At 65.5% G+C, this 57,433-nt stretch carries 48 protein-coding genes and 1 tRNA gene (2 of these 49 only partly in view); 32 read left to right on the top strand and 17 right to left on the bottom strand.

The window, feature by feature from the left end:
- From ACSQ22_RS12385 to ACSQ22_RS12365, 5 genes are all read left to right on the top strand, one after another.
- On the top strand, positions 1–177 hold the end of the coding sequence (locus ACSQ22_RS12385) for a DUF4390 domain-containing protein (RefSeq protein WP_228897703.1). 381 nt of this gene lie to the left of the window's left edge; 177 of the gene's 558 nt are visible here — the last part of the coding sequence; the start codon falls outside the window, past its left edge; it ends in the stop codon at positions 175–177.
- Entirely contained in the window at positions 174–2,471 is a 2,298-nt protein-coding gene (locus ACSQ22_RS12380) for an ATP-binding protein (protein WP_436130468.1), read from the top strand. The genes ACSQ22_RS12385 and ACSQ22_RS12380 overlap by 4 nt, the downstream gene beginning before the upstream one ends.
- 39 nt (positions 2,472–2,510) lie before the next feature.
- Positions 2,511–3,194, top strand: coding sequence for a response regulator (locus tag ACSQ22_RS12375; protein WP_436130467.1), 684 nt, complete (start codon positions 2,511–2,513; stop codon positions 3,192–3,194).
- A gap of 66 nt (positions 3,195–3,260) precedes the next feature.
- Positions 3,261–3,336: transfer RNA gene (locus ACSQ22_RS12370), tRNA-Phe, on the top strand.
- Positions 3,337–3,559: 223 nt separating this feature from the next.
- Positions 3,560–4,816, top strand: a complete 1,257-nt coding sequence (locus tag ACSQ22_RS12365; RefSeq protein WP_436130466.1) for an Hsp70 family protein — start codon at positions 3,560–3,562, stop codon at positions 4,814–4,816.
- Positions 4,817–4,947: 131 nt separating this feature from the next.
- On the opposite strand, the gene rsmI is transcribed toward ACSQ22_RS12365, so the two are convergent.
- Positions 4,948–5,907 carry a 16S rRNA (cytidine(1402)-2'-O)-methyltransferase gene (gene rsmI / locus ACSQ22_RS12360; protein ID WP_055398397.1) on the bottom strand — a complete coding sequence of 320 codons (960 nt, stop codon included), beginning with the start codon at positions 5,905–5,907 and terminating at the stop codon, positions 4,948–4,950.
- On the opposite strand from rsmI, the gene ACSQ22_RS12355 reads away from it, so the two are divergent.
- The 3 genes from ACSQ22_RS12355 to ACSQ22_RS12345 all read left to right on the top strand — a co-directional run bounded on the left by ACSQ22_RS12355 (position 5,907) and on the right by ACSQ22_RS12345 (position 7,688).
- Entirely contained in the window at positions 5,907–6,317 is a 411-nt protein-coding gene (locus ACSQ22_RS12355; RefSeq protein WP_436130465.1) for a YraN family protein, read from the top strand. The two genes, rsmI and ACSQ22_RS12355, sit on opposite strands and share 1 nt — an antisense overlap.
- A 100-nt stretch (positions 6,318–6,417) precedes the next feature.
- Complete coding sequence (locus ACSQ22_RS12350) at positions 6,418–7,020, top strand: SIS domain-containing protein (protein WP_055398399.1); 603 nt, start codon at positions 6,418–6,420, stop codon at positions 7,018–7,020.
- Positions 7,017–7,688 carry a BON domain-containing protein gene (locus ACSQ22_RS12345; protein ID WP_055398400.1) on the top strand — a complete coding sequence of 224 codons (672 nt, stop codon included), beginning with the start codon at positions 7,017–7,019 and terminating at the stop codon, positions 7,686–7,688. The genes ACSQ22_RS12350 and ACSQ22_RS12345 overlap by 4 nt, the downstream gene beginning before the upstream one ends.
- A gap of 223 nt (positions 7,689–7,911) precedes the next feature.
- Here ACSQ22_RS12345 and ACSQ22_RS12340 read toward each other — a convergent pair whose 3' ends face one another.
- From ACSQ22_RS12340 to ACSQ22_RS12325, 4 genes are all read right to left on the bottom strand, one after another.
- Positions 7,912–8,826 carry an NAD(P)-dependent oxidoreductase gene (locus ACSQ22_RS12340; RefSeq protein ID WP_055398401.1) on the bottom strand — a complete coding sequence of 305 codons (915 nt, stop codon included), beginning with the start codon at positions 8,824–8,826 and terminating at the stop codon, positions 7,912–7,914.
- A 138-nt stretch (positions 8,827–8,964) separates the two neighbouring features.
- On the bottom strand, positions 8,965–10,101 hold the full coding sequence (locus ACSQ22_RS12335) for a PilT/PilU family type 4a pilus ATPase (RefSeq protein WP_436130464.1): 1,137 nt from the start codon (positions 10,099–10,101) through the stop codon (positions 8,965–8,967).
- Positions 10,102–10,162: 61 nt separating this feature from the next.
- A complete protein-coding gene (locus tag ACSQ22_RS12330; protein WP_055398403.1) occupies positions 10,163–10,798 on the bottom strand; it encodes a Crp/Fnr family transcriptional regulator in 636 nt (211 codons plus the stop codon).
- A 67-nt stretch (positions 10,799–10,865) separates the two neighbouring features.
- Entirely contained in the window at positions 10,866–11,909 is a 1,044-nt protein-coding gene (locus ACSQ22_RS12325; protein ID WP_055398404.1) for a type IV pilus twitching motility protein PilT, read from the bottom strand.
- Between the two features lie 37 nt (positions 11,910–11,946).
- Between ACSQ22_RS12325 and ACSQ22_RS12320 the strand changes: the two genes are divergently transcribed.
- Entirely contained in the window at positions 11,947–12,666 is a 720-nt protein-coding gene (locus tag ACSQ22_RS12320; RefSeq protein WP_436130463.1) for a YggS family pyridoxal phosphate-dependent enzyme, read from the top strand.
- Positions 12,667–12,672: 6 nt separating this feature from the next.
- Here the strand turns inward: ACSQ22_RS12320 and ltaE are convergent, their stop codons facing one another.
- From ltaE to ACSQ22_RS12305, 3 genes are all read right to left on the bottom strand, one after another.
- Positions 12,673–13,743, bottom strand: coding sequence for a low-specificity L-threonine aldolase (gene ltaE, locus ACSQ22_RS12315; RefSeq protein WP_436130462.1), 1,071 nt, complete (start codon positions 13,741–13,743; stop codon positions 12,673–12,675).
- Between the two features lie 109 nt (positions 13,744–13,852).
- Positions 13,853–15,100 (bottom strand): branched-chain amino acid ABC transporter substrate-binding protein, encoded by a 1,248-nt coding sequence (locus tag ACSQ22_RS12310; RefSeq protein ID WP_436130461.1) that lies wholly within the window; start codon positions 15,098–15,100, stop codon positions 13,853–13,855.
- Between the two features lie 55 nt (positions 15,101–15,155).
- Positions 15,156–15,806: a TetR/AcrR family transcriptional regulator gene (locus tag ACSQ22_RS12305; RefSeq protein ID WP_436130460.1), complete on the bottom strand. Its 651-nt coding sequence runs from the start codon at positions 15,804–15,806 to the stop codon at positions 15,156–15,158.
- Between the two features lie 155 nt (positions 15,807–15,961).
- On the opposite strand from ACSQ22_RS12305, the gene ACSQ22_RS12300 reads away from it, so the two are divergent.
- Together ACSQ22_RS12300 and ACSQ22_RS12295 are read left to right on the top strand one after the other, a co-directional pair.
- Positions 15,962–17,569, top strand: coding sequence for an AMP-binding protein (locus ACSQ22_RS12300; RefSeq protein WP_436130459.1), 1,608 nt, complete (start codon positions 15,962–15,964; stop codon positions 17,567–17,569).
- Between the two features lie 232 nt (positions 17,570–17,801).
- On the top strand, positions 17,802–21,086 hold the full coding sequence (locus ACSQ22_RS12295) for a carboxyl transferase domain-containing protein (RefSeq protein WP_436130458.1): 3,285 nt from the start codon (positions 17,802–17,804) through the stop codon (positions 21,084–21,086).
- Between the two features lie 28 nt (positions 21,087–21,114).
- Here the strand turns inward: ACSQ22_RS12295 and ACSQ22_RS12290 are convergent, their stop codons facing one another.
- Both ACSQ22_RS12290 and ACSQ22_RS12285 read right to left on the bottom strand, forming a co-directional pair.
- The gene (locus ACSQ22_RS12290) at positions 21,115–21,726 is read right to left on the bottom strand and encodes a LysE family translocator (RefSeq protein WP_436130457.1); all 612 of its coding nucleotides are present in this window, start codon (positions 21,724–21,726) and stop codon (positions 21,115–21,117) included.
- Between the two features lie 98 nt (positions 21,727–21,824).
- Positions 21,825–22,631, bottom strand: a complete 807-nt coding sequence (locus ACSQ22_RS12285) for a helix-turn-helix domain-containing protein (protein WP_436130456.1) — start codon at positions 22,629–22,631, stop codon at positions 21,825–21,827.
- Between the two features lie 90 nt (positions 22,632–22,721).
- On the opposite strand from ACSQ22_RS12285, the gene ACSQ22_RS12280 reads away from it, so the two are divergent.
- On the top strand, positions 22,722–23,861 hold the full coding sequence (locus ACSQ22_RS12280; RefSeq protein WP_436130455.1) for an aminotransferase class V-fold PLP-dependent enzyme: 1,140 nt from the start codon (positions 22,722–22,724) through the stop codon (positions 23,859–23,861).
- Between the two features lie 33 nt (positions 23,862–23,894).
- On the top strand, positions 23,895–25,190 hold the full coding sequence (locus ACSQ22_RS12275; RefSeq protein ID WP_436130454.1) for a DUF445 domain-containing protein: 1,296 nt from the start codon (positions 23,895–23,897) through the stop codon (positions 25,188–25,190).
- Between the two features lie 409 nt (positions 25,191–25,599).
- Here the strand turns inward: ACSQ22_RS12275 and ACSQ22_RS12270 are convergent, their stop codons facing one another.
- From ACSQ22_RS12270 to purU, 5 genes are all read right to left on the bottom strand, one after another.
- Positions 25,600–26,034, bottom strand: coding sequence for a hypothetical protein (locus ACSQ22_RS12270; RefSeq protein WP_436130453.1), 435 nt, complete (start codon positions 26,032–26,034; stop codon positions 25,600–25,602).
- Positions 26,035–26,265: 231 nt separating this feature from the next.
- The gene (locus tag ACSQ22_RS12265) at positions 26,266–26,904 is read right to left on the bottom strand and encodes a hypothetical protein (protein WP_436130452.1); all 639 of its coding nucleotides are present in this window, start codon (positions 26,902–26,904) and stop codon (positions 26,266–26,268) included.
- Positions 26,905–27,040: 136 nt separating this feature from the next.
- Entirely contained in the window at positions 27,041–28,546 is a 1,506-nt protein-coding gene (locus tag ACSQ22_RS12260) for an FAD-linked oxidase C-terminal domain-containing protein (RefSeq protein ID WP_436130451.1), read from the bottom strand.
- Between the two features lie 268 nt (positions 28,547–28,814).
- Positions 28,815–29,723 carry a LysR substrate-binding domain-containing protein gene (locus ACSQ22_RS12255; RefSeq protein WP_055398416.1) on the bottom strand — a complete coding sequence of 303 codons (909 nt, stop codon included), beginning with the start codon at positions 29,721–29,723 and terminating at the stop codon, positions 28,815–28,817.
- 21 nt (positions 29,724–29,744) lie between these two features.
- The gene (purU, locus tag ACSQ22_RS12250; RefSeq protein ID WP_121507789.1) at positions 29,745–30,593 is read right to left on the bottom strand and encodes a formyltetrahydrofolate deformylase; all 849 of its coding nucleotides are present in this window, start codon (positions 30,591–30,593) and stop codon (positions 29,745–29,747) included.
- A gap of 52 nt (positions 30,594–30,645) precedes the next feature.
- Here purU and ACSQ22_RS12245 point away from each other — a divergent pair, with 52 nt between their 5' ends.
- Entirely contained in the window at positions 30,646–32,958 is a 2,313-nt protein-coding gene (locus tag ACSQ22_RS12245) for a putative bifunctional diguanylate cyclase/phosphodiesterase (protein ID WP_228897588.1), read from the top strand.
- A gap of 1 nt (position 32,959) precedes the next feature.
- Here ACSQ22_RS12245 and ACSQ22_RS12240 read toward each other — a convergent pair whose 3' ends face one another.
- The gene (locus tag ACSQ22_RS12240) at positions 32,960–33,844 is read right to left on the bottom strand and encodes a ChaN family lipoprotein (protein ID WP_436130450.1); all 885 of its coding nucleotides are present in this window, start codon (positions 33,842–33,844) and stop codon (positions 32,960–32,962) included.
- 73 nt (positions 33,845–33,917) lie between these two features.
- Between ACSQ22_RS12240 and ACSQ22_RS12235 the strand changes: the two genes are divergently transcribed.
- From ACSQ22_RS12235 to ACSQ22_RS12220, 4 genes are all read left to right on the top strand, one after another.
- Complete coding sequence (locus ACSQ22_RS12235) at positions 33,918–35,903, top strand: type IV pili methyl-accepting chemotaxis transducer N-terminal domain-containing protein (RefSeq protein ID WP_218299043.1); 1,986 nt, start codon at positions 33,918–33,920, stop codon at positions 35,901–35,903.
- Positions 35,900–36,670 carry a response regulator gene (locus tag ACSQ22_RS12230; RefSeq protein ID WP_436130449.1) on the top strand — a complete coding sequence of 257 codons (771 nt, stop codon included), beginning with the start codon at positions 35,900–35,902 and terminating at the stop codon, positions 36,668–36,670. The genes ACSQ22_RS12235 and ACSQ22_RS12230 overlap by 4 nt, the downstream gene beginning before the upstream one ends.
- A gap of 302 nt (positions 36,671–36,972) precedes the next feature.
- The gene (locus tag ACSQ22_RS12225) at positions 36,973–37,386 is read left to right on the top strand and encodes a globin domain-containing protein (RefSeq protein ID WP_436130448.1); all 414 of its coding nucleotides are present in this window, start codon (positions 36,973–36,975) and stop codon (positions 37,384–37,386) included.
- A 129-nt stretch (positions 37,387–37,515) separates the two neighbouring features.
- A complete protein-coding gene (locus ACSQ22_RS12220) occupies positions 37,516–37,887 on the top strand; it encodes a hypothetical protein (RefSeq protein ID WP_436130447.1) in 372 nt (123 codons plus the stop codon).
- Positions 37,888–38,009: 122 nt separating this feature from the next.
- Here ACSQ22_RS12220 and ACSQ22_RS12215 read toward each other — a convergent pair whose 3' ends face one another.
- Positions 38,010–39,116, bottom strand: coding sequence for a helix-turn-helix domain-containing protein (locus ACSQ22_RS12215; protein WP_436130446.1), 1,107 nt, complete (start codon positions 39,114–39,116; stop codon positions 38,010–38,012).
- Between the two features lie 408 nt (positions 39,117–39,524).
- On the opposite strand from ACSQ22_RS12215, the gene ACSQ22_RS12210 reads away from it, so the two are divergent.
- The 14 genes from ACSQ22_RS12210 to ACSQ22_RS12145 form a co-directional block, all read left to right on the top strand.
- On the top strand, positions 39,525–40,187 hold the full coding sequence (locus ACSQ22_RS12210) for a hypothetical protein (RefSeq protein WP_436130445.1): 663 nt from the start codon (positions 39,525–39,527) through the stop codon (positions 40,185–40,187).
- 101 nt (positions 40,188–40,288) lie between these two features.
- On the top strand, positions 40,289–41,206 hold the full coding sequence (locus ACSQ22_RS12205) for an IPTL-CTERM sorting domain-containing protein (RefSeq protein ID WP_436130444.1): 918 nt from the start codon (positions 40,289–40,291) through the stop codon (positions 41,204–41,206).
- 229 nt (positions 41,207–41,435) lie between these two features.
- Entirely contained in the window at positions 41,436–42,728 is a 1,293-nt protein-coding gene (locus ACSQ22_RS12200) for an MFS transporter (protein WP_055398425.1), read from the top strand.
- A 24-nt stretch (positions 42,729–42,752) separates the two neighbouring features.
- Positions 42,753–44,171: an MFS transporter gene (locus ACSQ22_RS12195; protein WP_055398426.1), complete on the top strand. Its 1,419-nt coding sequence runs from the start codon at positions 42,753–42,755 to the stop codon at positions 44,169–44,171.
- Positions 44,172–44,208: 37 nt separating this feature from the next.
- Positions 44,209–48,012: a nitrate reductase subunit alpha gene (locus tag ACSQ22_RS12190; RefSeq protein ID WP_436130443.1), complete on the top strand. Its 3,804-nt coding sequence runs from the start codon at positions 44,209–44,211 to the stop codon at positions 48,010–48,012.
- Positions 48,013–48,035: 23 nt separating this feature from the next.
- Positions 48,036–49,559: a nitrate reductase subunit beta gene (gene narH / locus ACSQ22_RS12185; protein WP_436130442.1), complete on the top strand. Its 1,524-nt coding sequence runs from the start codon at positions 48,036–48,038 to the stop codon at positions 49,557–49,559.
- A 22-nt stretch (positions 49,560–49,581) separates the two neighbouring features.
- Positions 49,582–50,283 carry a nitrate reductase molybdenum cofactor assembly chaperone gene (narJ, locus tag ACSQ22_RS12180; RefSeq protein WP_306552959.1) on the top strand — a complete coding sequence of 234 codons (702 nt, stop codon included), beginning with the start codon at positions 49,582–49,584 and terminating at the stop codon, positions 50,281–50,283.
- Positions 50,280–51,014, top strand: a complete 735-nt coding sequence (gene narI / locus ACSQ22_RS12175; RefSeq protein WP_218299036.1) for a respiratory nitrate reductase subunit gamma — start codon at positions 50,280–50,282, stop codon at positions 51,012–51,014. Before narJ ends, narI begins: the two co-directional genes overlap by 4 nt.
- Before the next feature lie 157 nt (positions 51,015–51,171).
- Positions 51,172–51,978 (top strand): peptidylprolyl isomerase, encoded by an 807-nt coding sequence (locus ACSQ22_RS12170; RefSeq protein ID WP_436130441.1) that lies wholly within the window; start codon positions 51,172–51,174, stop codon positions 51,976–51,978.
- A 27-nt stretch (positions 51,979–52,005) separates the two neighbouring features.
- Entirely contained in the window at positions 52,006–52,686 is a 681-nt protein-coding gene (locus tag ACSQ22_RS12165) for a carbonic anhydrase (RefSeq protein ID WP_436130440.1), read from the top strand.
- 96 nt (positions 52,687–52,782) lie between these two features.
- Positions 52,783–55,227 (top strand): adenosylcobalamin-dependent ribonucleoside-diphosphate reductase, encoded by a 2,445-nt coding sequence (locus tag ACSQ22_RS12160; RefSeq protein ID WP_436130439.1) that lies wholly within the window; start codon positions 52,783–52,785, stop codon positions 55,225–55,227.
- Complete coding sequence (locus ACSQ22_RS12155; protein WP_436130438.1) at positions 55,224–56,555, top strand: NnrS family protein; 1,332 nt, start codon at positions 55,224–55,226, stop codon at positions 56,553–56,555. The genes ACSQ22_RS12160 and ACSQ22_RS12155 overlap by 4 nt, the downstream gene beginning before the upstream one ends.
- Positions 56,556–56,579: 24 nt before the next feature.
- The gene (locus ACSQ22_RS12150; protein ID WP_436130437.1) at positions 56,580–57,251 is read left to right on the top strand and encodes a nitroreductase family protein; all 672 of its coding nucleotides are present in this window, start codon (positions 56,580–56,582) and stop codon (positions 57,249–57,251) included.
- Positions 57,252–57,298: 47 nt separating this feature from the next.
- Positions 57,299–57,433 carry the 5' end (the start) of a ribonucleotide reductase subunit alpha gene (locus ACSQ22_RS12145; protein ID WP_436130436.1) on the top strand. It continues 279 nt past the right edge of the window, so only the first 135 of its 414 coding nucleotides appear in the window; it begins with the start codon at positions 57,299–57,301; the stop codon falls past the right edge of the window.

The raw sequence follows: 57,433 nt of genomic DNA, 5'->3' as shown, positions 1-57,433 counted from the left end.
AAGATCGCAGAACGCGATGTCATTGAGTCAGATGCCGTCCATACGGTCAATTTCCGGTTCCGGCTTGATATGTCGCAGTTGCCCCGACCCTTCCAGATCGGTGCCGTGGGGCGCTCCGGCTGGAATCTCCTAGTATCCCGCAGCCAACGCCTGGCTGCAGAGACCGTCGCCAAGTGAGCCCTCCAGAGCCCTCTCAGACGGGAGCTTCCGCGTCGGCCCATGCCGCCGCACGCCAGTCGCGCGCCGTGCGCTGGGCTGTGGGGGTTGGGGCCGCCATCATGTCGGCTATCGGCATGGTGCTGTTGTTCCTGCTCACCCTGGCCACCAACAACCGCGCGCTGTACGAGCGCAACTACGCCTGGCTTTTTGGCGTGAACGTTTTGGTGGCCGTGCTGCTGCTGGCCGTGCTTGTGTGGGTGGCGGTGCGCCTGGGCATGCGCTTGCGCAAAGGGCGCTTTGGCAGTCGACTGCTGGTCAAGCTTGCGGCCATCTTTGCGCTGGTGGGGCTGATGCCGGGGCTGCTGATCTATGTGGTGTCCTACCAGTTTGTCACGCGGTCCATTGAGAGCTGGTTCGATGTGAAAGTGGAGGGCGCTCTTTCAGCGGGTGTGAACCTGGCCCGTGTGTCGCTGGATTCGCTGGCCGCCGACATGGCCTCAAAAGCGCGCAATGCCAGTGCCCAAGTGGCGCAGGTGCCTGATGCCGCGGCTGGCCTGGTGCTGGAGCGCATCCGCGACCAGCTGGGAGCCACCGACGTCGTGCTCTGGAATGCTGCGGGCCAGGCGGTAGCCAGTGCAGGCCAATCGCGCTTTAGCCTGAACCCCGATCGGCCCGGCGTGGCGTTGCTGCGCACCGTGCGGCAGCAGCGCGCCACCGCGCAGATCGAGGGCCTGGACGATATTTCGGACCCTGCCTCGGCACAGAATGCGCGCGTGAAAGTGCTGGCGCTGGTCAGCAGCCCCAGCGTCGGCTTGCTCGTGGAGCCCCGATACCTGCAGGCCACGTTGCCCCTGCCGCCTGCTCTGGTGGCCAACGCCATTGCCGTGCAGGAGGCCAACCGCGAATACCAGGAGCGAGCCCTGGCCCGTGGGGGGCTGCGGCGCATGTATGTGGGCACGCTTACGCTGAGCCTGTTCCTGGCTGTCTTTGGCGCCGTGTTGCTGGCGGTGCTGCTGGGCAACCAGCTGGCCCGCCCGCTGCTGGTGCTGGCCGAGGGGGTGCGCGAGGTGGCGGCTGGCAATCTCAGCCCCAAGGCTGCATTGCAGGGCAAGGATGAGCTGGGTGGACTCACACGCTCTTTTGCACTGATGACCCAGCAGTTGTCCGACGCCCGCCATGCCGTGGAGCAGAGCATGGGCGAGGTCGATGCCGCACGCGCCAACCTGCAGACCATCCTGGACAACCTCACGGCGGGGGTGATCGTGCTGGATGCCCAAGGTTTGATCCGATCGTCCAATCCGGGGGCCACCCGCATCCTGCGGGCACCGATGGCGGCCTATGAGGGGCGACCCCTGTCGGAAGTGCCCGGGCTCGCCGAGTTTGCGGCGTCGGTGCAAGGGCACTTCGACGCTTTCCTGGGCGACCACGAACGCCATGGACTGGACCACTGGCAGCAGCCTTTTGAGCTGCATGCGTCTTCTGGCGGCGTCGGGCAACACGCTACCAGCCTCGTCGCGCGGGGGGCGGAACTGCCCGATTCGGCCAGACTGTTGGTTTTTGACGACATTTCGGAAATTGTTTCCGCCCAGCGCGCGCAGGCTTGGGGTGAGGTGGCGCGGCGCCTGGCGCACGAAATCAAGAACCCGCTCACGCCCATCCAGCTGTCTGCGGAGCGGCTGGAAATGAAACTCTCTGGCAAGCTGCCCGGCACTGAACAGGCCATCCTCGCCAAGTCCGTCAAGACCATCGTGGACCAGGTCGATGCGATGAAGCGGCTGGTCAACGAATTCCGCGATTACGCACGCTTGCCTGCTGCAGAACTCCATGCACTGGACCTCAATGCCCTGGTGGCCGACGTGCTCCATCTTTACGGCGAAGAGAACGCCGCCGTGCGCGTAGAAGCCGAGCTGGACCCGCGCTGCCCCTCTATTGCAGGCGATGCGCAGCAGCTGCGGCAGGTTGTGCACAACCTGCTGCAAAACGCGCAAGACGCCACCGAGCAGGCGCGCGCTGGAACCTCGGAGCCCGTGCCCCCGGTACGCATCAGCACGCGCTGGAGTGAGTCCTCGCGCCGCGTGCGGCTCACGGTATCCGACAGTGGTGGGGGCTTTCCTGCGCACATCCTGCAGCGTGCCTTCGAGCCCTACGTCACCACCAAGCCCCGGGGCACCGGCCTGGGTCTGGCCGTGGTCAAAAAGATTGCCGATGAGCACGGTGCGCGCATTGACTTGTCGAATCGGACCGAAGATGGCGTAGTGCGGGGGGCCCAAGTGTCGTTATCATTCGCCCCTGAACCAGCGGTGGCGTCATAACAACACCGCCCCGCAGTACCCCAAGGCGCTTCAACACACATGGCAAACATTCTGGTGGTCGACGATGAGCTCGGCATTCGTGATCTGCTGTCGGAAATCCTGAACGACGAAGGTCACAGCGTAGACCTCGCAGAAAACGCCACCCAGGCGCGCACGGCCCGGGCAGGCAACACCTACGACCTCGTGCTGCTCGACATCTGGATGCCGGACACCGACGGGGTTTCGTTGCTCAAGGAATGGGCCACAGCGGGCGTGCTGACGATGCCCGTGATCATGATGAGTGGCCACGCCACCATCGACACCGCCGTAGAGGCCACCCGGATCGGCGCCTTCTCGTTTCTCGAAAAACCCATCACCCTGCAAAAGCTGCTCAAGGCGGTGGAGCAGGGCCTGGCACGCAACGCTGCCCACCAGTCCGCCCCGGTGGCTGCGACCCCAGCGCCCGTCCATACCCCGGCCGACCCCACGTTTTCGCAACTGCCTGCTGTGTCGGCCATCATGGCTGGCGTCGAGGCTGGCCCGCACGCGCACCAGGGGTTTGACCTGGACCGCCCCCTGCGCGAAGCGCGCGATGGTTTTGAAAAAGCCTATTTCGAATTCCACTTGGCCCGCGAAGGCGGTTCCATGACGCGCGTGGCCGAAAAGACGGGCCTTGAGCGCACGCACCTTTATCGCAAGCTGCGCCAGCTAGGGGTCGATCTCGGCCGGGGCAAACGCGGGTAGGCTTGCAAGAAATTATTGGCGGTTTCGCCAAAACGGCCTTTTTTTCTGGTTATAATTTGAGGCTCAGGCCCGGTAGCTCAGTCGGTAGAGCAGAGGATTGAAAATCCTTGTGTCGGTGGTTCGATTCCGCCCCAGGCCACCAAATAAAAGCCCTTGATTTTTGCTAATCAAGGGCTTTTTCCATTCTGCATGCGGTGTCCACGGCGCTGGGTCGTGCTTCGGAGAGGCTTTGGACGGGTCTCCTGTCGCGCCACCAAGCTGCCCAGAGCATTCTTCTCGCCGCAGCACCGCATCCGATGTTTGCGTTCACCGAGGCCGTGGCCGGTGTGCGTTGAACACTTCCTCATCGCTTCGACACTTCACCCATGCCCCTCCTGAAGGACACCACCCTCGGTATCGACTTTGGCACTTCCAACTCCGCGATGGCCGTGCGCCAGGGGGCGGGGTTGGCGCGGATGATTGCGCTGGAAGGGAGTGCGCACACACTGCCCACCGCACTGTTCTTCAACGCAGAGGATCACCGCACGCACTTTGGTCGCGATGCCGTGGGCCAGTATCTGGCAGGCACCGAGGGGCGTCTGATGCGGTCGCTCAAGAGCCTGCTCGGCAGTGCGCTGCTGCAGGACAAGACGGCGGTGCACAACAAGATGGTGAGCTACCAGGACATCATCAGCCTCTTCTTGCGCATGTTGGTGCAAAAGGCGCGCGATGAGCTGGGCGGCATGCCTGCCCGGGTGGTGATGGGGCGGCCGGTGCATTTTGTGGATGGGGATGCCGACCGCGATCAGCAGGCGGAAGATGCATTGCGCCAGGCTGCGCTGGATGCGGGGTTTGCCGAGGTGTCGTTCCAGCTGGAGCCGATTGCCGCAGCGCTGGACTACGAACAGCGCATCGCGCAGGAGTCCCTGGTGCTGGTGGTGGACATTGGGGGGGGTACCTCGGACTTCACAGTGGTGCGGTTGGGGCCGGAGCGCATGGCGCGTGCCGCGCGTGGCAGTGATGTGCTGGCCACCACCGGCGTGCACGTGGGCGGCACCGACTTTGACCGGCGGTTGAGCCTGGACCTGTTGATGCCCTTGCTCGGGTTTCGGCACACCGGGCCCACGGGGCGCGAGGTGCCCAGCCGGGTGTTTTTTGACCTGTCCACCTGGCACCTGATCCAGTGGCTGTACTCGCCGCGTGCACTGCGCGATGCGCAGAACCTGCGCACCGACTATTCCGATGCGCGGCTGCACGCGCGGCTCATGCGGGTGCTGCACGAGCGCCTGGGGCACCGCATGGCCAACACGGTGGAGCAGGCCAAGATCGCCGCGTCGCTGGCCGATGCCGACGCGCCCATGCCGCTGGACTGGATCGAGGCAGGGCTGGGCGCCGCCGTCACGCCCGAGGGGCTGGCGCAGTTCCTGTTGCAGCCCCTCGAACAGGTGGTCGCCTGCGCGCAGGAATGTGTGCAGCTGGCGGGCTTGGGTGTGCAGGGGCTGGATGCGATCTATCTCACCGGGGGCTCGTCGGCCCTGCGGCCGCTGCGGCAGGCGCTCAAAGCGGCGTTTCCCGACACTCCCCAGGTGGAAGGCGATTTGTTTGGCGGGGTGGCGGCCGGGTTGGCGGTGTCAGGGCGATAGATCTGGAGGGGGGGCGGCACCAGGGCCGGTGGTGGATTCGCTGTGGCGGATGAAATGCTATTAAAAATATAGCTATCAGCGCTTGTCCATGAAGCGCCAGGTGCCAATTTGGCCCGAAATCCGAGGTGTTATCAGCTCCCGGCGTCGCCTGCTTCGTCCTCATCTTCCCCGCTCGCGCCGCTGCGCTTCCACGCCAGGGCCGTGTCGTACAGCACATTGCGTGATGCACCCGTGATCTCGGCAGCCAGGCGCACGGCGGTTTTCAGCGGCAGCTCCTGCACCAGCAGGCGCAACACCCGCAGGCTGGCGCCATCGTCGCTGGCCACCGCCACCGGGTGCAGCAGCACCACAAACTCGCCGCGCGAGCGCTGGGGTGCGCCGTCCAGCCAGGCTGTCAGCTCCCGGGCGGGCCGCGTGGTCACTTCCTCGAACTGCTTGGTCAGCTCCCGTGCCAGCGTTACCGGACGATCACCCAGCACCGCCAGGGCCTGGGCCAGCTCGTTGATGCGGTGGGGGGCTTCAAGCAGCACCACGCAGCGCGGCTCCGGGGCCAGCTGCTGTGCGATCACCGTGGCGCGTTCTGCGTTCTTCACGGGCAGAAACCCTGCGAACACAAAACCGCCATGTTCAGTGCTGTGGGCCACTGCGCCTGCCACGCTCAGCGCGGTGGTGATGCTGCTGGCGCCGGGCAGGGGCACGGCCCGCAGGCCCGCCGCCTGCACGGCGGCCACGAGCCGGGCGCCAGGGTCACTCACGCCGGGCGTGCCAGCGTCACTCACGTAGACCACGCGCTGGCCCAGCTGCAGCCGCTGCACCACGTTCTGCGCGGCCTCGGCCTCGTTGTGCTGGTGCACGGCCAGCAGCTGGGCGGCGCCCTTGTCGATGCCGTAGGCGCGCAGCATGGACTGCGTGTGGCGCGTGTCTTCGCAGGCCACGGTGTCGGCCATTTGCAGCACGTGCAGCGCGCGCAGGGTGATGTCGGCCAGATTGCCAATGGGCGTGGCCACCACGTACAAGGCGCCCTCGGGATAATGCTGCGCAGCCGCCGCTTCGCGCGCGGCGCCCTGGGCTGAAGCGAAAGATGCGCTCAATGAAATTCCTTGGAAAGAGAAAACCGGCGGGGGGCTTTGGCCCGGCTGCCCCTGCCGCCACCACGCGCGAACGCGGCAATGTGGCGGAGGACCAGGCTCTGGCCCATCTGCAGGCGGCTGGCCTGCAACTGGTGGTGCGCAATTATCGGACGCCCGGGCGCGGCGGTGGCGAGATTGACCTGGTCATGCGCGAGCGGAACGGCACGCTGGTGTTTGTGGAGGTGCGCAGCCGGGCGGGCAGCGCGTTTGGCGGCGCGGGGGCCAGCATCAGCGTCACCAAGCAGCAGCGCATCATTTTTGCGGCGCGGCACTACCTGCTGCGCCTGCCGTCGCCGCCGCCCTGCCGGTTTGATGTGGTGCTGGTCGAGGCTTCGGTGCAGTGGCTCAAGGCGGCCTTTGATGCGCAGTGACCCCATCCGTTCCCTGTCCCCCATTCGGGCTCCAAAGCAATGCCAGTGACTACGGTTTGCTACAAAAGCTGTAACACGCGGCGGGTATCATCGAGCCCTCATGCTTGAGCAACGCATCCAACAGCATTTCATTGACAGCGCCGACCTGAAGTACCAGGCCGCGCAGGTTTTGAGCCATCCCATCGCCGCCGCAGTGCAGGCCGTCCTGGCCTGTGTGACCAGCGGCGGCAAGGTGCTGGCCTGTGGCAACGGCCCCTCGGCCGCCGAGGCGCAGCAGTTCGCTGCGTTTTGCGTGGCGGGTTTCGAGCGCGAACGCCCCGAGCTGGCAGCGCTGGCCCTGACCTCCGATAGCACGCTGCTGACGGCCGCCACAGGAGGTACCCACGACGCCGCCCAGCAGTTTGCCCGCCAGGTGCGTGCGTTGGGCCAGGCCGGTGACGTGCTGCTGGCCCTGTCGGTGTCCGGCAACGACGCCAACCTGCTGGCCGCTGCCGAAGCCGCCCACGAGCGCGACATGACCGTGGTGGTGCTGACCGGCCGCACCGGCGGCAAGCTGGCCGCCATGCTGCGCGAAACCGACGTGTTGATCAGCGTGCCCCACGACCGCGCAGCGCGCGTGCGCGAAGTCCATGCCCTGGTGCTGCATTGCCTGAGCGATGGTGTGGACGCCCAGTTACTTGGTGAACAGGAGAATCCGCTATGAAGCAAACAACCATGAACCGTACCCAGCGCACGGTGTGTACCGTGCTGGCCGCTGCCGCCCTCGCTGCAGGCCTGTCGGCCTGCGCGCCGCTGATCGTCGGGGGCGCTGTGGTGGGTGGCGTGATGGCCGTGGACCGCCGCACGGCGGGCACCCAGATCGAGGATGAAGGCATCGAACTGCGCGCGGCCAACCGTATTCGCGAGACTTTTGGCGACCGCGTGCACGTGAACGTGACGAGCTACAACCGCCAGGCCCTGCTGACGGGCGAAGTCCCCAATGCGCAGGAGCGCCAGGCCGTCGAGCAATTGGTGTCGCAGGTGGAGAACGTCCGCTCGGTGGTGAACGACCTGACCATCACCACCTTCTCCAGCACCCTGAGCCAGCGTTCCAACGACACCTTCATCACCGGCAAGGTCCGCGCCAGCCTGGTGGACGCGCAGGACATCTCGGCCAATTCCTTCAAGGTGGTGACCGAGCGCAACGTTGTCTACCTGATGGGCCGTGTGTCGCAGCGCGAAGCCAACCGGGCCACCGAGATTGCGCGCGGGGTGAGCGGCGTGAGCAAGGTGGTGCGTGTGTTCGAGATCGTCTCGGAAGAAGAACTGCGCCGCATCGCTCCGCAGCCTGCACCCGTCACCACGGATGACACCAAGCCCTCTGGGGGCTGAAGGCCGTTTAGCAGGCTTGGCGGCCAGCACAGCCAACCACCCGTGCAGCAAAAATCCCGGCCCGCATCCTGCGGCCCGGGATTTTTTCTTGGGGATTTTGCCCCGCGCGCTGCGGCGTGAAACCGGCGCTGCACAAGCCAGCGCGCCCGTGGAACCGGCTTTGCCGGGCCACCGGGTGCGTCCCCCCTCAGGGGGGAAGGCGCGAAGCGACTCAGGGGGGAGCCTATTTCAACCGCTGGATGAGGGACGATGTATCCCAGCGGTTGCCTCCCATTTTCTGCACATCGGCATAAAACTGGTCCACCAGGGCCGTCACCGGCACGCGTGAACCGTTGCGCTTGGCCTCATCGAGCACCAGGCCCAGGTCCTTGCGCATCCAGTCCACGGCAAAGCCAAAGTCGAACTTGCCGTCCACCATGGTCTTGCCACGGTTGTCCATCTGCCAGCTTTGGGCGGCGCCTTTGCCGATCACGTCGAGGACCTGTTTCATGTCCAGCCCCGCGTTCTGGCCAAAGGCCACGGCCTCGGACAGGGCCTGCACCAGCCCGGCAATACAGATCTGGTTGACCATCTTGGCTAGCTGGCCCGAGCCACTGGCACCCAGCAGCGTAAAGGCACGCGAGAACGCCATGGCCACGGGTTGGGCTGCCTCGAAGGCTGCGGCATCGCCGCCGCACATCACGGTGAGCAGGCCGTTCTGCGCGCCGGCCTGGCCGCCCGACACGGGGGCATCCACAAACTGCAGGCCCAACGCCTGGGCGGCGGCGTACAGCTCGCGCGCCACCTCGGCCGATGCCGTGGTGTGGTCCACAAAAATCGCACCCGGCTTCATGCCCGCAAAGGCGCCGTCCGCACCCAGCGTCACAGAGCGCAGGTCATCGTCGTTGCCCACGCAGCAAAACACGATGTCCGCGCCCGCGGCGGCTTCGCGCGGCGTTGCAGCATGTTTTGGCGCCTTGGCGCTTGCGTACTCTGCGCACCAAGCTATTGATTTAGTAGCGGTCCGGTTGTAAACCGTCACCTCATGCCCGGCCAGTGCAAGGTGTCCGGCCATCGGGTAGCCCATCACACCCAAGCCCAGAAAGGCGACCTTGCGGGAAGGGGTGGCGTCGTAGTTGCGGGGGTTGGTGCTTGGCATGGAGATAAAAGGATTTGGATCAAAAAGAAAAGCCCGCGATGGGCGCGCACTTGCCAGTGCCACCGTGGAGCGGGCTTTGCCCGGCCACCGGTGGCGTCCCCCTGGGGGGAAGGCGCCGCAGGCGACTCAGGGGGGCTTTCAGACTATGGCGAAATGCTCGGTACCCTGCGCCAGGTCTGGCGACTTGGCGCGCTGGCTGTTGAGCTTGATCTGCAGGCGCAGGTCATTGAGCGAGTCGGCGTTGCGCAGCGCGTCTTCGTAGCTGATCACGTTGGCCTCGTACAGGTCGAACAGCGCCTGGTCAAAGGTCTGCATGCCCAGGTTGCGGCTCTTTTTCATGATCTCCTTGATCTCGGAGACATCGCCCTTGAAGATCAGGTCGGAGATCAGCGGCGTGTTCAGCATGATCTCCACCGCAGCCGCACGGCCCTTGCCGTCCTGCTTGGGGATCAGGCGCTGCGAGACCATGGCGCGCAGGTTCAGTGACAAATCCATCAGCAGCTGCGCGCGGCGCTCTTCAGGGAAGAAGTTGATGATGCGGTCCAGCGCCTGGTTGGCGCTGTTGGCGTGCAGCGTGGCCAGGCACAGGTGGCCGGTTTCGGCAAAGGCCACGGCATGTTCCATAGTCTCGCGGTCGCGGATTTCGCCCATCAGGATCACGTCGGGCGCCTGGCGCAGCGTGTTCTTGAGGGCCGCTTCCCAGCTGTCGGTGTCCAGCCCCACTTCGCGCTGCGTGACCACGCAGTTCTTGTGCGGGTGCACGAATTCCACCGGGTCTTCCACCGTGATGATGTGGCCGAACGAGTTCTCGTTGCGCCAGTCCACCATGGCGGCCAGCGTGGTCGATTTACCCGAGCCCGTGGCACCCACCAGGATGCACAGGCCGCGCTTGGTCATCGTCACTTCCTTGAGCACCTGCGGCACGCCCAGGCCGTCGATGGTGGGCAGCGTGAGCGGAATCGTCCGCATCACCATGCCCACATGCCCCTGCTGGATGAAGGCGTTGACGCGAAAGCGGCCGATGCCGGAGGGCGAGATCGCGAAGTTGCACTCCTTGGTGCGTTCAAAGTCGGCCACCTGCTTGTCGCTCATGATGGCGCGCGCCAGCGTGAGCGTATGGTTGGGGGAGAGCGGCTGGGGCGACACCTTGGTCACCTTGCCATCCACCTTGATGGCGGGTGGAAAGTCTGCGGTGATGAACAAGTCGCTGCCGTTGCGGCCCACCATCAACTTGAGCAGGTCATTGATGAATTTACTGGCCTGATCGCGTTCCATCAGAAGTTCTCCCGGGGCTGTTCGTCGGCTGGACGATCATTGATCTTGTCGTGGCGCATCATTACTTGTGGTTGTCGCTCAGGCGCGCACTCACCACACGCAGGCGCAGCGACAGCTTGCGGGCCAGCAATGCAATCAGGCTGGCTGCAAGCTGCGGGTCCTTGGTCATCATGTCGTCCATGGCTTCGGCGCTCAGCACGGCGATCTCGCAGTCGGTGAGCGTGGTGCAGGCCGAAAAGCGGATACCGCTGTCGAGCAGCGACATCTCCCCCAGGATGTCACCAGGCCGCGTCTCGGCCAGGCGCAATTGCTCGCCCCAGGGCTGCACACGGTCCACGGCGATGGTGCCCGTGAGCAGCACCACCATGAAATTGCCGTACTCGTCCTGGCGGATCACATCGCGGTTGGACGGGATGGCCGCAAATTCGAAGAAGCGCTCCATGCGCTCCACGGCGTCCTTGTCCAGGTGCGCCATGTATTTGTCTTTGGCCCACAGACCTTGCAGCAGCTTGCCGCCTCGGCTGGTGGGCAGGCGTTTGGCGCCTACTTCCACGGCACGTGCCTCCCAGGGCACCAGCATCGAATCGTCTACGCCCTGGCCTGCAAAGGCCGTGGAGAACAGCACGGAATCCGTGTGGTCTTCCGCAGGCTTGCCGCCCCGGGTTTTCATTTTCAGAAGGCTCAGAATGCCTTTCATATCGGGCTCCGGTATGCGGCGCCTGCAGGGGCCGCAAAGTCGTTCATGGGTGTGTGCTGCGGGGGGCTCAGCCAGGGAAGTTCTCGGGGATCTTGGCCTTGCTGCGGGCCTCGGCCGGGCTGATGATGTTGCGGCGCACGAGGTCGGTGAGGTTCTGGTCCAGCGTCTGCATACCCACGCTGTTGCTGGTCTGGATGGTGGAGTACATCTGCGCCACCTTGGCCTCGCGAATCAGGTTGCGGATGGCGCTGGTGCCCAGCATGATCTCGTGCGCGGCCACGCGGCCCGAGCCATCCTTGGTTTTGCACAGTGTCTGCGAGATCACGGCCTGCAGCGATTCGGACAACATCGCACGCACCATTTCCTTTTCTTCGGCCGGGAACACGTCGATAATCCGGTCAATCGTCTTGGCAGCGCTGGAGGTGTGCAGCGTGCCAAACACCAAGTGGCCCGTTTCCGCCGCCGTCATGGCCAAGCGGATGGTTTCGAGGTCGCGCATTTCACCCACGAGAATGGCGTCCGGGTCTTCGCGCAGTGCGGATTTCAGCGCGGCCGCGAACGACAGCGTCATCGGGCCGACTTCGCGCTGGTTGATCAGGCACTTCTTGGATTCGTGCACGAACTCGATCGGGTCTTCCACCGTGAGGATGTGGCCGTATTCGGTTTCGTTGAGGTAGTTGACCATGGCGGCCAGCGTGGTGGATTTGCCCGAGCCCGTGGGCCCGGTCACCAGCACCAGGCCGCGCGGCTTGAGGGCCAGGTCGCCGAAGATCTTGGGCGCGTTGAGCTGCTCCAGCGTCAGGATCTTGCTTGGAATGGTCCGGAACACCGCGGCGGCGCCCCGGTTCTGGTTGAATGCGTTGACGCGAAAACGTGCCAGGCCTTCGATTTCAAACGAGAAGTCGACTTCCAGAAACTCTTCATACGTCTTGCGCTGCGCGTCGCTCATGATGTCGTACACCATGGCATGCACCGTCTTGTGGTCCAGCGCATCGACGTTGATGCGCCGCACATCGCCGTGGACCCGGATCATGGGCGGCAGGCCTGCGGAGAGGTGCAGGTCGGAGGCCTTGTTCTTGACGCTGAACGCGAGCAGTTGGGTAATGTCCACGGAATCCCTCTATCGTTTGGTACGCTTGCCAAACATTATGACCACGATTGCTAACAACCTCCAACAGGTTCTGGGCAGGATGGCGCAGGCGTGCAAAGCCGCCGGGCGCGATCCGGCCAGCGTTTCCTTGCTGGCCGTTTCCAAGACCTTTGGCGCCGATGCGGTGCTGGAGGCCGTGGCCGCCGGCCAGCGCGACTTCGGCGAAAACTACATCCAGGAAGGCGTGGACAAGATTGCAGCTGTGCACGCTGCCTTGCCCGGTGCAGCTTTGCAGTGGCACTGTATTGGCCCCATTCAGAGCAACAAGACCCGCCTGGTGGCCGAGCACTTTGACTGGGTGCATACGGTGGACCGGCTCAAGATCGCCGAGCGCCTGTCGGCCCAGCGGCCCGATCACCTGCCGCCGCTGCAGATATGTATCCAGGTCAATATCGATGGAGGCCCCACCAAGTCAGGGGTGGCTCCTGCTGAAACGCTGGAGTTGGTGCGGGCTGTCGCAAAACTGCCACGGCTGGTGGTGCGGGGGCTCATGAGCATTCCGGACCATGCTCCTGAATTTGAAGCGCAATTGGCAATCCACACCAGCGCCAAGAGGCTTTTTGACCAAATATCTGCCTTGGGCGAACCGGGCCTGGGGAAGTTCGACACCCTGTCCCTGGGCATGACGGCCGATCTGGAGGCCGCCATCCAGGCGGGCAGCACGCTGGTGCGCGTGGGCACCGGCGTGTTTGGTGGACGGACCTACCCCGCCGCCTGAGCGGGCTCAGCCCGGCAGCGTGAAGCGCGCCACGCAATCCAGCGCTGCCGTCACGTCCGCCTCGCTCACATCCAGGTGCGTCACCCAGCGCAGCCGGGTGGCGCCGCCATACAGGCTGCTGGTCACGCGCACGCCGTGCTGCGCCAGCCAGGCGGTGAAGGCTGGGGCCACCTCTGCGTGCAGGTCGGTGAAGAGGATGTTGGTCTGCCACGGCAGCACGGTGAGCTTGCCCTGCAGCACGGGGTGGCTGCGGTTGGCTTCGGACAGCCCTTGGGCCAGCCGGTCCAGGCGGGCGTGGTCTTCCGCCAGGCGCCGCACATGGTGCTGCAGCGCGTAGTGGCCGGCAGCCGCCAGGACACCCGCCTGCCGCATGCCACCGCCCAGGATCTTGCGGGTGCGGCGCGCCTGCCGGATGAAGTCGCGCGAGCCCAGCACCAGCGAGCCCACGGGCGCGCCCAGGCCCTTGCTCAGGCACAGCGATGCGGAATCAAAGTGGCTGCACAGCGCGCGCGCTTCCGCATACACATCGGTGCCGTTGCGCGCGGCATTGGCCGTGGCGGCGTTGAACATGCGTGCGCCGTCTAGGTGCATGGCCAGCCCCCGGCTGCGCGCCAGTTGGGCCACCTCGGCGATGTAGGTGGGCGGCAGCACCTGGCCGCCGGTCGTGTTTTCCAGCACCACCAGGCGGGTGCGCGCGAAGTGCGGGTCGTCCGGTTTGATGGCGGCGGCGATGTCGGCCACGCGCAGCGTGCCGTCAGGCTGGGTCTCGACCGGCTGGGGCTGGATGGAGCCCAGCACTGCCATGCCGCCCGCTTCCCAGCGATAGGTGTGCCAGCTCTGGCCCACGATGGCCTCGTCGCCGCGCTGGCAGTGGCCCCACAGCGCGATCAGGTTGGTCTGCGTGCCCGAGGGGGCGAACAGCGCGGCCTCAAAACCCAGCAGCTCGGCGGCATGGTCCTGCAGTGCGTTCACCGAGGGGTCGTCGGCAAACACATCGTCGCCCAGCGGGGCCTTGAACATGGCCTCGCGCATGGCGGGCGTGGGCTGGGTGACGGTGTCGCTGCGAAAGTCGGGCATGGGCGCGGTCCTTGTGGGTCGGGTCAATGAATGCAATGACCGGCCATGGTAGCGGCGGCCTGTGGCGGTTGCCGCTGTGGGGATTTCGGCGCCCTTCGGCGCCGTGGCATCAAGGCCGCGTCATCTTGCACTCGGTGCCTTGGGCTATTTCATTGCCGGTGTAGGCCGCATCGGTGCGAAAGCCATAGTTGGTGCCTTCCCAGCCCACCTTCACGGCCTTGCCGTCCACCGGTGCGATGGTGTTGACCACCTGGGGTAGCAGCAGCTGGTGGTCTTCGCCGCGCATGCGCACGGGGCCCACCACCGAATCAATCGTCAGGTCTTCCAGCGCGCGAGCCACCTTCACCGGGTCGGTGGACTGGGCCTTGTTGATGGCGGCGGCGAGGAAGCGCGGCGTCATCTCGATGCGCGGCGCGAGAAAGTCCTTGCCCGTCTTGGCCTTGTAGGTCTTGGCCAGCGCGTCCACCTTGGGGGTGTCGGCCTGGCCGGGGTGCCATTCGGCCACCCAGGTCAACTGGCCCTGCTTGGCCTGCGACACCGCCAGCACCGTGCCGGGGATGGAGCCCGCGCTGTGGTTGAAGTAGCGCAGGTTGTAGCCCGCGTCACCCGCCGCCTTGAGCAGCAGCGTCATGTCCTGCCCCCAGTTGCCGGTAATGACCGAGTCGGCCTCGGTGCTCTTGACCTTGGCAAGGTAGGGTGCAAAGTCCTTCACGCGGCCGATGGGGTGCAGCGCCTCGCCCACAAACTGGATGTCGGGCCGCGCCAGGCCCACCATCTCGCGGCCATAGTGCGCCCACTGCTTGCCGTGCGCGTAGTCCTGGTTCAGCAGGTACACCTTCTTGATGTCCGGCTGCTTCTTGATGTAGTTGGCGATGGCCTTCATCTTCATGGCCGTGTTGGCCTCGAACTGGAAGTGCCAGAAGTTGCAGGCCTTGCCCGTCAGCTCGGGGTCGATGGAGGAGTGGTTCAGCACTAGGATCTCCTTGCCCGGGTTGCGCTGGTTGTGGCGCGCCGCTGCTTGTACCAGCGCCGTGACCACCGATGAGCCCGAGCCGCCCGTCACGATGGCCTTGGCCCCCTGGTCAATGGCGGCCTGCAGCGCGCTCTGGCTCTCTTGTGCCGAGAGCTTGCTGTCGAACTGCAGCAGCTGCAGCTTGGTGCCCTTGAGCACACCGCCCTTGGCGTTGATGTCCTCGATGGCGTACTGCGTGTGCGTGAGCATCAGCTCACCCACATTGGCGAACGGGCCCGACAGCGGGTCGATGTAGGCAACCTTGAAGGTCTCCTGCGCGCTGGCGGCTGTGCCGATCAGCAGGGCCGCCGCAGCGGCCAGGGGGGTGAGGAACGCGGTTTTCATGGGTTTTGTCTCCGGTGGTTGTTGTGCTTGGGAAGGGGCCGCGCAGCTGCTCGCGTCATGCCGGGTTGCGCTTGCGGGTTCGCCGCAGCCCCAGCACACGCCAGGCCAGCTGCGCCAGCTCCTGCGCCACCTCGTCTTGCGACAGGCGGCCGTCAGGGCGGTACCAGTTGTAGAGAAAGCCGGGCAGGCTGCAGGCGGCCAGGGCGGTGATCTTGGTGTCGTTGAACTCGAACATGCCGTCCTGGCGGCCCTGTTCGAGCAGCGCGCAGAGCCGGTCGTAGAAGTGGTTCGCCAGGTCCTTTTGCGCCGCCAGGTACTCGGGCCGGTACACCTGCGGCTCGCGGTACGGGAAGAAGGCCGAGGGATGGTGCTCCAGCGTGGCGCGGATCAGCCGCTCGATGCCCTCCGTCACCTTCACATGCGCAGGCCGGTCATCGTCCGCCGCAAAGTCCATCGCAGTGAAACATGCCACGGCAGGCGCCCACGACAGCGTCTCGAAGATCTCCTGCTTGTTGCGGAAGTAGTAGTACACAAAGGGCTTGGTCACGCCCAGCTGCTGCACGATCTGCTCGATGGTGGTATTGGCGTAGCCCTGCGCATCGAACAGCGCCTCGGCTGCGCGCAGGATGCGTTCGCGCTTTTCGTCCGACCCGGCCGTGGCGGCCTTCTGGCGGCCGCTGGCCTGCGCGGGGGGCTGCTGGTTCATCGGTGTCCTTTGCGCGACGTTGAGGTTATACCCATGGGTAGCATTGTTCTACCGAGCGGTATATATTGGCAAGACGCTGGCGGGTGAGGGCGCTCAGAGAAAACCCTGAGTGGCCGCCAAGAACCAGCGATTCCAGACACCTCGGAGACAACGCCATGCCTTCTGCCGCACCGCAGCTGCCGCTGCACGAACACCTGCGCCGCCACGCGCGCGAAACGCCCGATCGCATCGCCTACCTCTGGTACGGCCAGCCCCTCACCTGGGCGCAGCTTGATGCGGCCAGTGATGCATTTGCCGCGCGCCTGCAGGCGCTGGGTGTGGCCAAGGGCGAGCCCGTGGCACTGTTCATGAATAACTGCCCGCAGTACGTGATGGCGCACTACGGCATCCAGAAGATCGGCGCCATCGTCTGCCCTTGCGGGCCGCTGAACAAGGAGCATGAGCTGGAATACCAGCTCACCGACCTGCAGGCGCGCGTGATCGTCGCGGCCGATGTGCTGCTGCCCGTGGTGGACAAGGTGCGCGCCAAGACCGCGCTGCAGCAGGTGTTTGTGGTGCGCTATGCCGAGCTGCTGCCCGAGGGTTCGCCCAGCATCGACGTGCCTGCCGAGCTGCTGGCCATGCGCGCAGCCATGGCGCCGGTGCCTGCGGGCTGCGAAGACTTCCTGACCGCCACCCGCACCGGCGCGCGGCCTGCGCCCGTGGCGCTGTCGATGGATGACATCTCGCTCATGACCTACACCTCGGGCACCACCGGGTTACCGAAGGGCGCGATGCTGAGCTACGGGAACGCCACGTTCAAGACCGCAGCCTCGGCCGACTGCAACGGCATGACACCGCACGAAACGCTGCTGGCCGTGGCCCCGCTGTACCACATCGCCGGTATGGTGATGGGCGTGAACCTGCCGGTCTACACCGGCGCCACGGCCGTGCTGCTGTACCGTTTTGACCCACTGGGCGTGGCCCAGGCGCTGGAGCGCCACCGCGTGACCTGGTGGTACAGCATCGCGCCCATGAACGGCGCGCTCATGCAGGTGCCCGGCGCACGCGACATGGACTGGAGCGCGCTGCGCCGCAACCCGGTCACGAGCTTCGGCATCACCTTCACCGAGGCGCTGGCCCAGCAGTGGCAGCAGTTCGCACCCAACTGCATTGCGCACGAGGCGGCCTATGGCCTGTCGGAAACGCACACCGTGGACACCGCCATGCCGGTGGACGCCATCCGCTGGGGCACCCAGGGCAAGCCCGTACCGGGCAACACCCTGCGCATCGTCGACCCCGACACCGGCGCACCGCTGGCCGTTGGCGAGGTGGGCGAGATCACCATCCACGGCCCCGGCAACTTCAAGGGCTACTGGAACAAGCCCGAGGCCACGGCCAAGACGCTGCGTGACGGCTGGGTCTACACCGGCGACATGGGCAAGATCGATGCGGACGGCTACCTCACCTTCATCGGCCGTTTCAAGGAAATGATCAAGGTTTCGGGCTACAGCGTGTTCCCCGAAGAGGTCGAGACCTTGCTCATCAAGCACCCCGCCGTGGCCCAGGCCGCCGTGATTGGCGTGCCCGATGCGGAAAAGGGCGAGGTGGTGCGCGCCTTCATCGTCAAGAAGCCCGGCCAGGATGTGGACGCCGCTGACCTTGTGGCCTGGTGCCGCGAGAACATGGCGCCCTACAAAGCCCCGCGCGAGGTGCGTTTCATCGACGCACTGCCCGCCACGGGCGCGGGCAAAGTGCTGCGCCGCTTGCTTCGGGATGCATGAAACACCCCCTGAGTCGCCTGCGGCGCCTTCCCCCTCTCTCTACGCGCTTCGCGCTCGGGAGGGGGACGCTCCCAGCGCGGCGGGGCGGCCCTTGCGCGGGAGCCCTGGTGTGGGCCCCGTCAGTTGCAAGCGCTGCGAGGCGAGCGCAGTTCTATGAGTCCATCAACTAGAAAAAACGGCCGCCAGCGCTTATCAGTCAAGCGCTAAAAGCTATAAAAAAAGAATCAAAACCATGACCTTGCCCCTCTTTGCCAAAGTCCTGATCGCCAATCGGGGAGAGATCGCACTGCGCACTGTGCGCGCCCTGCACGACCTGGGCATTGCCAGCGTGGCCGTGTATGCCGACGATGACGCCACCAGCCCCCATGTCCACGCAGCCAGTGCGGCCGTGGCGCTGGGCGCCACCGGCCCGGCGGCGTACCTGGACGGTGCGCGCCTCGTTGCCATTGCGCAGGCGCAGGGCTGCGATGCCGTGCACCCGGGCTACGGCTTCTTGAGCGAGCGCGCCGACTTTGCCCGCGCGTGTGCCGAGGCGGGGCTGCGCTTCATCGGCCCCACGCCTGCGCAGCTCGCGCTGTTCGGCGACAAGGCGCAGGCCCGTGCGCTGGCGCAGCAGCAGGGCGTGCCGCTCATGCCCGGCACGCAGACGGCCGTGACGCTGCAGGAGGCGCAGGCCTTCTTCGCGCAGCACGCCCATGCCGGCATCGTCATCAAGGCCATCGGTGGCGGCGGCGGGCGGGGCATGCGCGCGGTGGCGTCAGCCGATGACTTGCCCGCTGCCTACGCGCGCTGCCGCAGCGAGGCGCAGGCCGCCTTTGGGGTGGACGGCGTGTACGTGGAGCGCCTGATGGTCAACGCCCGCCATATCGAGGTGCAGGTGCTGGGCGACGGGCGCGAGGTGATCGCCCTGGGCGAGCGCGAATGTACGCTGCAGCGGCGCTTTCAGAAGGTGGTGGAGATCGCGCCCAGCCCTTCGTTGCCCGCAGCGCTGCGCGAGCGCATCACCACCGCCGCACTGTCCATGGCGCGGGCGGTGCAGTACGAAGGCCTGGGCACCTTCGAGTTTCTGGTGGACCTGGCGTCGAGCGACCTGCCGTTTGTCTTCATCGAATGCAACCCGCGCCTGCAGGTGGAGCACACCATCACCGAAGAGGTCACCGGCGTGGACCTGGTGCAGGCGCAGATCGCGCTGGCCACGGGCCGCACGTTGCAATACATCGGCCTCGACCCTGCCGCACCGCCTGCCGTGTTGGGCTTTGCCGTGCAGTGGCGCATCAACGCCGAGACGCTGGACGCACAGGGCAACGCCACCCCCGGCAGCGGCACGCTGAAGCGCTTTGACCTGCCCGCAGGCCCCGGAGTGCGCGTGGACACGCACGGCGCAGCGGGCGCCACGCCGTCACCGCACTACGACACGCTGCTGGCCAAGCTCATCGTGCACACGGGCAGCCCGCGTTTTGCGGATGCGCTGCGCCGCTCGCAGCGCGCGCTGGCCGAGTGCCGCATCGACGGTGTAGCCACCAACCTCGGGCTGCTGCAGGCGCTGGCCGCGCGGCCTGAGATGGAAAGCCAGCAGGTGCACACCCGCTGGCTGGAATCCGTGTTGCCTGAGTTGCTGGATGCTACAAAAAACATAGCTTTTAGCGCTTATTCATCAAGCGGTAGCGATCCAAAACACTCAATAAATACAGTGTCCGTACCCTCGGGCGCCGTGCTCGCCCCCATGCCCGCGCGCCTGGTGCAGCTCAGCGTGGCCGAGGGCGACGTGGTCGCTGCCGGCGCCGAGCTGGCCGTGCTCGAAGCCATGAAGATGGAGCATGTGCTGCTGGCCCCACACGCGGGCCGCGTCGGCGCGCTGCTGGCCGTGGCCGGTGGCTACGTCGCGCAGGGGCAGCCGCTGCTGGTGCTGGACGCGGTGGATGATGCGGCCGATGTCGAAGTGCAGGGCAGCGCTGCGCACGACCCCGACCACATCCGCGCCGACCTGCAACGCGTGATCGACCGCCACGCCTTCACGCTCGACGCCGCGCGCCCCGACGCCATGGCCAAGCGCCACGCGCAAGGCGGCCGCTCCGCGCGCGAGAACATTGCCGACCTGTGCGACGACGGCAGCTTCATCGAATATGGTGCCCTCGCCATCGCCGCGCAGGCGCGCCGCCGCAGCAAGGAAGACCTCATTGCCAACACGCCCGCCGATGGCATGGTCACGGGCATTGGCGGCATCAATGGCGCACTGTTTGGCGACGAGAAATCCCGCGCCGTGGTCATGTCCTACGACGCCACCGTGCTCGCAGGCACCCAGGGCGTGCGCAACCACGCCAAGACCGACCGCATGCTCGGCATCGCGCTGGCGCAGAAGCTGCCCGTGGTGCTGTTCGCCGAGGGCGGCGGCGGGCGCCCGGGCGACACCGACATGCCCGTGGTGGCGGGGCTGCATGTGCACACCTTCGCCAGCTACGCGGCGCTGTCGGGCCAGGTGCCGGTCATCGGCATCGCCGCCGGGCGCTGCTTTGCGGGCAACGCGGCGCTGCTGGGTTGCAGCGACGTGATCATTGCCACGCGCGCCAGCAACATCGGCATGGGCGGCCCGGCCATGATTGAAGGGGGTGGGCTGGGCGTCTTCAAGCCCGAGCAGATCGGCCCGAGCCGCGTGCAGCATGCCAATGGCGTGATCGACGTCCTGGTCGATGACGAGGCCGGGGCGGTGCAGGCCGCGCGCCACTACCTGTCGTTCTTCCAGGGCCGCACATCGCAGTGGTCCGCGCCCGACCAGCGCCTGCTGCGTGCCGTGGTGCCCGAGAACCGCCTGCGCGTGTACGACACCCGCACGGCGATGGCGGGCCTGGTGGACGACGGCAGCCTGCTGCTGCTGCGCACCGGCTTTGGCGCGGGCATCCACACCGCACTCGCGCGCATCGAAGGCCGCCCCGTGGGCCTGCTGGCCAACAACCCGCAGCACCTGGGCGGCGCCATCGACGCCGATGCGGCCGACAAGGGGGCGCGCTTCATGCAGCTGTGCAATGCGCATGGCCTGCCCATCGTGAGCCTGGTGGACACGCCCGGCTTCATGGTCGGCCCCGAGGTCGAAGCCACGGCCCAGGTGCGCCACGTGAGCCGCCTGTTCGTCACCGCCGCCAGCCTGCGCGTACCCACCTTCAGCGTGGTGCTGCGCAAGGGTTACGGCCTGGGCGCCATGGGCATGACGGCCGGGGGCTTCCATGCGCCCGTGTTCACTGTCGCCTGGCCCACGGGCGAGTTCGGCGCCATGGGGCTCGAAGGCGCCGTGCGCCTGGGCTTTCGCAAGGAGCTGGAGGCGCTGCCCGAGGGCACCGAGCGCGACGCGCTGTTTGCCAAGCTGCTGGCCAAGTCCTACGCCAACGGCGAGGCGATGCACATGGCCGCCACGCTGGAGATCGACGCGGTGATCGACCCGGCCGACACCCGGGCGTGGCTGGCGCGGGGGCTGGCGTCGGCGCATGTGGCGCCGCTGGGTCCACGTTGCATCGATACCTGGTGAAGCAGCACGGCACCTGGCACGGTGGTGCCTATCGTTGCATCAGGGCGAGCTTTGCGCCGAGCCCGACAAACGCGGCCGCAAAGCCGCGGCGCAGCCACACCAGCGCGCCGGGGCGCTGCAGCACCTGGTCACGAAACCGGGCGGCAAAGACGCCATAGCCCAAGAACACCACAAAGGTCATGGCCATGAAGACCAGCGAGAGCTGGACCATGCGCCACGCGGGCTGCGCTTCACCCGGTGCGATGAACTGCGGCAGAAAGGTGAGGAAGAACAGCGACAGCTTGGGGTTGAGCAGGTTGATCAGCATGGCTTCCGCGATACGCCCACTGGCAGCGCGTGTGGGCGCGTCAGTGCGAACCTCCAGGGTGGCGGGCGAGCGCCACATGGCCCAGCCCATGTAGACCAGGTAGGCGACCCCCGCGTAGCGCAGGACTTCGAATGCCGTGGCGCTGGCGTTGAGGAGCGCGGCCAGCCCGGTGATCGCCGCCAGCAGGTGCGGCACGATGCCGAGCGTGCAGCCCAGCGCCGTCACGGCGGCGGCCCGCGCGCCGCCCGAGAGTCCGGCCGCCACGGTCAGCAGGGTTCCTGGCCCCGGCGAGACGACCACGATGAGCGAGGTGATGAGAAATTCGATGCCCATGGCGAGAGGCCGCGCGGCGGCGGCGTGAAGTGGCGATGCCCGCAGCATCCGCCAACCCCCGCACAACGGTCTTGAACGAAATTGCAGGGGCCGGGCTGTCAGCCGCGTGCGCGGACGTAGGCGCCGGGTGTGATGCCAAAGCTGCGCGTGAAGAGGCGCGTCAGGTGGCTTTGGTCGGCAAAGCCACTGGCTGCGGCGACATCGGCCAGGGGCGTACCCGCACCCATCAGATGGCGCGCAAGCTGCAGTCGGCGCTGCAGCAGGTAGGCGTGTGGCGTCAGGCCCGTGGCCTGGGCAAATTGGCGCACGAGCTGGTAGCGGCTCAAACTTGCTGCGTCGGCCATTTGCGCGAGGCTCCAGGGTGCGGTGGGATCGTCGTCCATCATGGTGCGAGCCCTGGTGATGGACGCGGCGGATTGTTGGTGGCCCTTCGGTCGCAGCAGGCCGCTCAGCACCCGCAACAGGCATTCCTCCACATGCAGCGCTGCGGCCGAGTGGTTGGGGCGGTGGGTGGCCGCGTCGAACAGCGCCAGTACCTGGGCCGCCAGCCGCGCATCGCGCATCGTCGGAGCATGGAATTCGAAGGCGGAGCCGAGCGGGCCCGGATGCACCTCGGCCGCCAATGGCGCCACCAGGGCAGGCTCCAGGTAGAGCATGCGCCAGGCGCGTCCACGCTCGTCCAGCGGCATGCCATCGTGGACTTCGCCGGGGTTGACCGTGATGGTGTCGCCTGGGCCCGATTCCACAATCCCCCGGCCGCTGGCCGATTTCTGCGCACCCCGTTCGATCACGCCGAGGCCGAACTGCAAGTGCATGTGCCTGCCGAAGACGAGGCGGGAGTCGGCCTGCATCGCTTCGATGCCGGGCAGTGCGGTGGGCAGGAATCGGAAGGGTTTTTGCTGCATGGCGCGCGGCCTTGGGGTGGCGCGGGGCCATGATAAGCTGACCTGATCGTCCCTTTTTCCTCCCTCAGTTTCACACGCGGAGACTCCCCTATGCCCGGCCTTTTGCCCGATATCGACCCCGATGGTTTGCTCGAATTTTCGGTGGTCTACACCGACCGCGCGCTCAACCACATGTCCAAGCGCTTCACCGGCGTGGTGCAGGACATCCTGGGCACGCTCAAAGAGGTCTACCACGCCCACACGGCCGTGCTGGTGCCCGGCAGCGGCACCTTCGGCATGGAGGCCGTGGCGCGCCAGTTTGCCAACAAGGAAAAGGTGCTCATCGTGCGCAACGGCTGGTTCAGCTACCGCTGGACGCAGATCTTTGATGCCGACAAGGGCCTGGGCGGCGGTTCCGTGGTGTGCAAGGCGCGCCAGCAGGGCAGTGGCCCGCAGGCGCCCTGGGCACCATGCCCCGCTGAGGAAGTCGCCGCTACCATCCGCGCAGAAAAGCCCAAGGTGGTGTTTGCGCCCCATGTGGAAACGGCCAGCGGCATCATCCTCAGTGATGACTACATCCGCACGCTGACGGCGGCTGCGCATGAGGTTGGCGCGCTGTTTGTGCTGGACTGCGTGGCGTCGGGCGCGATGTGGGTGGACATGCAGGCCACGGGCGTGGATGTGCTCATCAGCGCGCCGCAAAAGGGCTGGAGCGGATCGCCTTGCTGCGCCATGGTGATGCTGTCCGAGCGTGCGCGCGAAGCCATCGAGGGCACCACGAGCAGCAGCTTTTCGTGCGACCTCAAGAAGTGGATGCAGATTGCCGAGGGCTACGAAAAGGGCCAGCACGCGTACCACACCACCATGCCCACGGATGCGCTGGTGCGCCTGCGCGAGGTGATGGCCGAGACGCGTAAATATGGATTTGCCAAGGTGCGTGACGAGCAGATCGAATTGGGCGCCAAGGTGCGCGCGCTGCTCGAATCGCGCGGCTTCCCCAGCGTGGCGGCCGACGGCTTCAAGGCGCCCGGCGTGGTGGTGAGCTACACCACCGACCCCGGCATCCAGAACGGCAAGAAGTTCATGGAAGTGGGGCTACAGACCGCTGCCGGCGTGCCGCTGCAGTGCGACGAGGGGACGGACTTCAAGACCTTCCGCGTCGGCCTGTTTGGCCTGGAGAAGTGGCACAACGTGGACCGTACGGTGGGGCACTTGTCGAAGGCGCTGGACCAGATTGCGGCGGCTGCCTGACGCATTGGGGTCTTGGTCGGCGGGCTGGCCCGGATGACGCCAGAGACTGACGGCGCAACCGTCGCCCTGCGGCGTGCCAAACGGCAGGCGCTGGGACTGTTGCTGCTGGTGACGGCGGTGTTCATCGTCACCAGCGTGGTCGAACGCGGCCTGCTGCTCAACTGCGTGAAAGCCATGGCTGAAGCCGCCATGGTGGGTGCGCTGGCCGACTGGTTTGCGGTGGTGGCGCTGTTCCGGCGCCCGCTGGGCCTGCCCATTCCGCACACGGCGGTCATTGCGCGCAACCAAGCGCGCATCGGCCGCAACCTCGCCACCTTTGTGCGCGACAAGTTCCTGGATGTGCCCTCGCTGGTGTCTCTGATCCGCCGGCACGACCCCGCCGAGCGGCTGGCGCAGTGGCTGACTGCCCCCGGCAACGCCGCGCTGCTGGGCCACCAGGCCACGCGCCTGGCATCGGCTGCGCTGGAGACGGTGCAGGACGCGCAGGTGGAACGCTTCATTCAAAAAGCCGCGCGTGCCTTGATAGGGCAGGTGGACATGTCGCGTGCTCTGGCGGCGGTGCTCGACACCCTCACGCACAATGGCCGTCACCAGGCGCTGCTGGACGACGTGCTGGCCAAGCTCATCGAACTGCTGCAGAACGAGCAAACCCGTACCTGGGTCGCGCAGTCCATCGTGGCCTGGCTCAAGAAGGACCACCCGCGCACCGAGAAGTTGCTGCCCAGCGACTGGCTGGGCGACAAGGGCTCGGCCCTGCTGGCCCGCGCGCTGGAGAGCCTGATGGCCGATGTGGCCGCCAACCCGCAGCACGCATTGCGTGCGCAGTTTGATGTGGCGGTGCAGCGCTTTATCGAGCGCCTGCGCAGCGACCCGGAATGGGAGCGCAAAGGCGAGGAGATCCGCACCTGGTTGCAGACCGACGCCACGGTGGCAGGTTATGTGCAGACCTTGTGGCTGGATCTGTGCGGAGCGCTGCAGCGTGATTTGGCCGATGCCAACTCGGTGCTGGCGCGGCAGGTGGGCAAACTGGGGCTATGGCTGGGCGAGTCGCTGGCGGCGGACGCGGCGCTGCGGCAGTCGTTCAATGACCGGCTGGAGCGCTGGGTGGAGGGGCTGGCGCCGGATGTGTCGGCGTTCATTGCGCAGCACATTGAGGACACCGTGCGGCGGTGGGATACGGAAGAGATGACGCAGCTGATTGAGCTGAACATTGGGAAGGATTTGCAGTACATCCGCATCAACGGGACCGTGGTGGGTGGGTTGATTGGGCTGGTGCTGTTTGCGGTGTCGCACGCGGGGGAGATTGGGCGGGCGATGTTGGGCAGTTGACCACCCGTTCGGGCTGAGCCTGTCGAAGCCAGGGCGTGCTGGTTCGAAGAGCATGCTGGTGTTGAGGGCGGAAGCCGGGACTCGCCCCGGCGGGCGAGGTACTTGTTCTTTGCTTCGCCAAAGAAAAGTACCCAAAAGAAAGGCGCCCCCCAGTCTGCGACCCCTTCGCTGTGCGAAGGGGCAAACCTGCGTCGGGACGGTTGCGGGGTGCGCCGTGGAACTCGCTTTGCTGCTGCGCAGCGCCGCTCGGACAACCACGGCGAGTCAGTTCACGAGGCATGCGCGCTTCGAAGCGCATGCTCACCCCGCAACCGCCCCGCCGCAGGCGCAGCCAGCAGGGGTGGGGGAGCCGAACAGCCACACGGGCCATCGCGTTGCTCGGCCGCGCTCCGACGGCCTGGGGCTGGGCCTAGCGTGCCGCCTCATCCGCCGCCATGTGGGCCGCGTGTTCTTCCTGCAGGTGCTGCGCAATCTGCGCCCACGCCTGCTTGGCCTCGGCGTCCTGCGTCCAGGCGTAGCAACTGGCGATATGCATGGCCGTCACCGCATGGTGTGGGTCGAGCGCAAAGGCCACCTCGCATTGCAGCGCAGCCTGCCGCCACATGGCCGTCGCATCCTCTGATCCTTCTTTCTGCAGCGCATGGGCTTCTGCCACCCACGCCTGACCTAGCCGAAACGCCGCCGCATGTTGCGTAGGGTCGGCTTCATGCGCCCGCTGAAACAACACCCCCGCTTGCCGCCACAACGCCCGCGCTGCATCAAAGTCTTGTTTGGCTACGGCTTGTGCCTGGGCGACGAGGGCGTTGCCGGATTGGAGGAGGGTGGAGGGGGAGTCGCAAAGCATGGGGCTTGGAAAGAAGGATGTTGGGGATGTGGATTGCTGGGGTTTGTTTGCCGCCACAAACCACGAGTTGGCGGCGGACGCGAGAAATGCCGTTACAGAACGTTCGAGTTGAATCGCAATCGATAACCACCGAGTTGCCGTAGAACGGGTTGCGTTGCTGACATCGACGTTTGAAATGTGAAGCGGCCCATAGCCGCACAGAAGAGTGCTGAATGTCTTCTCGATGGAAGGCTAAGCTGCTGCCGCAAAGATAAACCCCGTCCCCAAAAACCCAAGAAAGCACAGTGCCTGTAAGAATGCAGCAATTCCTTGTACGTAGAGACTTCTCATCTGAGAGATGTAGCCGATCTGTGGATTGCCAGCATGCTTTTTCAAGTAGCGCTGCGCGATGTAGCGAACCCATCTCGGGAATGGTTGCAAGAATTCTTCGAGAACTCGCTCAATGCGAATGCCCGACTGCAGATCAATTCCCCAAAATGCGGCCCCCTTCTGAATTCTCTCTTCCTCAGCTTGGTACTTGGCTAAGTGCTCGCTAAAGGTCTTGCGCACTGCATTGCCGGTTTCGACGCCGATTTTGCAGCGCACGGCAAACACCTTTGAGAACAGACCGAAGATGCAGGAGACGCATAGGAACACACCACATGTGACGAACCCAGCCCTCGAGATGAAAGGCATGAGTGTCTCCGCATTGGCGATCAAAAAGGACGCGACGGCAGCGGTCGCGACGAGTAGCCAAGTGCTGAAGGTCTCGACCGGCTCACTGGCCGTGAGTGCGGCTTCAAGCATCGAGGAAACGACGGCGTTTTCCGTATTTTCACGCGCCAGACTATTCCATTCGCGGAGAGCTTCGGTTCGGGAATCATCTGTCATGGTCGACCTAGAGTAATGTGGGCCTCAGTATCTGGACGATACGCTGGGAGGTAGGGGCGGCTTGGGCAAGCTTCCCAGAATTGAACTGTGGGGCGTCCCTTTCTTGTTCAGAAATCGGCCGTGCCTGTTTCACCCTTCAAAACCTCGGCAAATCCGGATGCTTGATCGCCCCTCCGCGCACCAGCATCTTCCCGTATTCCGCACACCGGTTCAGCGTGGGGATCACCTTGCCGGGGTTCAGCAACCCGGCGGGGTCGAACGCGTGCTTGAGCCCGAACATCTGCGCGTTCTCCGCCGCAGAGAACTGCACGCACATGCTGTTGAGCTTCTCCACGCCCACGCCATGCTCGCCCGTGACCGTGCCGCCCATGGCCACGCTGGTCTCCAGAATCTCCGCGCCAAAAAGCTCGCAGCGGTGCAGCTGGTCGGCGTCGTTCGCATCGAACAGGATCAGCGGATGCAGGTTGCCGTCGCCCGCGTGGAACACGTTGGCACAGCGCAGCTGGTATTTCTTTTCCATCTCCTGGATGGCCAGCAGGATGTCGGCCAGGCGCTTGCGCGGGATGGTCGAGTCCATGCACATGTAGTCGGGGCTGATGCGGCCGCTGGCGGGGAATGCGTTCTTGCGGCCGCTCCAGAAGCGCAGGCGCTCGGCTTCGTCGTTGCTGACCGAAATGGCGGTGGCGCCGGCAGCGCGCAGCACTTCGCTCATGCGGCCGATTTCTTCCTCTACTTCTTCGGGCGTGCCATCGCTTTCGCACAGCAGGATGGCTTCGGCGGTCAGGTCGTAGCCCGCGTGCACAAAGTCTTCGACGGCGGCGGTCATGGGCTTGTCCATCATCTCCAGGCCGGCGGGGATGATGCCAGCCGCGATGACCGCGGCCACCGCGTCGCCCGCTTTGCGCACGTCGTCAAAGCTGGCCATGATGCACCGCGCCAGCTGGGGCTTGGGGATGAGCTTGACCGTCACTTCGGTAGTCACGGCCAGCATGCCTTCGCTGCCGATCACGGCGGCCAGCAGGTCGTAGCCGGGAGCGTCGAGTGCCTCGCTGCCGAATTCGACGGGCTCGCCTTCCACCGTGAAGCCTTTCACCTTGAGCACGTTGTGCACGGTGAGGCCGTATTTGAGGCAGTGCACGCCGCCCGAGTTCTCGGCCACGTTGCCGCCGATGGTGCAGGCGATCTGGCTGCTGGGGTCGGGCGCGTAGTACAGGCCGTAGGGCGCGGCGGCTTCGCTGATCGCCAGGTTGCGCACGCCACACTGCACCACGGCCGTGCGGCTTTCGGGGTTGATGTCGAGGATGCGGTTGAACTTGGCCAGCGACATCGTCACGCCCAGGGCGTGGGGCATGGCCCCGCCCGACAGGCCCGTGCCCGCACCGCGCGCCACCACCGGCACCTGCAGCCGGTGGCACACCTGCAGCACGGCCTGCACCTCGTCGTAGGTTTCAGGCAGGCACACCACCAGCGGGCGCTGGCGGTAGGCGGTGAGGCCGTCGCATTCGTACGGAGTGGTGTCCTCGTTGTGCCAGAGCAGTGCGTGGGCGGGCAGCACGCGGCCCAGGGCCTGGACAACCTCGGCCTGGCGCGCGGCGCGTTCGGCGGGTGTCGGGAGCGGGGCGGAAGAAGTGGCGGTGATCATGGCCGCCACTGTAGGGGATGGGGACGGGCGGGGTGTGAGGTTTTCTGCAGGTGTTTGTGAAAAACACCGAGTCGCTCACTAATTGATAGCTTCTAACGCTTGATGGACAAGCGCTGGGGCTGATTTTTGCCTGAACTTGGTGGAGGAGGGCGCGGCTCGGGCGAGGGCCGCCGAGCAAGGGCCGCCCCGCAGCGAGGGCGGCGTCCCCCTTCCGGCGCAGCCGAGAGAAGGGGGGAGGCGCCAAAGGCGACTCTGGGGGATGCCTCTACTACGCCATGGTTTTGCGCAGCCACTCGGCAAACGCCGCGCATTCCCACCGGTCCATGGTGCCCGTGCGCCAGCACAGGTAGTGGGCGTGGGGGCTGGCAGTGTCGGTGTCAAACAGGCGCACCAGCGTGCCGTTCTCCAGCCACGGTGCGCCCAGCTTCAGGCGCACCAGCGCCACGCCCATACCGGCAGCGGCGCCGTCGCACATCAGGCCGATGTCGTTGAACTGCGAGCCCTCGCTGGGCTCGGCCCAGTCGAGACCCGTGGCAGCAAACCAGGTGCGCCAGGGCTCCAGCGGGCTGCGCAGCAGGGGTACGCCCTCCAGGTCTTCGGGGCGGTCAAAGGGGCCGTGTTCGCGCACGAACGCGGGCGAGGCCAGGGGCGTGACCACGTCGCGGGCCAGTTCTACGTGCTCCACATCGGCATAGTGGCCGGGGCCGAAGCGCACCATCAGGTCGGCGTCTTCGGCCACCACGTCCAGCAGCGGGATGGAGACCTGCAGCGCCAGGTCGATCTCGGGGTAGGCCTCGGTGAACTGGCGCAGGCGGGGGATGAGGATGGTGCGCGCAAACGTGGGCGTGACTGCCAGCTTGAGCCGCCGCCGCCCGGGCGCGGCCGCCTGGCCCGGAAAGCGCTGCAGCGCGCCCAGCCCCTCGCGCACATGGGCCAGGTAGGCGCTGCCCTCGGTGGTCAGCGAAAAATCGGCCCGGCCAAACAGCCGCACCCCCAGGATCTGCTCCAGCTGCTTGACCCGGTGGCTCACGGCGCTAGGCGTGACGCACAGCTCGTCGGCCGTCTGCGTCACGCTGCGCAGGCGGGCCAGGGCCTCAAAGGTCAGCAGGCACTGGATGGGCGGAATGCGCCGGGCTGCGCTGCTGAGGAAGGATGAGGACGGGGCTGCCGTGGCCATGGGGCAGAACGGGTTAGCGGGTTAGCGGAAGACGACGGTCTTGTGGCCGTTGAGCAGCACGCGGTGCTCGCTGTGCCACTTCACGGCGCGGGCCAGCACCTGGCTTTCGGTGTCGCGGCCCCGGGCCGTGAGGTCTTCGACCGTGTCGGTGTGGTCGGCGCGGGCCACGTCCTGCTCGATGATCGGGCCTTCGTCCAGGTCGGCCGTCACATAGTGGGCCGTGGCGCCGATCAGCTTCACGCCCCGGTCATGGGCCTGGTAATAAGGCTTGGCGCCCTTGAAGCTGGGCAGGAAGCTGTGGTGGATGTTGATCGCCCGTCCGGCCAACTTTTGACATAGGTCAAGAGAAAGTATCTGCATGTAACGGGCCAATACCACCAACTCGGCCCCTTCGCCCTCGATAATCTCAAGCTGCTTGGCTTCGGCCTGGGCTTTGGTGCTGCCCGTCAGCGGGATATGGTGGAACGGCACGTTGTAGCTGGCCGCCAGCTGGTAGAAGTCGCGGTGGTTGCTGATGATGGCGCGGATGTCGATGGGCAGCAGGCCACTCTTCCAGCGGAACAGCAGGTCGTTGAGGCAGTGGCCCTCCTTGCTGACCATGAGCACGGTTTTCATGGGCGCAGCTGTTGCGTGCAGGCGCCAATGCATGTTGTAGGGTTCTGCAAACGTGGCCAGGCGGGCCTTGAGCGTTGCGTGATCGTGCTGGTCGCAGGCAAACTGAACGCGCATGAAGAACAGGCCGGTGGCGTGGTCGTTGTACTGCGCGGCTTCTTCGATGTTGCCGCTGTGCTCCAGCAAAAAGCCCGAAACGGCATGCACCAGCCCCAGGCGGTCGGGGCAGGACAGGGTAAGGATGTAGGCGTTGGTCATAGCGGTGCGATTGTCGCAGCATGGCCTGAGCGCTTGTCGAACAGGGAAATCAATGACCAATCCGGGCGATGCGTCGCGTATTGTCCCCTGGCGGGGAATGCTGCTGTACCTGGTGCTGGGGGTGGCCTGGGTGTTCGTGGGCGACGCGCTGCTGGCCCGGTGGGTGAGCGACCCGGTGCTGCTCACGCGCTTTCAGACCTGGAAGGGCTGGGGTTACGTGCTGCTGACCAGTGGGCTGGCCTGGTGCCTGCTGCGCAGCATGCGCCACGCCGAAAAGGTGCGCCTGGCCATGGCCAGGGAGCTGTCGCAGATCGTGCGCCACGTGCCGGCAGGTATCGCGCGCGCGGCGCCAGACGGGCGGTTCCTGTGGGCCAACACCCGCCTGTGTGATCTGCTCGGCGCGCCGCTGGAGCGGGTCTGCAGCCTGAATGTTCGCGATGTGCTGATGGCGCCCGACCGTGACCGGGTGGCTGCCCAGTTGTCGCGCCTGCTGGCGGGCGAGATCGACCACTATGTGGGTGAACACGAATGCCTTCGTCCGGGCGATGGGCGCAAGGTGGCCGTGCTGTGCACGGTAGCGCTGGTCCCCGAGGCGGATGCCGAGCCCGCCCATATGGTCTGCGTTCTGCAGGACCTGGACGAGATCAAGGCCGCCCGCGCCGCACTCAAGAACAGCGAGGCCCGCCAGCGGCTGGCCGCCACGGTGGTGGACAACACCATGGAGGGCGTGGTGGTGACCGATGCGCAAAGCCGCATCCTGTCGGCCAACGCCGCCGTCACCCGCCTGCTGGGCTATACCGAGGAGGAACTGCTGGGCCAGACGCCGCGCGTCTTCAAGTCGGGGCGGCATGACAAGGCGTTTTACGAGGCCATGTGGGGCACATTGCGCCAGACGGGCCACTGGCAGGGCGAGATCTGGAACCGCCGCAAGAACGGCGAGGTGTTTCCGGAGCACATGTCCCTGTCGGCCGTGCGCGACCCTGCCGGGCAGATCACGCACTACGTGTGCATGTTCACCGACATTTCTGAAGAAAAGGTGCAGCAGCAGCGGCTGGAGTTCCTGGCGCACAACGATGCGCTCACGGGGCTGTCCAACCGCGCGTGGTTCGGCCACCAGCTGGAGCAGGCCGTGCTGGAGGCGCGAGCCAGTGGCGAGCACATTGCTGTGCTGCTGCTCAACCTCGACCGTTTCAAGGACGTGAACGACAGCTACGGCCATGCCACCGGTGACGAGGTGCTCAAGCACATCGCGCGGCAGGTGCAGTCGGCCCTGCGGCCGGGCGACGTGATGGGGCGGCTGGCGGGCGACGAGCTGGCCGTGGTGGCGCGCCACCTGCGCCATGCCGACGGCGCCGCTGCCGTGGCGCGGCACCTGATCACGGCCGTGGCCGAGCCCTGGCGTTCGCCCGATGGCTTTGAAGTGGTGGCGGGTGTGAGCGTGGGCATCTGCATGTTCCCCGAGCACGCGAACACCACCGAACTGCTGCTGCAGGGCGCCCATGCGGCGGTGTACGGCGCCAAGGCACGGGGCCGGGGGGCGTGGTGCTTCTTCCACGAGGCGATGACCCAGGCCGCGCGCGAGCGACTGGCGCTGGAGTCGCGCCTGCGCCTGGCGCTGGCGCAGGGCCACCTGCAGATGTACTACCAGCCGCAGGTGGACATTGCCACCGGCCACATCCAGGGCGCCGAGGCGCTGGTGCGCTGGAACGACCCGGTGGAGGGCCTGATCTCGCCCGCGCGCTTTATCCCCGTGGCCGAAACCTCGGGCGTCATTGGCCCGCTGGGCGAATGGGTACTGCGCGAGGTTTGCCGCCAGGGCCAGGCCTGGCGCCAGGCAGGCCTGCCCGACCTCACGCTCGCTGTGAACGTGTCGCCGCGCCAGTTCCACCTGACGGACCTGGCCGGTTGCGCGTCGGGCGCGCTGGCCGATTCGGGCTTTCCGCCCGAGCTGCTGGAGCTGGAGATCACCGAAACCGCCCTGGCCGAGCGCACCGAAGAGGCGCGCCAGGTGCTGATGCGTCTGCGCGCGCTGGGCCTGCGCATTGCGGTGGATGACTTTGGCACAGGGTATTCGTCGCTCGCGCAGCTCAAGCGCTTTCCGATTGACGTGCTCAAGATCGACCAGGGTTTCATCCGCGACATTCCGCAAAGCGAGGACGACATGGCCATCAGCGCCGCCATCATCGCCATGGGGCACAGCATGGGGCTGTCGGTGCTGGCCGAAGGGGTGGAGACCGACGGCCAGTTGGCCTTCTTGCGAGAGCGGGGCTGTGATGCTTACCAGGGCTACCTGTGCAGTCGGCCCGTGCCCGCCGATGACTTCGCAGCGCTGCTGCGGGCACAGCCCGTGACTGTGGCACCGTAGGTCAAGGTGCTGGGCGCGCCGGGCGCCACTTCTCGCGCAGTTCTGCACAGGCATCGCGGGGTGGCAGGGCAGGGGTTTCAATCACCGCTTCCGCGTCGCCTGGTTTAATTGCTTCACTTTTGATAGCTGTCTGCGCTTTTCCAGATTGCGCCAGGGCCACTTTTGACACCAAACCGGCTGGCCAGTGGGTGGGCACTCCCAGGCTGCGCAGCACATGACCGCCCCCGGCCACCAGCAGCACCGTCTGCCCGGGGCGCAGGGCCTGCTGGGCGGTGCGCGCCATGCTCGCGTCGCGGGCGATCTGGATGCGGGCCATGGGGGCAATTTGCGATTCCGGCAGCAGGCCGCAGTGGCCCTCGCGCAGCGCCTGGTGTTGCTGTGCCAGTGCGGGGGCGGGCAGGTGCTGGTCCCAGCGGGCCTCGCCCATCGCGGCGAGCATCTGGGCGCGCGGCAGGTTGCCACCCAGCACCGGCACGCCAGCGGCCACGGCGGCCATCACCACGGGGCCATAGGCCTTCCACGGCCAGGCGGCGTCGTTCCATTGCAGTGCAGCCTGGGCCTGGGCGTCGGTGGCGTCGCGCGGCAGGGCCTGCGTGCTGTGGCCGCTCTCGGCCATCTCCATCACCACGGCCGCCAACTGGCCTTTTGCGGCCAGCCACAACACGGTCTCGCGCTGCAGGCGCTGGTGTTCGGGCGCATCGTGCTGTTCGCCGAGCAACAGCACATCGGTGGGGAGCAGGGCCTGCAGGCGGTCGGGCCATGCAGCGAGTGGGGTGCTGGGGGGCGTGGTGCCCGTGCTGGCACAGCCTGCCAGTGCTCCCGTGGCTATCAGGGCTCCGGCCAGCAGCAGGCGGGCACAGAGGTGGGTGTCGGGTGGTCGTTGCATGGCGCCATGCTACGCGGGTGAGACTTGACCCAGGTCAAGAGTCGGCGCAAGCTCGGTGCCTACACTGCCCTGCATGCGCACCAAGCCCACCCTGTCCACCAAGCTCCTGGCCATGGGCGCGGGTTTTTTGCTGGTGGCGCTGGCCTCCATCAGCCTCACGCTGTGGGTAACCTGGAAGCTCGAAGGCGGCGCCGCCGCTGTCAACGAGGCCGGCCGCCTGCGCATGAACATGCTGCGCATGGTGCTGGTGCTGCAGACCGAGCCCGCCGAGGCGGTGCAAGAGCGTGCCCGCCTGTTCGATGCCAGCCTGGACCTGCTGCGCACGGGCGACCCCTCACGCCCGCTGTTTGTGCCCTGGAGCGACGAGACCCGCTCGCGCTTCGAGGCCATACGCACCCAGTGGGCCCAGGCGCGCAGCGGCTGGGTGACCACGTTGCCCCCCGATCGCGCGCAGACCTTGGCGCAAGCCGATGCGTTTGTGCAGCAGGTCGATGGTTTTGTGGATGCCATCGAGATCCAGATTGCGGGCTGGACGGCGGCGCTGCACCTGTTCCAGCTGTTCATGATGGCGCTGGCCATTGTTGCCGCCGTGACCTTCATGGCCGCAAGCTATCTGCTGGTCATCAACCCCGTGGCGCGCCTGCAGCAGGCCCAGGCCCGGCTGCGCCAGGGCGAGCTCGGCACCCGCCTGCCGGTGGATACGGATGACGAGTTCGGCCAGCTGTCGGCGGGCTTCAACCTCATGGCGCACGCATTGCAGGCATCGCACGACGACCTGGAACACAAGGTGGTGGAGAAAACCGCCAGCATCGCCGTGCAGAACCAGCGCCTCGCCGCGTTGTATGAGGTGAGCGCGCTGGCTTCCACCGCCAGCAGCCTGGAGCTGCTGGCCCAGGGCTTTGTGCAGCAGATCCGGCGCGTGGCCGGGGCCGATGCGGCGGCGGTGCGCTGGTCCAACGAGGCCAATGAACGTTATGTGCTGCTGGCCGGTGACGGCCTGCCCCGCACCATGGCCGAGGGCGAGCACTGCCTGCACACCGGCACCTGCCTGTGCGGCCAGCCCCAGGCCCAGGCGCGCACGCGGGTGATCCCCATCACGCCATCAACTACCGTCGCCTTGCCCCATTGCCGCGAGGCGGGTTTTGAAACCATGGTGACCATCCCGGTGCAGATGCAGCAGCGCTTGCTGGGTGAGGTAGACCTGTTCTTCCGCTCGCCCATTGAGCTGACCGACGAACTTCGCGACCTGCTTGAAGCCATGACGCGCCACCTGGCCAGCGCCATGGAAGGCCTGCGCGCCACAGCCCTGGAGCGCGAAGCCGCCGTGGCCGAAGAGCGCAGCATGCTGGCGCGCGAGCTGCACGACTCCATCGCCCAGTCGCTGGCCTTCCTCAAGATCCAGACGCAGCTGCTGCGCGACGCCGTTAACCGTGGCGACGAGGCCAAACGCGACCGCAGCATCAGCGAGCTGGATGTGGGCGTGCGCGAGTGTTATTCCGACGTGCGCGAGCTGCTTGTGCACTTTCGCACCCGCACCAACGACGAGGATATTGAATCGGCCCTGCGCGCCACGCTGTCCAAGTTCGAGCACCAGACCGGCATGGCCACCACGCTGGGCATGGTGGGCCATGGCCTGCCGCTGGCGCCCGATTTGCAGATCCAGGTGCTGCACATGGTGCAGGAAGCGTTGTCGAACGTGCGCAAGCATTCGGGCGCCACGCGGGTGGACCTGCTCGTGCACCGGCATCCGCGCTGGCGCTTTGAGGTGCAGGACAACGGCAAGGGCTTCGACGTGGCCACCGTGCCGCCCGATTCGCTGCATGTGGGCCTGGGCATCATGCGCGAGCGCGCCCACCGCGTGGGTGCCGTGCTGCAGGTTGAATCCACCCCGGGCCAGGGCACGCGCGTGTGCATCGAGCTGCCCACGGTGACCGCTGCCACCACCATGCCCTCCCAGTCTGCACCTCCGTCCGCAGCGGCCATAGCCCCCCAAGGCGCGGCTTCTGGCGAAGAACTCACACCCGCCGTGGCCGCAGGCCGGGTGGCCACCACCGCATGACCATCACCACCGCCATCCCCTTGGCCCCCCCCGCCGGTGTGGGCCACCAACCCTCCGCAGAGCCGCCTGTGACGCTGCTGGTGGTGGACGACCACACGCTCTTCCGCCGGGGGCTGATTGCACTGTTGGGGCAGGACGCGGGCCTGCTGGTGGTGGGCGAGGCGGGCGATGCCGCCGAGGCCCTGCGCCTGGCGCCGCAGCTGTTGCCCCAGGTGATCCTGCTGGACAACCACCTGCCCGGCGTGATGGGCGTGGACGCCATCCGGGGCCTGCGCGAAGTCTCGCCCTCCTCGCGCGTGCTCATGCTCACCGTCAGCGAAGACGGGCAGGACCTGGCCGCCGCACTGCGCAACGGCGCGCAGGGCTACCTGCTCAAGACCATCGACGGCGATCTTTTGGCCCAGGCCATCCGCCGCGCGGCCCGGGGCGAGCCCGTGGTGAGCCCCGAACTCATGGGCAAACTGGTGGCCGCGTTCCAGTCGCAAGGGGTGGCTGAAGCGGCAGCGCTCATCGCCCCAGCCGGGCCTGCCGGGGCGGGTGCGTCCACGCAGCCGCCCGAGGCTGCCAACAACGGCGCCGCGCCCCTGTCCCCTCGTGAGGAAGACGTGCTGCGCGAGATCGCGCGCGGTGCCAGCAACAAGGAAATCGCGCGCACACTCGACATCGCCGAGACCACGGTCAAGATCCATGTGCAGCACATCCTGCGCAAGCTGGGCCTGAGTTCGCGCGTGCAGGCGGCGGTCTACGCATCGGACCGCCAGCGCTAGTGTGCAACACCACACTAGGAGTAGCGCGGCAGTGCAACCGCCGTGGTCGGCCAGGGATTTGCCGTTGACCACCCTGCGCGCGAGCCGGTGCACCTGCACAAGCGCGCCCTGCGCGAGGCCCGGCGCATGAAGCCGTCACGCCCGCTACATCGCAAATCGCACATAGCGCGTCGCCTATAGCGCATAGGGCCTGTCGTCATGCAACCCCTGGGGGTGGGGCGCAGCGCGGGGGAACTTCATAGACTTCTTTCCAGTGTTCTACCTGCCACTGGCCAACGGCCGCATTGCTGAGGAAGCCTCTGATGTCCCCCGAACAAATCCATCTGGTTCGCCAGAGCTTTGCGCAGGTTGCTCCTGTCGCCGCGAAGGCGGGTGCGCTGTTCTACGCCAAGCTGTTCGCCCGCGATCCCGCTATCAGCGGGCTGTTCGCCTCGTCCGACATGAACGAACAGGCGCGCAAGCTGCTGGACATGATCGGCAGCGCCGTGCGCATGCTCGGCCAACCCGAGCAGCTGGACGCCGCACTGCGCGCACTTGGCAAACGGCACGCGGGCTATGGCGTCGAGGCCGCGCACTACGACACGGTGGGCGCGGCGCTGCTCGACACACCGGCCGAAGCACTTGGAGGCGCCTTCAACCCCGCCACGCGCGAGGCATGGGGTGCCTTATATGCCCACGTGGGCACCACCATGCGGGCGGGGGCCGCAGGGGCGTAGCGTTGCAGCGTGGGCGGTTTGCTTGCCCAGGTGACCGATCCTTGTCTGGTTGCACGCCCCGGGGCATGATGCTTTTGTCAGCACCCGGTGCCGGGGCGCTGGCCCCCATCGATACAGGAGCAACAACGCATGAAAACCACCTCCTTGCGCCGCTTCGGCGCAGCCGTAACCCTGGCAGCAGTCTCCCTTGCTACCGTCTTCGCCTCTGTCACCGCCGTGGCCGACACCACCAAGCCGCTGCTGTTCAAGATCGTTACGGTCAAGGACGATGTCATCGTTGCCGTGCCGCCGGACGAGGCCGGTGCCCCGCGCCCCGAAGCCGCCGCCATTGGCCAGGCTCTGGCCGCCAAAGGCGCGCTCACCCTCTGGCAATACGCCACACGCAAGGCAGCTGACGGCGCACTGGAAATGGCCCCCCGGGCCAAGATCAGCGTGCTGGCGCACGACAGCCTGCGCGTTGAGCCCTACACACCAGCGGTGCGGGTTGTGCCGGTGCCGTAGTGGCGCTGGCCTGGCTGGACCTGTCCTGGTCGGGCTGAAAAAGCCGAAGGGAGCGAAGCCCGGGTGTTTCTTCATGAAGCCCCTTTTGAACGGGCTCTTACCCTCGCCCCACCGGAGTCTCCTCAACGGGGCGCCAGCAGACGGGCTTGCAGCTCCAGCCGGTTTTGCACCCCCAGCCGCGTGTAAATCTGGCGGCGGTGGTAGGTGGCGGTGTTGGCACTGATCCCCATGCGTTCGGCAATCTGTGCTTCGGGCAGGCCCCGCGCCAGCCAGTAGGCCAGCTCGTGCTGGCGCTGCGGCAGCCCGAGCGCCCGCAGCGCGGGCAGCAGGTGTGCCACGCGCGGCACCCGGTGGGTGATCTGAATGCCCACCGCCTGGCCTTCGCCCGCTGCGGCGGCCATCTGCGTGGCGCGCAGGCTGAACCAGCCGCTGGCGTTGTGCAGATCCAGCTGGGGCAACGCAGGCGCGGGGCCACTGCGGCTGTCACCGCTGCGGCCCGAAAATTGCAGGCGCTGCAGCAGCATGTCCAACTTTGGCGGCAGCTCAGAGCGGCGGTGCCAGCTCGGCCCAAAGGCCAACGCCATCAGCAGATCCGATTGTTGGGACGTCCATACCAGTCTTCCTTGGGGCGTGACTACCAGCATGGCACTGTCGTGTACCACGCTGTCCTGCGCGTCCAGCTCGCCCGGTTGCAGAATCCGCGCCAGCCACGGCTCCATCCGTCCAAACATCGCCACGTCGTCCACGTTAAAGCGTGACGAGGCGGCGCTGCGATACAGCTTGAGCGCACCCAAGCCAGCACCCTGCGGCGTGCGCAACACGAGGCTCAGGCAGTCAAACACCTCGGCGGGCCGCAACGCCAAGTTGTAGAAATCGCTGCGCAACAGCTCGCTGATGGGCACCGCCAGAAGTTGCTCCAGCACTTGCGGCCCATGGTCAAAGCGCACCGCCTCGGCAAAGTGGTGAGCGCTGCGGCGAATCACCTTGCGTTCGCTGGCTATTACCTGTGGCTCGAAGTAGGTGTGCATGGTGTCCCTCGTGATCGACGGCTCGACATACGCATCCAGCCCAACGTCGCCGCCTGGATAGAAATAGCAACCCGAGTCAAAGCCAATGAGGTGATGCAACTCATGCAAAACGGGCTCGATGAGCTGGGGCCCGTTGAAGTCAAGGCCAGCCATCTGCTGCAAGCGCGCAATGGCCTGCTGCTGAGTTCGGGTGAGGGACATGAAGTGGTGTGTTTGTTTACTGCATCGCTTCAACGCAATGCGCGTGCCCCAACGTAGCACATCGAAAGTGTCGTTTCCCAACCCCTGGGGGTGGGGCGCTGCGCAGGGGGGCTCCATAAACTTCTTTTCAGCCCAACCCCTTCTATCGAACGCTTTCATGCTCTCGATTAGATAGCGCGCCTGAAAAGCGCATCCGCCCCGACCACGCCATGAAAAGAACGCACGTTGCCTGCCTGTCCCAGTTCCCGCACTGGCCGCCACCTGCTTGGGGGACCACCCTTTGCGGTGGTCTCCAATGCGCATCAAAAAATTGTTATCAGCGCTTTCCAGATGAGCGTCTGAGCCAGGCTTTTATTGAAATTTTCAGTGCGCCGCCGCACCCACTCCGTCTACGTTGCTGCCAATACCATGAAGAAATACCTTGCACTCCTGGCTGCGGTCTTTATCCAAACCAGCACCTGGGCGGCCACTTACACCTTTGCCGGCCCCACCTACGTCAGCCTGCTGGACTACACAACACCCTGCGCCGCCGGTACCTGCGTCAACTTCAGCACGGTCATTCGGCAAACGGGCCACTTCACCACCAACCAGCCGCTGCCCGCCAACCAGGTCAGTCTCGACATTGCACCCCTCATCACCTGGTACGACTTCAACGATGGCGTGACCAGCTACAGCATGAACGGCCTCAACACTCGTTTGGCCAAAGCCCGCGTTTCTACCAACGCAGCAGGCGAGATTGTTGATAACGACATTGTTTTTCTGTGGTGGCAAACCGGCAGCCATGGCGTGGGCGACCGATTGAGCTACATGTCGGTCAACTTTGCCAGCTACTTCAACCGCCCCTGCGTTTCCCTGAGCAGCCCCGACATCTGCCATAGCTACGCTGACGACGGCGCCACCAGCCACGGCTTTGCCCATGGCAGTGGTGGCTGGACGAGCGACGTCCCCGTGGTGGGGCCGGGTGGGGCGCAGTCCGTACCCGTGGACAACCCATTTGCCCTGGTGCTGACAGCCGTCGGCTTGCTGGGTCTGGCCATGCGTGGGTGTAAGAAATTGCTCCTAAAAATATAGCTAATAGCGCTTTCTCGATAAGCGGCGTGGTCTTTTTTATTGAAGATTTCAGCCTATCCACCACAGCCCCTCCTGACCTCACTCATATCGCTGACAACACCATGAAGAAAACTCTTGTAGTCCTGGCTGCGGCCCTTCTCCAGTCTGGTGCCTGGGCCACCACCTACACCTTCACCGGCCCCACCTACACCACCCTGACGCCGTTCACGCCTCCATGTGCCACACCCACCTGCGGCAACTTCACCGCAGCGATGAGGCAAACGGGCAGCTTTACCACTGCCGCACCCTTGGCCCCCAATTTAAATGCGGCGGATGTTTCGGGCTTGATCCAATCGTATTCATTCAGCGACGGGCTCGTGCAATACAGCAGCGGGGACGCCGCGACTCGGCTGGCATTTGCCCTCGTCTCCACCGATGCGGCAGGCGACATCGTGGGCGAAACCATTGATATTCACCATTGGCAAACCGCGAGCCAGGGGGGAAATGACCGGCTGGACTTGTTCAGCGCCAACTTGGGCAGTTTCTCTAACGCGTACTGCCAAATCCTGAGCGGCCCAGGCACGTGTTCACTTCTCAACACAGACGCCTCTACCAGCCAGGGTTTTGCACATATTGGTGTGGGTGGTTGGGTGACTTCCTCGCCCCCGCTACAAGTGGCCCCCACCATCACCAGCGCACTACCGCCCGGTGGCGCGTTGGGCATGCCCTACCACTTCACGGTGGTTGCCACGGGCACAGTCCCCATGAACTTCACGGACGCGGGCACCCTGCCACCGGGGTTGGCTATCAACGCTAATACGGGCGCCATCACCGGAACGCCCACCAGCGCGGTGAGCCAGAGTGTGACCATCACAGCCAATAACGGCGTGGTGCCCAGCGCGGTGCAGACATTCACGATGACCATCGCATCCGCCGCAGGGGTGGTGGCAGTGCCCACGCTGGGCGAATGGGGCCTGCTGTTGCTGGTCTCTTTGATGGCTGGCGTGGGCTGGATGACGGCGGGGCGCCGACGCGTGTGAGGGCATAGTCTGTGCGCGTTGGGCAAGCAGAACCCAGCCCAACAGGGTAGCCCCACGCGCGCCGTCCTGGGTCTGTGGGTGCTGCCCGAGAGGGCATAGTTCTTTCGAACGATGCGCCCAAGCCGCGCACTAGTCCTTCTGCCGCCCCCCGTGCTGGTCGAGCGAAGGATGTGCAAAGGCCGCTGCAAACGCGACCATTCCTCTCATGCAAAAAGAGAGGAACCGCGCAATGGCACATACCCCTTTGCCCCCGGGCGACAGCCCACAGCGCACCCGCCAGGCCTGGTCGGTGCTGATCGTCAGCACCTTCGCTTTCACGGTCTGTTTCATGGTGTGGATGATGTTCGGCGTCATCGGCATCCCTATCAAGAAAATGCTGAACCTGAACTCCACGCAGTTCGGGTTGCTCATGTCCATGCCTGTGCTCACGGGCTCGCTGGTGCGGGTGCCGCTGGGCATCTGGACCGACAAGTTCGGCGGCCGCATCGTGATGGCCGCCGTGATGGCCACCACCGTGCCCGCCATCTGGCTGATGGGCTACGCCACGGAATACTGGCACTTCCTCACCATCGGCCTGTTTGTGGGCTTGGCGGGGGGCTCGTTCTCGGTGGGCACGCCCTATGTGGCGCGCTGGTTCCCCAAGCACCGCCAGGGTACGGCCATGGGGGTGTATGGCGCTGGCAACTCGGGCGCGGCGGTGAACAAGTTCGTGGCCCCGGTGTTGCTGGTGGCCTTTGGCTGGACCATGGTGCCGCAGGTGTATGCGGCCATCATGCTCGGCACGCTGGTGCTGTTCTGGTTGTTCAGCTACAGCGACCCGGCCCACCTGGTGCCCAGCAACGTCAAGTTCACCGACCAGCTCAAGGCGCTGAAGGACCCCAAGGTGCTCAAGTACTGCCAGTACTACAGCATCGTGTTTGGCGGCTATGTGGCGCTGTCGCTGTGGATGGTGCAGTACTACGTGGGCGAATTTGGCCTCGACATTCGCGTGGCGGCACTGCTGGCCGCGTGCTTCTCGCTGCCCGGCGGTGTGCTGCGCGCCATCGGCGGCATGCTGTCTGACAAGTACGGCGCCCACAGCGTGACCTGGTGGGTGATGTGGGTGAGCTGGATCTGCCTGTTTTTGCTGAGCTATCCGCAGACCGACTTCACCATCGTCACCGTCAACGGCCCCAAGACCTTTCACATCGGCCTGAATGTGTACCTGTTCACGGGCCTCATGTTCCTGCTGGGCATTGCCTGGGCCTTTGGCAAGGCCAGTGTCTTCAAGTACATCAGCGACGACTACCCCCAGAACATCGGCGCCATCAGCGGCATCGTGGGCCTGGCCGGTGGCATGGGCGGCTTCATCCTGCCCATCCTGTTCGGCGCGCTGATGGACCTCACCGGCATCCGCTCCAGCGCTTTCATGCTGATGTATGGCGTGGTGTGGGTCTCGCTCATCTGGATGTACTTCACCGAAGTGCGCCGCACCGATCTGATGGCCACGCAGGCAGCACCGGCTGCTGCGGCTGGCCGCTGAACTTTCACTTTCCAAGGAAACACCATGTCTGCCACACCCGCCAGTAGGCGCCAGGGGCGTCTGCTCACCCTCTGGGCTCCTGAGGACAAATCGTTCTGGGAGCGCGAAGGCGAAGCCATCGCCAAGCTCAACCTGTGGATCTCGGTGCCCGCGCTGTTCCTGGCCTTTGCCATCTGGCAGGTGTGGAGCGTGGTCGCCGTGAGCCTGCCCGGCCTGGGCTTCAAGTATTCGACCAACCAGCTGTTCTGGCTGGCCGCAGCGCCCGCGCTTTCGGGCGCCACGCTGCGCATCTTCTATTCATTCATGGTGCCGCTGGTGGGTGGACGCCGCTGGACGGCGATCTCCACTGCCAGCTTGCTGATCCCTGCGATTGGCATCGGCTTTGCGGTGCAAGACAACACCACGACCTATCCCACCATGCTCATCCTGGCGCTGCTGTGCGGCCTGGGCGGCGGCAACTTCAGCTCCAGCATGGCCAACATCAGTTTCTTCTTTCCGAAGGAGCGCAAGGGCTCAGCGTTGGGCGTGAATGCAGGTCTGGGTAACCTGGGCGTTTCGGTGGTGCAGTTTCTGAGCCCGCTGGTCGTCACGGCCGGCATCTTCGGCATCTTTGGTGGCGAAGGCCAGACCATCGTCAAGAACGGCCAGACCGTGCAGGTGTGGACGCAGAACGCCGCTTTCATCTGGGTGCCATGGATTGCGCTGACGGCGCTGGCCGCCTGGTTCGGCATGAACGACATTGCCGATGCCAAGGCCTCCTTTGCCGCGCAGGCCGCCATCTTCAAGCGCAAGCACAACTGGCTGATGTGCGTGTTGTACCTCGGCACCTTCGGCTCGTTCATCGGCTATGCAGCGGGCTTTCCGCTGCTCATCAAGAGCCAGTTCCCTGGCATCAACCCGCTGGCCTACGCCTGGCTGGGCCCGCTGGTGGGCGCCGTGATCCGCCCCTTTGGTGGCTGGCTGGCCGACAAGCTCGGTGGTGCGCGTGTCACGCTGTGGAATTTCATCGTCATGGCCGTGGCCGTGATGGGTGTGACGTTCTTCCTGCCCTCCGGTGGCCCTGGCGGCAACGAAGGCCAGTTTGCAGGTTTCTTCGTGTGCTTCCTGGTGCTGTTCCTCACCACCGGCATCGGCAACGGCTCGACCTTCCGCATGATCCCCGTGATCTTCCTGACCGAAGCCATGCGCGGCGTGGACAAGCACAACGCCGCCGCTGTGGCCAGCGCCAACAAGGAGGGCAACACCCTGGGCGCGGCTACGCTGGGCTTCACCGCCGCCATGGCCGCCTACGGCGGGTTCTTTATCCCCAAGAGCTATGGCAGCTCCATCGCGCTGACCGGCAGCCCCCACGCTGCACTGTGGACGTTCTTCGCCTTCTATCTCGTTTGCATCGTGATCACCTGGTGGACCTACGCACGCAAGCACGCCGAGATGCCTTGCTAGTCAACCCCAGAACAGAAATCAGAAAAGGAGCCCTTCGATGAGCCATTTCCTCGATCGCCTTTCGTACTTCTCGCAGCCCCGCGAGACCTTTGCCCAAGGCCATGGCGAAACCAACGGTGAAGACCGCACCTGGGAAGACGCCTACCGCGACCGCTGGGCGCACGACAAGATCGTGCGCAGCACCCACGGCGTGAACTGCACGGGCTCCTGTTCGTGGAAGATCTATGTCAAAGGCGGCATCGTGACCTGGGAAACCCAGCAAACCGACTACCCCCGCACCCGCCCTGATCTGCCCAACCATGAGCCTCGTGGCTGCGCACGCGGCGCCAGCTACAGCTGGTACCTGTACAGCGCCAACCGCGTGAAGTACCCCATGGTGCGTGGCCGCCTGCTCAAGCACTGGCGCGCCGCCATCGCCCTGGCCAAGAGCCCGGTGGACGCCTGGGCCAGCATCGTCGAGAACGATGCCTCCAAGCGCGAATGGCAAAAGCAGCGCGGCCTGGGCGGCTTCGTGCGCAGCACCTGGGAAGAGGTCAACCAGATGATCGCTGCGGCCAACGTGTACACCATCAAGAAGCACGGGCCCGACCGCATCATCGGCTTCTCGCCCATCCCGGCGATGTCGATGATTTCGTACGCTGCAGGCAGCCGCTACCTCAGCCTGATGGGCGGCGTGTGCATGAGTTTTTACGACTGGTACTGCGACCTGCCTCCCAGCAGCCCGCAGACCTGGGGCGAGCAGACCGACGTGCCCGAGTCGGCCGACTGGTACAACAGCTCGTACATCATTGCCTGGGGCTCCAATGTGCCCCAGACGCGCACGCCCGATGCGCACTTTTTGACCGAGGTGCGCTACAAGGGCACCAAGGTGGTGTCCATCACGCCCGACTACTCCGAAGTCGCCAAGCTGGGCGATCTGTGGATGCACCCCAAGCAGGGCACCGACGCCGCCGTAGCCATGGCCATGGGTCATGTGATCCTCAACGAGTTCTACTTCAAGGACGGTGGCAAGGGCCGCAGTGCGTACTTTGACGACTACGCGCGCCGCTACACCGACCTGCCGCTGCTGGTGGTGCTCAAGGAAAAAACGCTGCCCGATGGCCGCACGGTGATGGTGCCCGACCGTTATGTGCGCGCCAGCGATTTCCCAGGCCAGCTTGACCAGTCCAATAACCCCGACTGGAAGACTGTGGGCTACGACGAGCTGGGCCAGGTCACGCTACCCAATGGTTCCATCGGCTTTCGCTGGGGGGCGGACGGCCGCCCCGACCAGGGCCTGTGGAACCTGGAGAACAAGGAAGCACGCACCGGCAACACCGTCCAGCTCAAGCTGTCGGTGATCGAAGATGGCGAGCAGGCCCACGACATTGCCGATGTCGCCTTCCCGTACTTTGGCGGCGTGGCAACGCCCAACTTCACGGCCAACGAACAAGGTGGCGACGTGATGGTGCGCCGCGTGCCGGTGTCACACCTGGAGCTGGCCGGGCACGAAGCCCAGGGCCGCGTGATGGTGGCTACCGTGTTCGACCTGCTGGCGGGCAACTACGGCATTGACCGAGGCCTACCGGGCGAAGAGGCCGGTGGCGGTTACGACGCCGACCGCCCCTACACCCCCGCCTGGCAAGAGGCCATCACCGGCGTGCCGCGCGAGCAGATCATCACCGTGGCGCGCCAGTTTGCCGACAACGCGCACAAGACCCAGGGCAAGTCCATGGTGATCATCGGCGCGGCCATGAACCACTGGTACCACAGTGACATGAACTACCGGGGCATCATCAACATGCTGATGCTGTGCGGCTGTATTGGCCAAAGCGGTGGCGGCTGGGCGCACTATGTGGGCCAGGAAAAGCTGCGCCCACAGACAGGCTGGACGGCGCTGGCCTTTGCGCTGGACTGGATCCGTCCACCCCGCCAGATGAACAGCACCAGCTTCTTCTACGCCCACACCGACCAGTGGCGCTACGAGAAGCTGGGCATGGAGGAAATCCTCTCGCCCCTGGCTGACAAGAAGGCCTACCACGGCGCACAGATCGACTACAACGTGCGCGCCGAGCGCATGGGCTGGCTGCCATCAGCGCCCCAGCTCAAGACCAACCCCATGCAGGTGGCCAAGGATGCAGCTGCAGCGGGTATGGACGCGAAGGATTACGTCGTCAAGTCTCTGAAGGACGGCACGCTCACGATGAGCTGCGAGGACCCGGACCATCCGTCCAACTGGCCGCGCAACATGTTCGTGTGGCGCTCCAACATCCTGGGCTCGTCGGGCAAGGGGCATGAATACTTCCTCAAGCACCTGCTGGGCACCACCCACGGCGTGCAGGGCAAGGACCTGGGCAAAGACGAGGCCAAGCCTGAGGAAGTGCAGTGGCACACCAACGCACCCGAAGGCAAGCTGGACCTGCTGGTCACGCTCGACTTCCGCATGAGCACGACCTGCCTGTATTCGGACATCGTGCTGCCCACGGCCACCTGGTATGAGAAGAACGACCTCAACACCAGCGACATGCACCCCTTCATCCACCCGCTGTCCACGGCGGTGGACCCTGCCTGGCAGGCCAAGAGCGACTGGGAAATCTACAAGGGTTTCGCCAAGGCTGTGAGCGAGGTCAGCGTGGGCCACCTGGGCGTGGAAAAGGACGTGGTGCTTACACCCATCATGCACGACACGGCGGGTGAAATGGCCCAGCCCTACGGCGTGCGCGACTGGAAGCGGGGCGAGTGCGAACTGATCCCCGGCAAGACGGCGCCGCAGGTCACCGTTGTCGAGCGCGACTACCCCAACCTCTACAAGCGCTTCACCGCCCTGGGCCCCTTGATGGACAAGGCAGGCAACGGCGGCAAGGGCATCGGCTGGAACACGCAGACCGAAGTCGGCCAACTGGGCGACCTGAACGGCCGCGTGAAGGAAGAGGGCGTGACGCAGGGCATGCCCCGCATCGTGACCGACATCGACGCCACCGAAGTGGTGATGATGCTGGCGCCCGAAACCAACGGCCACGTGGCCTGCAAGGCCTGGGAAGCCCTGGGCAAGCAGACTGGGCGCGACCACGTGCACCTCGCGCTGCACCGCGAAGACGAGAAGATCCGCTTCCGCGATATCCAGGCGCAGCCGCGCAAGATCATCAGCTCGCCCACCTGGTCTGGCCTGGAAAGCGAAAAGGTCAGCTACAACGCCGGCTACACCAACGTGCACGAGTACATCCCATGGCGCACCCTCACGGGCCGCCAGCAGTTCTACCAAGATCACCCGTGGATGCGTGACTTTGGCGAAGGCTTCGTGAGCTACCGCCCACCCGTGCACCTCAAGACGCTGGAAGAAGTGGAAGGCAAGAAGCCCAACGGCAACCGCGAGATCGCGCTCAATTTCATCACGCCGCACCAGAAGTGGGGCATCCACAGCACGTACAGCGACAACCTGATGATGCTGACGCTGAACCGGGGCGGCTCCGTGGTGTGGCTGAGCGAGGACGACGCGAAGGTCGCTGGCATCGTGGACAACGACTGGGTCGAACTCTTCAACGCCAACGGTGCCATTGCAGCCCGTGCGGTGGTGAGCCAGCGTGTAAACCCCGGCATGGTGATGATGTACCACTCGCAAGAGAAGATCATCAACACGCCCGGCTCCGAGATCACCGGAACGCGCGGCGGCATCCACAACTCGGTCACGCGCATTGTGCTCAAGCCCACCCACATGATTGGCGGCTATGCGCAGTTGAGCTACGGCTTCAACTACTACGGAACCATTGGTACCAACCGCGACGAGTTCGTGCTGGTGCGCAAGATGGACCGCGTGGACTGGCTCGACGATGAGCCCGTGTCCAGCACGGCAGCCCACGCCTGAAGCCGAAGACAAGGAGAAACACGATGAAAATTCGCGCACAAATCGGCATGGTGCTGAACCTGGACAAGTGCATTGGTTGCCACACCTGTTCCGTCACCTGCAAGAACGTCTGGACGAGCCGCCCCGGGGTGGAATACGCCTGGTTCAACAACGTCGAAACCAAGCCTGGCATCGGCTACCCCAAGGAATGGGAAAACCAGGACAAGTGGAACGGCGGCTGGGTGCGCAACCCTGACGGCTCCATCGCCCCCCGTCAGGGCGGCAAGTGGAAGCTGCTCATGCGCATCTTCGCCAACCCCAACCTGCCCCAGATCGACGACTACTACGAGCCCTTCACGTTCGACTACGACCACCTGCAGTCGGCGCCTGAAACGAAGGCCGCACCCACGGCCCGCCCGCGCAGCCTGATCACCGGCAAGCGCATGGAGAAGATCGAGTGGGGCCCGAACTGGGAGGAAATCCTGGGCGGCGAGTTCAGCAAGCGCAGCAAGGACAAGAACTTCGACGATGTGCAAAAGGACATGTACGGCCAGTTCGAGAACACCTTCATGATGTACCTGCCACGCCTGTGCGAGCACTGCCTGAACCCGGCGTGCGTGGCATCGTGCCCCAGCGGCTCGATCTACAAGCGCGAGGAAGACGGCATCGTGCTGATCGACCAGGACAAGTGCCGTGGCTGGCGCATGTGCGTCTCGGGCTGCCCCTACAAGAAGATCTACTACAACTGGCAATCGGGCAAGGCCGAGAAGTGCATCTTCTGCTATCCCCGCATCGAAGCGGGTCAGCCGACCGTGTGCTCCGAGACCTGCGTGGGCCGCATCCGCTACCTGGGTGTGCTGCTGTATGACGCAGACCGCATCCAGGAAGCCGCCAGCGTGGAACGCGACCGCGACCTGTACCAGGCGCAGCTCGACATCTTCCTCGACCCGAACGACCCGGACGTGATCAAGCAGGCCCGCATCGACGGCATCCCGGACAGTTGGATGGACGCTGCCCGCAACAGCCCCGTCTACAAGATGGCTGTGCAATGGAAGGTGGCCCTGCCGCTGCACCCCGAGTACCGCACGCTGCCCATGGTCTGGTATGTGCCGCCGCTCTCGCCCATCACGGCCGCCGCCAACGCGGGCCATGTGGGCGTGAATGGCGATATCCCCGATGTGTCGCAGCTGCGCATCCCCGTGCAGTACCTGGCCAACCTGCTCACCGCTGGCGATACCGGCCCCGTGGTGCGGGCGCTGGAGCGCATGCTGGCCATGCGCACCTACCAGCGCGACAAGCACGTGGAGCAGCGCCAGAACCTGGCCGTGCTCAAGCAGGCCGGCCTGTCGATGGCCGAGGTCGAGGAGATGTACCACGTGATGGCAATTGCCAATTACGAGGACCGCTTCGTCATCCCATCGGCCCACCGCGAATACGCCGAAAACGCGTTCGACATCCGGGGCGGCTGCGGCTTCTCGTTTGGCAACGGGTGCTCGGATGGCGCCACCGAGACCAGCATGTTCGGTGGCAAGAAGCCCCGCACGATCCCGATCAAGGCCACGGTCTGATTGCACACAGGAAGGAATCACCATGTTCAAGAAGAACCCGACCTCTGTGCGCCTGACCCTGCGCGCCCTGGGCTACCTGCTGAGCTACCCCGATGCGCAGTTGCGCAGCGTGATGCCGCAGCTCATCGACGCGCTGCAGGCCGAGCAAGCCCTTACGGCTGATCGCATGGATGAGCTGAAGGCAGTGTGCGAGCACCTGGCTGCACTCGATCCGCTGGAAGCCGAGGCCCGCTACGTGGACAACTTCGACCGGGGCCGCCAGACCTCGCTGCACCTGTTCGAGCATGTGCATGGCGACTCGCGCGACCGGGGGCCTGCGCTCATCGATCTGCTGCAGACCTACGACAAAGCAGGTCTGAAGTTTGAAGCCGAAGAGCTGCCCGACCACCTGCCGGTGGTGCTGGAGTTCGCCTCCACCCAGCCGCCCGAAGTGGCCAAGGAGTTCCTGGGCGAAATGGCCCACATCCTGAACGCGCTGTTCAGTGCGCTGGTGGCAAGAAGCAGCCCCTATGCCAGCGTGATTGCTGCGGTGCTCGAAGTGTCGGGCCAGCGCGTGCAGTCGGTGGCGCTCACGCCCGAGCCGCCCATGGACGAGGTCTGGGCCGAGCCCGAAGCGTTTGGCGGTTGCAGCACCCAGGGCCAGGCCAAGCCTGACCAGCCGCAACCTCTGCATTTTGTTCGTACCCCCCGCGCCGAGCGGGCACCAGAAGGAGTCTCCGTATGACCGCCTGGCTTGACACCCTGTTGTTTGGCATCTATCCGTATATTTGCCTCGCTGTCTTTTTCATTGGCAGCTGGGCGCGGTTCGACCGCGACCAGTACACCTGGAAAAGCGATTCGTCGCAGCTGCTGCGCACCGGCAGCCTGCGCTGGGGCAGCAACCTGTTCCATATCGGTGTGCTGTTCCTGTTCTTTGGCCATACCGTGGGCATGCTCACGCCGCACTTCCTGTACGAAGGCTTTATCACTGCAGGTGCCAAGCAGATCATGGCGATGGTGACGGGCGGTATCGCGGGCGTGCTGGGCTTCATTGGCCTGTCCATCCTGCTGCACCGGCGCCTGTCGGATGACCGCATCCGCGCCACGTCCAAGACCAGCGACATCCTGATCCTGGTGCTGCTGTGGCTGCAACTGGCGCTGGGCTTGGCCACCATTCCGCTGTCGGCGCAGCATCTGGATGGCTCCATGATGATGAAGCTGGCCGAGTGGGGTCAGCGCGTGGTGACCTTCCGCAGCGGCGGCGTCGAGCTGCTGGCCGAAGCGGGTTGGATCTTCAAGGCCCACATGTTCCTGGGCATGACGATCTTCCTGGTCTTCCCGTTCACCCGCCTGGTGCATGTGTGGAGCGGCTTTGGCGCGCTGGCCTATGTGCTGCGCCCCTACCAGGTGGTGCGTGCGCGCCGCCTGAACCTGCCACCCGGCCACACGCAGTCGCAAGACCGCCGTGGTGTTTGAGTTCGTACCGCATAAGGAGCACACCATGAGCGGATGTGGAACCGGTAGCTGCGGTTGCAGCACCAGTGTAACCAGTCAGAGCGCCCCCCAAAGGGTGCTTTCCCCCGAGCAAACGGCCGCTTACGAGGCGCTGTCTGCCACGGTAGGGGCGACTGTCATGACAGACACGCCCGCCATGGCGGCCCCTCAGCCCACGGGGCTGGCCCCGGTGGCGCGCATTAACGGCGTGGCGTTGAACTCAACGGCCGACTGGCTGGATGACGAAGCCTTGCGCCAGCGTGCCTGCACCGAACTGCTGCGCCAAGCGGCCCAGCAGGCGGGTTTGCTCTCAGCAGACGATGTGCCCGGCGTCGGGGGAGCCATCAGCACTGAGGCCTCCAACGCCATCGAGCAGCTGCTGGAGCGTGAGCTACCCATCCTCGACCCATCGGAAGAAGCCTGCCGTCGCTACCACGACGCCCACCCTGCGGCACACGCTCAGGGCGAGCGCGCCCAGCTGCGCCACGTGCTGTTTGCCGTGACGCCGGGCGTGGATGTGAAGCAGCTGCGCCTGCGTGCCGAGGCCATGTTGATTGACTTGCGCTGTGCGGACGATGGTGGTGCCAAGTTTGCCGAGGCGGCTGCGCAGTGGTCCAACTGCCCCAGCGGCCAGCAAGGCGGCGACCTGGGCTGGCTCACCCGCGCCGACTGTGCCCCCGAGTTCGCCCGCGAGGTGTTTGGCAGCGCCGAGATCGGTGTGCTGGCACGCCTGGTCCACAGCCGGTTTGGCCTGCATGTGGTGGAGGTGGTGGCGCGCGATCCGGGGCAGCAGCCTTCGTTCGAAGAGGTGCGCCAGGCCATCGCCCTCACGCTGCGCCAGCAGGCCTGGGTGAACGCATTGAGGCAGTACCTGCAATTGCTGGCGGGCGCTGCCGTGGTGGAGGGCGTGGCACTGGACGCGGCCGATTCTCCGCTTGTACAGTAGTTGCATTGCACGCCATCTGATCGCACCATGCCCGACGAGCTGCTTGATCGCCTGCGTCGTTTTCACGACGACGCCTTTCCCCAGTACCGCGAACAGTTCCAGACGCTGGTGGACGAGGGGCAGCACCCCACCACTTTGTTCATCGGCTGTTCCGACTCGCGCCTGGTGCCCTACCTGTTGACCGGCGCGGGCCCGGGGGAGCTTTTCCTGGTGCGCAACGTAGGTGCGTTCATCCCGCCGTATGACGGATCTCACGGCCACCATGGCACGACGGCTGCCATTGAGTTTGCAGTGCTCAACCTGCACGTGCGCCGCATCGTGGTGTGCGGCCACAGTCACTGTGGGGCTATCAAGGCGATGTATGGTGAGGTTTCGCCCGAAGCGCCCAACCTGAACCGCTGGCTGGACCTGGGGCGCGAGGCCCTGTTGCCCATGCAGGCGGGCCCCGAGGTGCTGCGCCGCACTGAGCAACGCGCCGTGGTGCTGCAGCTCGAACGCCTCATGGAGTACCCGATGGTGCGCAGCCGTGTGCAGTCAGGGCAGATCAGCCTGCACGGCTGGCACTACGTGATCGAGGAAGGAGAAGTCCATGTGTTTGATGTCAAGACGGGCGGTTTTGTGCCGGCCTCGCTGGCGGACAACAGCGGCACCGGCCCCTACCACCCTTACGTGGAGCATGATGGGCAAGTTCTTCTGGACGAGCTTTGACCTTGTCCGGCATTCTCGCGGCAGATCCGTGAGGAATGAGGCCCTCTTGATGGAACGCAAGACCTCACTGGCGTGAAACCCAAATCATCGGCCCCCATGAAACGCGAACCTCAGCCCCCCCTCAAGCCCACCTCGTCCCTGCAGCCCATCAGCCTGGATGTGCTGCGCGAGAAATACCTCAAACCTGGCGAAACCACCGCCGACGAGCTGTACCAGCGTGTGGCGCGGGCTCTGGCCTCGGTCGAAAAACCGGAGCTGCGCGATAAGTACGAAGCCTTGTTCCTCGCCAACCTGAAGGCAGGCGCCATCGGTGCGGGCCGCATCATGAGCGCGGCAGGCACCGACATACAGGCCACCCTTATCAACTGCTTTGTGCAGCCCGTGGGTGACTGCATCCAGGGCGTGGATGACGAAGGCTTTCCGGGCATCTACGAAGCGTTGCGTGAGGCGGCCGAGACCATGCGCCGTGGCGGGGGCGTGGGCTATGACTTCTCCCGCATCCGTCCCAAGGGCGCACAGGTGAAGGCCACCGCCTCCATGGCTTCGGGGCCGTGCAGCTACATGAACGTGTTCGATCAGTCCTGCTCCACCGTGGAGAGCGCGGGCGCGCGGCGGGGGGCGCAGATGGGCGTGCTGCGCATCGACCATCCCGATGTGCACGAGTTCATCACGGCCAAGCGCACGCCAGGGCGCTGGAATAACTTCAACGTGTCGGTGGGCGTGTCGGACGAGTTCATTGCAGCCGTGCAGAACAACGCACAGTGGGAGCTGGTGCACAAGGCTCGCCCCGGCGCTGCGTTGCTCGCCCAGGGCGCCCGCCAGCGTGAAGACGGCCAGTGGGTGTATGCCACCGTGCCCGCACGCGAGCTGTGGGACACCATCATGAAGTCGGCCTACGACTTTGCCGAGCCCGGTATCCTGTTCCTGGGGCGCATCAACGAAGACAACAACCTGCACTATTGCGAAAACATCGCGGCGACCAATCCCTGTGGTGAGCAACCGCTGCCGTCGTACGGTTGTTGTGACCTGGGCCCCATCATCCTCACCCGCTTTGTGCGCCACCCCTTTGGTTTTGGCGGCGTGGCGGCGTTTGACTTTGACGCGTTCACCAAGGCCGTGGCGCTGCAGGTGCGCGCGCTCGACAACGTGCTCGATGTGACCTACTGGCCGCTGCCGCAGCAGCGCGACGAGGCCATGGCCAAGCGCCGCATTGGTGTGGGCTTTACCGGCATGGGCAACACACTGGCCATGCTGTGCCTGCGCTACGACCTGCCCGAGGGCCGCACCATGGCTGCGCGGATTGCCGAGTACATGCGCGACGCAGCGTATGCCGCATCGGTGGACCTGGCGCGTGAGAAAGGAGTGTTTCCGAAGTTCGATGCCAACGGCTATCTGGCCGAAGGCACGTTTGCCAGCCGCCTGCCGGAGTCGCTCCAGGCTGCCATCCGCCAGCATGGCATCCGCAATAGCCATCTGCTCTCCATCGCACCCACGGGCACCGTGAGCCTGGCCTTTGCCGACAACGCTTCCAACGGCATCGAGCCGCCGTTTTCGTGGATGTACAAGCGCAAGAAGCGCGAGTCCGACGGCAGCACGACCGAATACGCGGTGGAAGACCATGCCTGGCGCCTGTACCGCGAGCTGGGCGGGGATGTGGAGGCGTTGCCAGACTACTTCGTCTCGGCCCTCGCCATGCCCGCCGAAGGCCACATCGCCATGATGGAGGCCGTGCAGCCCTTTGTGGACACGGCCATCTCCAAGACCGTCAACATCCCTGCCGACTACCCCTACGAAGGGTTCAAGGACCTGTACCTCCAGGCCTGGCGCGCCAAGCTCAAGGGCCTGGCCACCTACCGGCCCAACAGCATTCTGGGTTCCGTGCTCGAAACCCATGCGGAACCTGCGCCCGCGGCCGCTGCCGCGCCTGTGGCTCCACCCGCACCGCCGGTGGACCCCATGCGCACCGTGATCGAAAGCCGTCCGCAAGGGGGCCTTTCGGCGGTGGCTGAGAAGCTTGAATACTGGACGCAGGAAGGTCACAAGACCCTGTACCTCATCGTGTCCTTCCTGCCCGTGCCCACGGGCGTGGGCAACGGTACGGTGGACCGCGCCATCGAGTTCTTCATGCCCGTGGGCCAGAGCGGCGAGTCGCAGCAGTGGATCACGTCCAGCATGCGCATGTTGTCGCTCGCAGCGCGTGGCGGCTTTTTGGAGCGGGCGCTGTCGGACATGCGCAAGGTCGCCTGGGACCGCGGCCCCGTGCGCCTGGGCACCCATCGCAAGGACGACGGCACGCTGGTGCCCATGTGGCACGACTCCGAGGTGGCGGCAATGGCCTATGCCATCCAGAACATCCTGGCGCGCCGCGTGGCCGACCCGGTACAGCAGCAGCTGCCGCTGGATGAGCCTGCACCGCCCCCGGTGGCAGTGCCCCAGGCCATGGCGGGCAAGAAATGCAGCGAGTGTGGCGCCCACGCCGTGATCCGCAAGGATGGTTGCGACTACTGCACGCAGTGCGGGCATCTGGGGACCTGCGGGTGACCTCTCGCCCCGTCATCCCCCTGCGCACCGCGTCGGGAAAACCGTCGCCGGAGATGCTGGCGTCGCTGGACAGGCAATGGCGCTGGCGCTATCTGATGCTGGCACCGCACCGGTTGGGGTTTTTCCTGGCCATGGTGGTGCTGGTGGTGTCAGGGGGGTGGTGGGCGTTGGTGCAGGTGGCGCGGTCCAGCGGTGGGTGGGGGCTTTATTACGCGGTGTCTCCCACACTGGTGCACTCGGCCGTGATGGCGTTCGGATTCATTCCCCTGTTCTTTTCCGGCTTCCTGTTCACAGCAGGCCCTAAATGGCTCGGGGTGGAGCCTTTGCCAGTGGAGGCGATTCGCGCACCGCTGGTGGCGCAGGCGGTGGGGTGGCTGTTGTGGCTGGTGGGCGCGCACCTGTGGGTGGGCGTGGCGCTGGTCGGGTTGGCGGTGGCGACGGCGGGCCTCGTCTGGATGACCGCGCAGTTCTGGGGGCGTGTGCGGCGCAGCCAGGCCGAGGACCAGTTGCATGCTCGCACCATCGCCTGGGCTTGTACGCTGGGATGCATCAGCCTTGTTGGGCTGTGGCTGGGGCTGGCCGTGGGCACCCATGCGCTCGCACGTGCCTGGGTCTTCACCGGCCTGTGGGGGTTTGTAGTGGTGGTGTATGTCACGGTGGCGCACCGCATGATTCCATTTTTCACCTCCAGTGCCATGCCCATGGTGCAGGCTTGGCGGCCTTTCTGGGTGCTGTGGCTGATGCTGGCGGCCGCCGTGCTGCAGGTGCTGGCGGTGTGGCTGGATTGGCTCGGGTTGCCTGCCAGCGCTGCGGGGCCGGCCTGGGGGGTGGTACACGGCACGCTGCAGTTGGTGATCGGGTGCGTGCTGGTCTGGCTGGCCTGTGTCTGGGGGCTGGTACAAAGCCTCAAGAACAGGTTGCTGGCCATGCTGCATATCGGTTTCCTGTGGCTCGGCCTTGCCTTTCTGCTCGGAGGGCTTTCGCGGTGGCTGGCGTGGGGCTATGGCATGGGAGCCCTGGGCCTGGGAGCGCTGCATGCCCTGACCATGGGCTGCCTGGCATCGCTGATGCTGGCCATGGTGACGCGGGTGTCGTGTGGGCACAGTGGCCGTGCGCTGGTTGCTGACCACACGGCGTGGACATTGTTCTGGCTGCTGCAGGTGGCTACCGTGTTGCGCATTGCGGCAGAAGTGCCGGGCGTTTTTGGCATGGCGTGGGTGTGGGTGCTGCCGGTGGCGGCTTTCCTGTGGGCCGCCACCATGGGCGTATGGGGTGTGCGGCTGGGCCGGTGGTACGGTTGCCTGCGGGCCGACGGCCGGCCGGGCTGAAGAAGCTTCTTTCAAGGACCTGTGATGGCTGTCATTCCCTGGCCTTTGCACCATGCCCCCCGGCAGGTGCCAACTGCTGCGCTCCCGCCAGACGATACCGCCGCCATGGCCGCCGCGCTGATCCACTCGCGCCAGACCATCCTGCCTAAACGCCTGACTGCTCCCGGACCCAGTGCGGGGGAACTGGCCCAGATTCTCAGCGCTGCGGCCCACGCGCCGGACCACGGCCAATTGACGCCCTGGCGTTTTGTGCTGGTGCCCGCCGCCGCGCGGCCGGCGTTGGCCGACGTGTTTGCGCAGGCTCTGTGCGAACGAGATCCTGCCGCCACGCCCGAGCAGGCCGAGCAGGCCCGCGAAAAGGCCTACCGTGCCCCGGTACTCATGCTGGTGGTGGTAGATAGCCAGTGCGGCGACCCCGCCATCGACCTGTCAGAGCGCTTGGTGTCCGCTGGCTGCGCAGTGCAGAACATGTTGCTCATGGCCACTGCACAGGGCTTCGGATCGGCCCTCACCAGCGGCAAGGCCCTCAAGTCCCCCGGATTGCGCGGCTTGTTCCAGCTGGACGCCTGGGAGCAGGCGCTGTGTTTTGTCAGCATTGGCACTGTGCAATCGCGCAAGGCGGCGCGTGCTCGACCTGTAGTAGACAGCTATGTGAGCACGCTAGATCCGCAAAAGGGCGTGGTGCCAGGCTTCTGAGAAGACCGAGCCTTCCTCGCAGCATTTTTAATTCATCGAAATTTTTTATGAACATTTCCAGCTTCGACGATCTACTTGAGGCGGCACGCATGCAGCCTGAACCCCAGCGGCTCCTGTTCGTGTTTGCTGCCGTTGAATTGCCCGACGATGCCACCCCCGCGCAGCGGGCCCGGTTTGAAGCC

It is taken from the genome of Acidovorax sp. LjRoot38 (assembly GCF_964252975.1).
In the GTDB taxonomy this organism is placed as follows: domain Bacteria; phylum Pseudomonadota; class Gammaproteobacteria; order Burkholderiales; family Burkholderiaceae_C; genus Acidovorax; species Acidovorax facilis.
The sequence above is the reverse complement of the archived record's forward strand: the minus strand, read 5'-3'. Positions and strand labels throughout refer to the sequence as shown.

Coding starts and splice junctions, on each gene's coding strand:
- ACSQ22_RS12375 (WP_436130467.1), top strand. CDS start 2,511: ATGGCAAACATTCTGGTGGTCGACGATGAGCTCGGCATTCGTGATCTG.
- ACSQ22_RS12365 (WP_436130466.1), top strand. CDS start 3,560: ATGCCCCTCCTGAAGGACACCACCCTCGGTATCGACTTTGGCACTTCC.
- ACSQ22_RS12355 (WP_436130465.1), top strand. CDS start 5,907: ATGAAATTCCTTGGAAAGAGAAAACCGGCGGGGGGCTTTGGCCCGGCT.
- ACSQ22_RS12350 (WP_055398399.1), top strand. CDS start 6,418: ATGCTTGAGCAACGCATCCAACAGCATTTCATTGACAGCGCCGACCTG.
- ACSQ22_RS12345 (WP_055398400.1), top strand. CDS start 7,017: ATGAAGCAAACAACCATGAACCGTACCCAGCGCACGGTGTGTACCGTG.
- ACSQ22_RS12340 (WP_055398401.1), bottom strand. CDS start 8,826: ATGCCAAGCACCAACCCCCGCAACTACGACGCCACCCCTTCCCGCAAG.
- ACSQ22_RS12335 (WP_436130464.1), bottom strand. CDS start 10,101: ATGGAACGCGATCAGGCCAGTAAATTCATCAATGACCTGCTCAAGTTG.
- ACSQ22_RS12330 (WP_055398403.1), bottom strand. CDS start 10,798: ATGAAAGGCATTCTGAGCCTTCTGAAAATGAAAACCCGGGGCGGCAAG.
- ACSQ22_RS12320 (WP_436130463.1), top strand. CDS start 11,947: ATGACCACGATTGCTAACAACCTCCAACAGGTTCTGGGCAGGATGGCG.
- ltaE (WP_436130462.1), bottom strand. CDS start 13,743: ATGCCCGACTTTCGCAGCGACACCGTCACCCAGCCCACGCCCGCCATG.
- ACSQ22_RS12310 (WP_436130461.1), bottom strand. CDS start 15,100: ATGAAAACCGCGTTCCTCACCCCCCTGGCCGCTGCGGCGGCCCTGCTG.
- ACSQ22_RS12305 (WP_436130460.1), bottom strand. CDS start 15,806: ATGAACCAGCAGCCCCCCGCGCAGGCCAGCGGCCGCCAGAAGGCCGCC.
- ACSQ22_RS12300 (WP_436130459.1), top strand. CDS start 15,962: ATGCCTTCTGCCGCACCGCAGCTGCCGCTGCACGAACACCTGCGCCGC.
- ACSQ22_RS12295 (WP_436130458.1), top strand. CDS start 17,802: ATGACCTTGCCCCTCTTTGCCAAAGTCCTGATCGCCAATCGGGGAGAG.
- ACSQ22_RS12290 (WP_436130457.1), bottom strand. CDS start 21,726: ATGGGCATCGAATTTCTCATCACCTCGCTCATCGTGGTCGTCTCGCCG.
- ACSQ22_RS12285 (WP_436130456.1), bottom strand. CDS start 22,631: ATGCAGCAAAAACCCTTCCGATTCCTGCCCACCGCACTGCCCGGCATC.
- ACSQ22_RS12280 (WP_436130455.1), top strand. CDS start 22,722: ATGCCCGGCCTTTTGCCCGATATCGACCCCGATGGTTTGCTCGAATTT.
- ACSQ22_RS12275 (WP_436130454.1), top strand. CDS start 23,895: ATGACGCCAGAGACTGACGGCGCAACCGTCGCCCTGCGGCGTGCCAAA.
- ACSQ22_RS12270 (WP_436130453.1), bottom strand. CDS start 26,034: ATGCTTTGCGACTCCCCCTCCACCCTCCTCCAATCCGGCAACGCCCTC.
- ACSQ22_RS12265 (WP_436130452.1), bottom strand. CDS start 26,904: ATGACAGATGATTCCCGAACCGAAGCTCTCCGCGAATGGAATAGTCTG.
- ACSQ22_RS12260 (WP_436130451.1), bottom strand. CDS start 28,546: ATGATCACCGCCACTTCTTCCGCCCCGCTCCCGACACCCGCCGAACGC.
- ACSQ22_RS12255 (WP_055398416.1), bottom strand. CDS start 29,723: ATGGCCACGGCAGCCCCGTCCTCATCCTTCCTCAGCAGCGCAGCCCGG.
- purU (WP_121507789.1), bottom strand. CDS start 30,593: ATGACCAACGCCTACATCCTTACCCTGTCCTGCCCCGACCGCCTGGGG.
- ACSQ22_RS12245 (WP_228897588.1), top strand. CDS start 30,646: ATGACCAATCCGGGCGATGCGTCGCGTATTGTCCCCTGGCGGGGAATG.
- ACSQ22_RS12240 (WP_436130450.1), bottom strand. CDS start 33,844: ATGCAACGACCACCCGACACCCACCTCTGTGCCCGCCTGCTGCTGGCC.
- ACSQ22_RS12235 (WP_218299043.1), top strand. CDS start 33,918: ATGCGCACCAAGCCCACCCTGTCCACCAAGCTCCTGGCCATGGGCGCG.
- ACSQ22_RS12230 (WP_436130449.1), top strand. CDS start 35,900: ATGACCATCACCACCGCCATCCCCTTGGCCCCCCCCGCCGGTGTGGGC.
- ACSQ22_RS12225 (WP_436130448.1), top strand. CDS start 36,973: ATGTCCCCCGAACAAATCCATCTGGTTCGCCAGAGCTTTGCGCAGGTT.
- ACSQ22_RS12220 (WP_436130447.1), top strand. CDS start 37,516: ATGAAAACCACCTCCTTGCGCCGCTTCGGCGCAGCCGTAACCCTGGCA.
- ACSQ22_RS12215 (WP_436130446.1), bottom strand. CDS start 39,116: ATGTCCCTCACCCGAACTCAGCAGCAGGCCATTGCGCGCTTGCAGCAG.
- ACSQ22_RS12210 (WP_436130445.1), top strand. CDS start 39,525: ATGAAGAAATACCTTGCACTCCTGGCTGCGGTCTTTATCCAAACCAGC.
- ACSQ22_RS12205 (WP_436130444.1), top strand. CDS start 40,289: ATGAAGAAAACTCTTGTAGTCCTGGCTGCGGCCCTTCTCCAGTCTGGT.
- ACSQ22_RS12200 (WP_055398425.1), top strand. CDS start 41,436: ATGGCACATACCCCTTTGCCCCCGGGCGACAGCCCACAGCGCACCCGC.
- ACSQ22_RS12195 (WP_055398426.1), top strand. CDS start 42,753: ATGTCTGCCACACCCGCCAGTAGGCGCCAGGGGCGTCTGCTCACCCTC.
- ACSQ22_RS12190 (WP_436130443.1), top strand. CDS start 44,209: ATGAGCCATTTCCTCGATCGCCTTTCGTACTTCTCGCAGCCCCGCGAG.
- narH (WP_436130442.1), top strand. CDS start 48,036: ATGAAAATTCGCGCACAAATCGGCATGGTGCTGAACCTGGACAAGTGC.
- narJ (WP_306552959.1), top strand. CDS start 49,582: ATGTTCAAGAAGAACCCGACCTCTGTGCGCCTGACCCTGCGCGCCCTG.
- narI (WP_218299036.1), top strand. CDS start 50,280: ATGACCGCCTGGCTTGACACCCTGTTGTTTGGCATCTATCCGTATATT.
- ACSQ22_RS12170 (WP_436130441.1), top strand. CDS start 51,172: ATGACAGACACGCCCGCCATGGCGGCCCCTCAGCCCACGGGGCTGGCC.
- ACSQ22_RS12165 (WP_436130440.1), top strand. CDS start 52,006: ATGCCCGACGAGCTGCTTGATCGCCTGCGTCGTTTTCACGACGACGCC.
- ACSQ22_RS12160 (WP_436130439.1), top strand. CDS start 52,783: ATGAAACGCGAACCTCAGCCCCCCCTCAAGCCCACCTCGTCCCTGCAG.
- ACSQ22_RS12150 (WP_436130437.1), top strand. CDS start 56,580: ATGGCTGTCATTCCCTGGCCTTTGCACCATGCCCCCCGGCAGGTGCCA.